This window comes from Exiguobacterium sp. s160, assembly GCF_018617575.1.
GTDB lineage: Bacteria > Bacillota > Bacilli > Exiguobacteriales > Exiguobacteriaceae > Exiguobacterium > Exiguobacterium aestuarii_A.
Window position 1 is genome coordinate 1 of record NZ_JACSKK010000011.1, and the last position, 43,850, is coordinate 43,850.

Below are 43,850 nucleotides of genomic sequence, written 5' to 3' on the forward strand. Positions count from 1 at the left end.
CCATGCCGAACACGGAAGTTAAGCGTCTCAGCGCCGAAAGTAGTTGGGGGATCTCCCCCTGTGAGGATAGGACGTTGCCAGGCAACAACGCAGTAGACGATCAAGCATATGCTTGATCGTCTTTTTTTCATAGTCAATAGTTAAGGAGGAATAACAGATGGCTCCTTCTCGGAAAAATCCTTTTACATTTCTAGAGTCTCTAGAACAGCATGTGAGTGAACATCGCGTATCCTTTCACGTCCCTGGGCATCATAATGGTACCGTGACTGATCATACGTTACCGAGCGCATTTGCCAAGGTGATGCCATATGACCTGACAGAACTAGCGCATTTAGATGATTTGCATGACGCTTCTGGGATTATCGATCAAGCAGAAAAAGCATTGGGTGAACTGTATGAAAGTAAAAGTAAGTGGCTCGTCAATGGTTCAACTGTTGGAAATTGGAGCATGCTTGCGGCAACTGTAAAACGTGGTGAGCGAGTATACGTTCAACGAAACTCACATAAGTCGGTCTGGAACGCAATTGAATGGTTAGGGTTAAAACCAATCCTATTAACACCTACAATTGAACGTGGTACAGGAATTCCAACCGTGGTGACATTAGAAACGATTGAACAGGCTGTTCAAGAATTCCCGGGAGGACGAGCCGTCATGTTAACGTCTCCTACGTACTATGGAGACATGGCCGATATTCGTGCGATTTCAAATTATTTGTCTTCACTTGAGATTCCATTACTCGTCGATGAAGCACATGGTGCCCATTTAATTCATCCTAAATTGCTTCAGCGTTCTGCGATTTTTGAGGGAGCGAGTGCAGTTGTACAGTCTGCACATAAAACGCTACCTGCATTGACGATGGGAGCTTGGATTCACTATAAAAAAGACATCGATGAAATTCGGTTAAAGCATGCATTATCTTCATTTCAGACATCAAGTCCTTCTTATCTTATTATGGCTTCATTAGACTATGCACGGTCCTATTTAGAAAGTCTAACGGACGAAGCATGGTCTTCTATTCAAAAAAATCATGCTCATTTTGTACTTGAGCTGAAGCGTGCAGGTTTCACTGTCAAAGTGGGGGACGATTTTACAAAAGTAACGGTCATGACGTATCCGAAAAATGGATTAGTCTTTAGTGAACATCTTGCATCAATCGGAATCGATATTGAATTAGCTGCAGTGGATCATGTGTTATTCTGTTTGCCATTAAGGGAAATAACAAAGCAGGAAATTGAGCATTGGATTAAATTGATTAAAAAGGCCGCTACACATGTCCCGATCATTGATGAGGATGAAACGATTTTTCCTTTCCCTCAAACAGAACGTGTATCTGAACTCTATACGTTAGTTGGGAATGAACAAGTGCAACGTTTATCCTTCAAACAAGCAATCGGATTTGTTTCAGCAGAAACGGTGATTCCATATCCACCAGGGATTCCATGGATTCTAAAAGGAGAGCGGATTACCGAGGAAAAAATACGAGTGCTCATGGAATGGATTTCTTTAGGGAGGAAGCTTCAAGCAAGTAAGCATGTTATGATAGAGCAAATTGATGTTATTGTAGAGGAGTTTTAAAAAGTGAGCGGAATGTTTATAACGGTTGAAGGACCAGATGGATCAGGTAAGTCTACGCAACTTCAACTATTAGTCGAGAGTCTTAAACAAAAAGGATATGACATCGTTGTAACCCGTGAACCCGGAGGAACAACTGTGGGCAATCAAATCCGCGAAGTCTTATTATCCCCGGATCATCATGAGATGACGCCACGAGTGGAAATGATGCTTTATGCTGCTTCACGAGCACAGAATGTGGAACAAGTGATTCGTCCAGCATTGGAGCGAGGAGCAATTGTTCTGTGTGATCGATTCATCGATGCATCTATTGCTTATCAAGGATACGGTTTACAATATAATCTTGATCAAATACAGTCGCTGAATGAATGGGCAACGAATGGTTTAACACCGGATTTGACTTTCTTGTTTGATTTAAGCCCTGAAAGAGCTAGTGCACGAATGAAAGATCGAGGGCAACTCGATCGGATTGAAAGTCGTGATCAAGCGTTTCATGAGCGTGTTTACGAAGGATTTCAAACGTTACTTAAACAGTACCCAGAACGAATCATCCGAATTGATGCCGATCAATCGATTGAATGTATTCAAGATGAGGTACTCGATTATACAATAGAACGAATACAACAAGGAGGCGTACAACAATGATGAAAATGGTGATTGCAATTGTACATGATAAGGATAGCGCACGTTTGTCTGACGCATTGGTCGAACAAGATTTTCGTGCAACGAAATTAGCTACAACAGGCGGATTTTTAAAAGAGGGGAATACAACGTTTATGATGGGTATTCCACAGGAACGCCTCGATGATTTAATGGATGTGATTCAATCGAACTGTTCGAGTCGTGATCAAATGATTACGCCAATCTCTCCAATGGGAGGACATGCTGATTCGTATATTCCTTACCCAGTCGAAGTACAAGTTGGAGGTGCGACTGTATTCGTCTTGCCGATTGAAGGATTCCATCAGTTTTAATGGGAGTTGGGCATATGCGTTTTCAGGAATTAAATGAGTCGCAAACAGTGGTTGCTCGAATCATTCAAAATTCAATCATTTCGAATAAAGTTGGGCATGCGTACATCTTTTCGGGCGATTATGAACCCTACTTAATTGAAACAGCCACATTGTTTGCGAAAGCCTTGTTTTGTGAATCACCACAGGGAGCAGAACCGTGTGGAGTGTGTCGAAACTGTCGACGCATGGATTCAAAAAACATTGTTGACTATATCGAAGTGGAGCCGGATGGGGCTAGCATCAAAAAAGAACAGATTCAACAATTACTCAGTGACCTATCGTTACGAGGTGCTGAAGGAGATCGCCAAGTGTATGTCATCCATCAAGCTCATAAGATGACGACTCAAGCGGCAAATAGTTTATTGAAGTTCTTTGAAGAACCAGGTGTGGGGAAACTTGCTATTTTGGTGACGACACAACCACAGTTACTTCTTCCGACGATTCGTTCGCGAGCTCAACAACTTGCTTTTCGCCCGATTGACCGCGCGAAGTTAGCACAAACGATGTCAGAAGAATTGTCATGTACGTACGATATGGCTTATCTTGCTTTGACCGTTTATCCAAAATGGGATGATGCGAAAGAAGCAGTTGAGCAGGAGTGGTTTGTACAGGCGTATGGGCTAGTGGTACAATTAATTGAAGTATTGACGAAACGACCTCAAGAGTTGCTCTTGTTCGCCCAGGAAAAATGGTTAGGACATTTCAAAGGACGAAATGAGTTACGAGTTGGCCTTGAATTATTCGAACATTGGCTAGAGGAGGCACTTCACCTAAAAGTGCGAGATACGTATACTCCAAAGCTATTTAAGAACGAGGCTGCTTTATATAACGCATTTATTCAGAATCGATCTGTCTCTAAACTCACACATGCAATTGAAAGTGTGCATGCGGCAATTCGACGACTCGAGGCAAACGTCAATCCTCAATTAACTTTCGAACGACTTTCGTTCGATTTGCAGAAAGGATAGAAGCGCGTGCTTGAAGTAGTTGGAGTCCGCTTTAAAGAAGCGGGAAAAATCTATTACTTTTCACCAGGCGATGCAACGCTTAAACGTGGGGAACATGTCATCGTTGAAACGGTACGTGGCATTGAGTATGGCGAAGTCGTCCAAGTCGATAAAAAGCTCGGCGAAGATGAAGTCGTCATGCCGTTGAAGACAATCCTTCGCGTCGCGGACCAAAAGGATGCGGATATCGTACGCGATAATCGACTGGCAGCCGTTGATGCTCACGCCGTCTGTGAAGAAAAAATTCGAGAACATCAATTAGACATGAAGTTAGTCGATGTTGAGTATACATTTGATCGCAATAAAGTGATCTTTTATTTTACTGCCGAGGGTCGCGTCGACTTTCGAGAATTGGTAAAGGACTTGGCTAGCGTGTTTCGGACACGAATCGAACTCCGACAAATCGGTGTTCGTGACGAAGCGAAGCTACTAAGTGGGATTGGACCATGTGGTCGAGTTCTTTGTTGTTCGTCATTTCTTGGGGAGTTTGAACCAGTCTCCATCAAAATGGCCAAAGACCAGAATCTTTCGTTAAATCCGAATAAAATTTCTGGAGTGTGTGGTCGTTTGATGTGCTGTTTAAAATATGAGAATGACACATACGAAGAATTAAAACGCGATTTACCAGACGTCGGCAAGCGAATCAAAATTCCAGAAGGTGATGGTCGTGTAATCGGTCTCAACATTTTGGACCAACTTATTCAAGTTGAACTCCACGATCGGACGCGTGTCGTCACATATACGATTGATGAACTTGTTGAAGTGGGTGCGATTAAACGAAAACCGTCAAAACAGTGATGGGGTGCTGAGCAGTGGAAAGAATGGACAAAAAAGAAGTGATGATGCGTGTAGATGCGATCGAGCAACAGATGCAACTCTTGACGGAGCACTTAGGCGTATTAAAAGAACAGCTCGCCTATTTGCTTGAAGAGAATCAGCATATGTATCTAGAGAATCATCACTTGCGCGAAAAAGTCGAACAATTGGCAGAAGTTGATACGACAAATGGTGATTCACAAATCGCATTGTCTGGAAAAGGGCAGAACAATTTGGCTGCGCTGTATCAAGAAGGATTCCATATTTGTAACCTCCATTACGGACAGGTACGAAAAGATGGGGATTGTCTCTTCTGTTTGTCGATGCTCAATAAACATTAATACGGGGCGATAGATAGGGATTCCCTATCCGTCGCCTTTCTTTTATAGAAGGAGGAAACAATGGTAACGGTAAAGGATGGAGAGCGCCTCGATGATTTGCTTGGACGCCCTGGCAAGATTATTCAAAGTGACGATGTGTTCTCGTTTTCATTAGATGCGGTACTACTGGCAGAGTTTGTATGGGTACCGATTCAAAAAGGGCAATTGGTCGATTTGTGCGCCGGTACGGGAGCAATTCCACTTTTCTTGTCGTATCGTACAAAAGGAACGATTACAGGTGTAGAGATTCAATCGAAACTCGTTGATATGGCGAATCGAAGCATGGCGGTCAATCGCCTCGAGAATCGCATTCAAGTTGTAGAGGGGGACGTCAAAGCGGCAGCGGCACAACTCGGGCACGCTCGTTATGATGTGGTCACGTGTAATCCCCCGTATTTTCTAGCAAATGAAACGTCATTGCGGAATCAAAACGAACATCATACCATTGCACGCCATGAGGTGTTGTGCACGCTAGAAGATTGTATTAAAACGGCTAGTCAACTCGTCAAACCAGGAGGGAAAGTGGCGTTCGTGCATCGGCCAGAACGTTTACTCGATATCCTGACATTGATGCGTACCTACCGAATTGAACCGAAGCGAATGCAGCTCGTATATCCGAAAGCTGGACGCGAAGCGAATACGTTATTAATCGAGGGATCGAAAGATGGAAAAGCAGGTCTTAAAATTTTACCACCATTTGTTGTATATGAAGAAGACGATACGTATACGGAAGCGATGCGAGCCATTCTCGATGCCTAAACATTATACGTATATCGTGGAATGTCAGGACGGGACGTATTATACAGGCTATACAACGAACGTGGAAAAGCGAATCATTGCACATAATGCCGGGAAAGGGGCGAAGTATACGAAAGCTCGACTTCCCGTACGACTTCGGTATGTGCAATCGTTCGATACGAAACGGGAGGCCATGCAATACGAATGGTCCATTAAACAATTGACCCGCGCGCAAAAAGAGAAGTTGATGGAGGGGACGACTAATGAATTCACAGAAGAGTTATCAAACTGAACAACCAACGTTGTATGTCGTACCAACGCCAATCGGCAATTTGGAAGATATGACATATCGAGCGGTGCGAACGCTTCAAGAAGTGGATTTAATCGCAGCGGAAGACACTCGCCAAACGATGAAGCTTTGTCGCCACTTTGAAATTCCAACAAAACTGATTAGCTATCATGAACACAACAAAGAAGTAAGTGGACCGAGACTGATTGAAGATCTTTTGGCTGGAAAGTCGGTTGCGGTTGTTTCGGATGCTGGAATGCCTGGTATTTCAGATCCGGGGAGTGATCTCGTACGGTTAGCCATCGAGGCAAACATTCCGGTAGTCGTCTTACCAGGTGCCAATGCAGCACTTACGGCGTTGGTTGCTTCAGGTCTTCCGACAGAACGTTTCCTCTATTACGGTTTTTTGCCACGTAAAAAGAAAGATCGCGTCGATGTCCTCGAATCGATTCAATATGAGCCGGGCACGATTGTTTTTTATGAAGCCCCTCATCGATTGAAGGAAATGTTAACGGCGATTCGACAAGTGTTTGGTAACCGTCAGCTCGTATTAGGTAGAGAGTTAACCAAAACGTTCGAAGAGTTTTTGAGAGGATCAGTCGATGAAGCGTTACAGTGGTGCGAAGGTGAAGTACGCGGAGAGTTCGTCGTTCTTGTGAGCGGTGCGACAGAAGCGGCACCTACGACAATGTGGTGGGAAGCGCTCTCTGTCTATGAACATGTTGTTCATTATATAGAAGAGGGACTGAAGCCGAACGCGGCCATTAAGCAGACCGCAAAAGACCGTGGTGAATCACGAAACGATGTATATGATGCGTATCATCAACTGCACAAAAAAGAGTAAGCAAGGAAATCCTTGCTTACTCTTCGCTGTAGTAGTTTTCGAGCATGTTCTTCAATTCAACGAGAACACGTTGTGCACCTTCTGGTGACAAGATGAGTTTGCCATCTGCCAATTTGAAGTTATCGTCTGATACTTCACCAGTAACTTGGCAAGTCATGTTTGGCTTATATTTTTTCAAAACGATTTGATCGTTGTCGACGTAAATCTCGAGAGCATCTTTCTCTGCGATCCCAAGTGTACGGCGCAATTCGATTGGAATAACGACACGACCAAGCTCATCAACCTTACGAACAATACCTGTAGATTTCATTTGTGTTTCCTCCTCCAATGGTGTCGAAATCTCATGGTGACATGAATCGTCAAAATTCGACAATGTGACTACAGCAAAAAGCATACTAAACTTTCCAATTGCAGTCAACTGCTTACTATCTGGAAAAGCAATTTTTCGAAATTTGTCGAATCAAGAGCGATATATACCTAAATTTCCCCGATAGTTTGAACTTGAAACAAAGAAAGGGTATTTTTGGAACATTTATGACGAACTAAACGCAAAATAATTCCAAACAATTAGGTTTGGAAATTCTTTTGTCGAACCGTGTATAATGAGAATTGCATATGTCGAAAGGATGGAGAATAAATCATGGCGAAGCCGACTTTTTATATTACAACCCCAATTTATTATCCGAGTGCAAAATTGCATATCGGACACGCATATACCACGGTAGCAGGTGATGCGGTTGCTCGCTACAAACGTTTAAAAGGATTTGACGTCCGCTATTTGACGGGAACGGATGAGCACGGTCAAAAAATTCAAGAAAAGGCGAAAGAAGCAGGCGTGACGCCACAAGCTTTCGTCGATGAAGTTGTCGAAGAAATCAAAGTCCTATGGGACCGTCTTGAGATCTCATACGATGATTACATCCGTACGACAGAAGAACGTCATAAGAAGGTTGTCGAACACGTCTTTGAAACGTTACTTAAAAATGGAGACATTTATCTTGGTGAATACGAAGGATGGTATTCTGTACCAGATGAGACGTACTATACAGAGTCCCAGCTTGTCGATGGAAAAAGTCCTGACAGCGGACATCCGGTCGAGCTCGTGCGCGAAGAGTGCTATTTCTTCCGTCTCAGCAAATATGCGGATCGCTTGATTGAATATTTCGAGTCACATCCTGATTTCATCTTGCCAGAATCTCGTAAGACAGAGATGATCAATAACTTCTTGAAGCCAGGTCTTCAAGATTTAGCTGTATCACGTACAACGTTTGATTGGGGCGTACAAGTCCCATCGAACCCAATACACGTCGTTTACGTATGGGTCGACGCGCTCACGAACTATATCTCGTCACTCGGGTACGGGACAGACAACGACGAGCTCTTCAATCGCTATTGGCCGGCAGATGTCCATTTAGTCGGAAAGGAAATCGTTCGTTTCCATACGATTATTTGGCCAGCTCTCTTGATGGCGCTTGACCTTCCATTACCAAAACAAGTGTTTGCGCATGGTTGGTTGCTCATGAAAGACGGGAAGATGTCGAAATCAAAAGGAAACGTGGTAGATCCGATTCCGTTGATTGACCGCTACGGATTGGATTCTGTTCGTTACTACCTTCTTCGTGAAGTACCATTCGGAGCAGACGGTACGTTCACACCGGAAGCGTTCGTCGATCGCTTGAACTTTGATTTAGCGAACGATCTCGGGAACTTATTGAATCGTACCATCGCGATGATTAAAAAGTATTTCGATGGGAATATCCCGGCGTACAACGGAAATGTCACAGCGTTTGATGACGCGTTATTGAGCATGGTGAAAGAAACGACTCGTAAAACAGAAGAAGCCATGGAACACATGGAGTTTTCGGTCGCCCTCACAAACATCTGGCAGCTCGTCAGCCGTGCGAATAAATATATTGATGAGACGCAGCCGTGGGTACTCGTGAAAGATGAATCGAAACGCGAAGAACTCGCTTCTGTCATGACACACCTCGCGGGCGTACTTCGTCACGTTGCCATCATGATTCAACCGTTCATGACACGTGCACCGAAAGAAATGTTCCGTCAACTCGGACTCGAAGGGGAAGACATGTCTTGGGAAGCGTTAGAGACGTTTGCCGACTTCAATAACGCTGTCGTAACAGACGGGACACCAATCTTCCCACGTCGTGACGTGAAGGAAGAAGTGGATGCGATCCAAGAAATGATGCGTCAAGCGTCGAAAGCGCGGATTGAGGAAACGGAGACAGCGACAGAAGAAGTCGATGAAGACGTTCGTCCTGAAATCACGATCGATGTCTTTGATCAGGTCGAATTCCGTGTCGGTCAAATCGTAGAAGCCGATAAGATCAAAAAAGCGAAAAAACTGTTGAAACTTCAAGTCGATCTCGGGAAAGAGACGCGTCAAATCGTGTCAGGTATTGCTGAATGGTATGCCCCTGAAGATTTAGTTGGCAAGAAAGTGATCGTTGTCGCAAACTTGAAACCAGTCAAGCTCCGTGGAGAATTATCACAAGGGATGATTTTAGCTGCGGACCGTGACGGCAAGTTAGAACTTGCGACAGTCTCTGATCAAATGCCGAACGGTGCCATCGTCAAATAATGAAATGGGGGAGACCACGGTCTCCCTCTCTTTTTCTAAGGAGGAACCAAGATGTTGATTGATACACACACGCACATTAATGCGGAGCAGTTCAATGAAGATGTGGAGGAGACGATTGAGCGGGCAAGAGAAGCTGGCGTTTCTCCGCTACTCGTCGTCGGATTTGATACGCCGACCATCGACCGAGCCATCGAGCTAGCCGAAACATATGAAGACATCTATGCCATCGTCGGATGGCACCCGGTCGATGCGATCGACTGTACGGATGCAGATTTAGAACGGATCGAGACACTCATGAGTCACCCAAAAGTGATGGCACTCGGTGAAGTCGGTCTCGACTATCATTGGGATAAGTCACCGAAAGATGTACAACAGCGCCTACTCCGTCAACAGATTGCCATCGCGAAACGGACAAATATGCCAATCGTCATCCATAACCGCGAAGCAACGGCAGACGTGCTCGATATTTTGGAAGAAGAACATGCAGAGGAAGTCGGTGGGGTCTTCCATAGTTACAGCATGTCAGTAGAACTTCTCCCTCGTTGCCTAGACTTGAACTTCTATATTTCTTTAGGAGGACCGGTCACGTTTAAAAATGCGAAAGTTCCAAAGTTAGTCGCACAAGAAGTACCGTTAGATCGTCTTCTTGTCGAAACGGACTGCCCATACTTGACGCCGACTCCGTTCCGCGGAAAACGAAACGAACCGGCCTATGTGAAGTACGTTGCGGAAGAAATCGCGTCACTTCGAGACATCTCGTATGAGGAATTGGCAGGAGCGACGACAGCCAACGCGAAGAAACTGTTCCGCCTCCCATGATCAAGCGTGTATTCGCCAGTATAGGCGTGATTGTGACTGCGTCTGTCGCATACGTCATGTTGCAACCTGAACCGATCAAGGTCATCGATGATGGCGTGGTAATCGAGCATGAGACACGGGCTGATTCCGTCCTCGAGGTACTCGAGGAATTGAATATCACATTAGACGAAACGGATTACGTTACTCCGGCATTGAGTGAGGACGTTCCGGAAGATCGACTCATTCGAATCGAACGTTCACATGAGGTTTCGCTTCAAATCGGATACGGACAAACAGAAGTCATTCAAACGAGAGAGCGGACCGTAGAGGACGTCTTATTGCGGTACGGGGTGACTGTACGAGACGGAGATACGGTTTATCCGTCTGTGCGTACTGCCGTCACGAATGGGATGACAATTCGCTACCAGCCGGTTGTTGCCGTCAATTTAATCGTCGGGCAAGATGCGTCGACCATCTATACGATGGCAACGGATGTAGCGCAATTATTAAGAGAAGCGAATGTTGACGTGACAGAACGTGACACAGTGCTACCAGACGCATCGACACCGATACGGGATGGCCTGACAATCACGGTCAATACGAATCGTGACGTCGTTCAATACGAGAGTCAATTGATTCCGTACGATATGGTCGAGGAAGAGGATGACACGCTAGAAGAAGGTGTGAAGCAAACCGTGCAGGTCGGAGTTCCTGGACTCGAACGGACAAGGTATGCACTTACTGTGGAAAATGGTACAATTACAAATCGTACGAAAACGGAAGTCGAGACGTTACGTAAAGCAATGCCGCAGATCATCAAAGTCGGGACGAAAAAGGTCACAGAGCCCGTTACAGAGCCTACGACAGCGGACGAATCGAGCCCATTCATCCCGGAAGCTGAAGTCGAGATAGCAGAGCCACCGAAAACGGACGATGTGTTAGATTTCTCATCCGCGAAACAGTTACTCGTAGAAGCAACAGCTTATACGAACAATCCAGAAGATACGGTGACGTATGACGGACGAGTACTGACAAGAAGTGGTTATGATGTGACGGATACGATTCTCTTCGAGGGTATGCGTATCATTGCCGTCGACCCGGCAATCATTCCTCTCGGTACCCGCGTGTATGTGGAAGGGATTGGCATGGCGATTGCGCTAGATACGGGAAGTGCGATCAAAGGTCAAAAAATCGACATCATGATGGATGAGTTGGAGGAGGCTGTGACGTTTGGTCGCAAGCCGCTTACCATTTGGGTCATTCCAAAGCAGGAAGAAGAGAAAGAAGGAACAGACAATGCGTGAGAAAATACAAGAAATTATCGTCGTAGAAGGGCGTGACGACACGGCACGACTTCAGGAAGTGTTTGAGGTCGATACGATTGAGACGAATGGCTCTGCCGTATCCGATCAGACGATTGAACGAATTCGCCGTGCGCAAGAGAAGCGTGGGGTCATCATTTTGACCGATCCGGATTATCCGGGAGACCGTATTCGAGCAATCGTCGAAGAGCGGGTCAAAGGGTGTAAGCATGCCCATCTGCCACGTGCTGAGGCAAAAGGGAAACGTGGGAAAATCGGAGTGGAACATGCGACCCCGGAATCGCTTCGTCGTGTCTTACGCGCCGTATTTGAACCACGTGTTGAAACGAACCAGCCGATTGTCACGCGGAAAATGGTGTTAGACGCGGATTTGATCGGTGGAGAAGCGGCAGCGAAACGTCGAAAGCGACTCGGTGTATTGCTTCGAATCGGTGAGCCGAATGCGAAACAATTCGTGAAACGAGTCGAGGCGCTCGGCGTCACAGTCGAAGAGTGGGAGCAAGCACTTGCTCAATTAGAGGAGGAACAGGGTTGAAAGATATTGCAACAATCCAACGAACGAAAGCCATTTTAGAGCGACATGGTTTTTCATTTAAAAAATCGCTCGGTCAAAACTTTTTAATCGATTTAAACATTTTAAGTAAGATTGTCGGTGCGGCGGAACTTAGTGAATCGAGTGGTGTCCTCGAAATCGGACCAGGGATCGGTTCGTTGACTGAGCAATCGGCCAAGCGCGCCAAGAAAGTCGTGGCACTTGAGATTGATCAGCGTCTTTTACCGATTCTGGAAGATACGATGTCTCCGTATCCTCACGTGAAAGTCATCCATGGAGATGCTTTAGAATTAAATTTACGTGAGATTGTAGAGCAAGAATTTTTGAAAGAAGGCATTGAAGACATCTCGGTTGTTGCCAACTTACCATACTATGTCACCACACCGATTATCATGCGATTACTTGAAAGTGGTGTGAAATTCCGCGCGCTCGTGATGATGATTCAAAAAGAAGTGGCAGAGCGGATTGGGGCGAAACCTGGGACGAAGGCATACGGTTCGCTATCGATTGCGATTCAGTATTATGCAGAGGCCGAAGTCAGTTTTGTCGTTCCAAAGAACGTGTTTATTCCGGCGCCGAACGTCGATTCGGCAGTCATTACACTCCGTATGCGCAAAGAGCCGGCGGTGCAGGTGAAAGACGAAGCCTTTTTCTTTGATATCGCACGCGCAAGCTTCGCACAACGCCGTAAAACCATTCTGAACAACTTAACAAACTATATTGGAAAAGAACACAAAGTCGAACTTGAACGCGCGCTTCATGAGGCAGGAATCGATCCGAAACGTCGGGGAGAGACGTTAAGCCTAGAAGAATTCGCACGATTGTCTGACACAATTTTACCACTTAAAAATAGTTGACGACCTTAAAACGAGTCGTTATAATATTAAACTTTATTTTCATATTCAATTATGCTATACTTGTAACAGTGAGGTGAAGCGTATGCCAAAGACGTTACAAGAAATCAGACAGAAACTCGAATCGCATGTTGGTGAACGATTGACGTTGAAAGCAAACGGCGGTCGTAAGAAAGTCGTTACTCGGTTTGGAACGCTCGTTGAGACATATCCTGCGGTGTTCGTTGTGAAATTGGATGAAGACCTGCATAATGTGGAACGTGTCTCGTATAGCTACGCTGATGTCCTAACGGATACAGTTAAAATTGAATTCGGCAATTGATTTATAAATGAGGGGCGGATGCATTGGCAGCTGCTTCTTTTTTTGTGCGCCTGTTTACGGTACAATGTCGAACAGGAGACAAATGGGAAGGGTGAACGTGATGCGCACGATCAGTGTGAAAGCGCCGGCAAAAATTAATTTGACGCTCGATGTCCTCGGAAAGCGTCCGGACGGCTATCATGAAGTAGAAATGGTAATGACGACAGTCGATTTAGCAGACCGTTTAGAGTTGACGATTTTAGATTCGAATGAGATTCGGATTCAATCAGAGCACGCCTACGTGCCAAATGATCATCGAAACTTGGCATATCGTGCAGCAGAGTTGTTGCGGGAGCGTTTTAATATTCAACAAGGTGTGGAGATTGTACTCGATAAACAAATTCCAGTGGCAGCTGGGCTTGCTGGAGGCTCGAGTGATGCAGCGGCGACGCTTCGTGGGATGAACGATTTATTCTCGTTAAACTTGTCATTAGAGGAGCTAGCAGAGCTCGGTGCGGAGATCGGGTCTGACGTTTCATTTTGTGTCATCGGTGGCACAGCCATTGCAAGAGGTCGTGGTGAACAGTTAGAAATGATTCCGGCACCGCCGCCATGCTACGTCGTACTCGGAAAGCCCAAGCTAGGAGTATCGACTGCAGATGTGTATCGCGCCGTGCGCATGGATGAGGTTCATCATCCGAACACAGGTGCCATGGTGGAAGCGATTCGTCAAAAAGATTTTCATGGGATTTGCGAAAATCTTGGAAACTCACTCGAGAGTGTGACGCTCAAGCTTCATCCGGAAGTAAAACAAATCAAAGAAACGATGCGGCATTGTGGGGCAGAAGGTGTTCTCATGAGCGGTAGTGGACCGACTGTCTTTGCGCTCATTGAGCATGAGCAAAAGGCGCATCGCATCTATAACGGTCTAAAAGGATTTTGCCCAGAAGTGTTCGTCGTTCGGATTCTCGGCAAAAGACATTGAACAAAAACGAATGAAAGTGATATATTCTCAATAGAACATTCGTTTATTATCGAAGATGTGAAGGAGAATCCGTATGAAAATTCGTAGAAGTGGTCGTCTCGTCGATATGACCCGTTATTTGCTTGACCATCCGCATCAGCTTGTCTCGTTGTCGATGTTTTCAAGTCGCTATAAAGCCGCAAAGTCGTCGATCAGTGAAGACCTTGTCATCGTAAGTGAAATGCTGTCTCATGACGGGATCGGAAAGCTTGTGACCGTTCCTGGTGCAGCGGGCGGCGTCATGTTTATCCCAGGCTGGAGTAAAGAAAAATCCCTTGAGATGATTGATACGCTCTGTGAGCAATTATCAAAACCTGAGCGGCTCTTACCAGGAGGCTATCTCTACCTCACGGATGTACTTGGCAATCCGAGTCAGGTGAAACCGATGGGACAAGTCTTTGCGTCCGTATTCGCCGATCGTAAAGTCGACGTGGTCATGACGATTGCGACGAAAGGGATCCCTCTTGCCTATGCTGTCGCAGAACAATTAGGTGTACCATTCGTCATCGTTCGTTCAGATAGTCGTGTAACAGAAGGATCGACCGTCAGTATCAATTATGTATCAGGTTCTTCGAAGGCGATTCGCACAATGGCGCTTGCACGTCGTAGCCTGCCGCGTGGGGCGAACGTGCTCTTGATCGATGACTTCATGAAAGCGGGGGGGACGATTCGTGGGATGATGAGTCTCTTAAACGAATTCGAAGCAAACCTTGCGGGTGTTGGTGTCTTGATGGAAGCAGAGGGCGCCGAGAAGAAGATGGTCAGCGAATACGTCAGCTTAATGAAATTGACGAACGTCGACCCAGATGAAGGTCTTGTCACCATTTCACGGGGGAATGTGGAACAGTTCCTAAAATGATTGGCAAAATTTTGATTTCGATTTATGATTAGAGGGTATAGAGTTATCAATATCGAGTCATGACGTTCGTTCGAAACCAACTGAACCTTACAGAAGACCACACCATGGCATAGACAACGATGAAAAAGGGGATGCGAAACATGCAGATCACAGACGTAAAAATTCGCAAAGTCGCGACAGAAGGCAGAATGAAAGCGTTGGCCTCAATCACACTTGACCATGAATTCGTTGTACATGACCTTCGAATCATCGAAGGGAGTAGCGGTCTATTTGTCGCCATGCCGAGCAAACGGACACCAGAAGGTATTTTTCGGGACATCGCGCATCCGATTAACGGGGAGATGCGACAGAAAGTTGAAGCGGCTGTATTGGAAACCTATTCCAAAATGGAAGTGGATGTACTGGACCCCCAGCACGTGTCTTACGGAACGAGTGAATGATATCAAACAGCGGTTAGGTTACCTACCGCTGTTTTTTTGCGTTTCATTGGTTAAGGAATGGTACAACTATTGAAACGAAGGCATGGTTTCGATATAGTAGAAACGGTGTAAATAGGATTTAGTTGCAGAAAAGCCGAACTATACAGACCAATCACAGCTGTTGTGAGATAGGAGCGAATGAAGAATGGAGCGTTTTGCAGTCATTTTGGCAGCAGGAAAAGGGACGCGAATGAAGTCGAAGCTTTATAAAGTACTTCATCCGGTTCTAGGAAAACCGATGGTCGAGCACGTTGTCGACCAGTTAGACCAAATCGGTGTCAGTCGTCAAATCGTAATCGTTGGCCATGGGGCGGAAGCGGTACAAGATACGCTCGGCACACGAGTGGAATATGCGGTCCAAGAAGAACAACTTGGAACAGGGCATGCTGTTCAAATGGCAGAAGCAGAGCTTGCGGGTAAAGCAGGGTCGACACTTGTCGTCTGCGGAGATACACCGTTACTAACGGCAGAAACGTTGGAAGCCCTTCTCGCTCATCATGAGGCGCAACAAGCGAAAGTTACTGTGTTGACTGCGATTGCAGACGATGCGACAGGATACGGTCGTGTCGTTCGTGGTGAAGATGGGAACGTGACGAAAGTCGTTGAGCATAAAGATGCTTCTGAGACAGAACTTGCCATCAATGAAATCAATACGGGAACGTACGTGTTCGATAACGAGTTATTGTTCGACGCGCTCAAACAAGTCGGAAACAATAACGCGCAAGGCGAATACTACTTGCCTGACGTCATCTCGATTGCAAAAGAAGCTGGCGAAGTCGTCGCAGCACATACAGCGCCAACGTTTGATGAGACAATCGGAGTCAATGACCGCGTTGCCTTGTCACAGGCGGAAGCAATCATGCGTAAACGCACGAACGAACGTCTCATGCGTGAAGGCGTCACATTCATGGACCCGGCATCGACGTACATTTCTCCAGATGTGGTGATTGGTTCGGATACGATCATCTATCCGGGTACGGTCATCCTTGGGAAGACGACAATTGGTTCGGAATGTGTCATCGGACCGAACTCAGATATCCGCAACAGTGTGATTGAAGATCATGCTGTCGTGCGCCAGTCTGTCGTGACAGATAGCAAAATCGGTGAAGCGGCTCAAGTCGGACCGTTCGCTCACTTGCGCCAACAAGCTGTACTTGGTGCGAACACACGCGTCGGAAACTTCGTCGAGATTAAAAAATCGTCGGTTGGTGACGGTGCGAAAGCTTCGCACTTGAGCTACATCGGAGATGCGTCAATCGGCGAACGTGTCAACTTAGGTTGTGGATCAATCACGGTAAACTATGACGGCAAGAACAAGTTCGAGACAGTGGTAGAAGACGATGCGTTCGTCGGCTGTAACGTCAACTTGATTGCCCCGGTAAAAGTCGGAAAAGGTGCGATTGTCGCAGCCGGTTCGACAATTACGAATGACGTACCGGAAGAGGCGCTCGCGATTGCACGTGAACGCCAAACGAATAAAGAAGGTTACACAAAACGATAACTTGCTGCCAATCACTATGGAAAACGATGGAGGAGAATCCTAAACATGTCTACTGTATACGAACGAGAAATTCGTCTATTTAGCTTAAACTCGAACCGCCCGCTTGCTGAAGAAATCGCGAAAGAAATTGGTGTCCCGCTCAGTGATTGCCAAGTCAAACGTTTCAGCGACGGTGAACTCTATATCAACATCGAGGAAAGTGTTCGTGGAGATGATGTGTATGTCATCCAATCAACAAGCTCACCTGTAAACGAAACGCTCATGGAATTGCTCGTCATGATTGATGCACTCAAACGTGCTTCTGTCCGTACGATCAACATCGTGATGCCGTATTACGGGTATGCACGTCAAGACCGTAAAGCGCGTTCGCGTGAGCCGATCACGGCGAAACTTGTCGCTGACCTTCTGACGGTAGCAGGTGCGACACGCGTCATCACAATGGACTTGCATGCAGCGCAAATCCAAGGATTCTTCAATATTCCGGTTGATCAATTACTCGGTGTGCCGCTCATCTCGACGTACTTTGAAACAGAAGAGTTTCAAGCGAAGGATATCGTGGTTGTCTCTCCAGACCACGGTGGCGTGACACGTGCGCGTAAATTGGCAGAACGTTTGAAAGCTCCGATTGCCATCATTGATAAGCGTCGTCCGAAAGCGAACGTCGCTGAAGTGATGAACATCGTCGGAAGCGTTGAAGGGAAAACAGCAATTTTGATTGATGATATCATCGATACAGCGGGAACGATCACGCTTGCAGCGGATGCAATCGTCCAAGCTGGCGCGAAAGAAGTATATGCGTCTTGTACGCACCCAGTCCTTTCTGGTCCAGCGATGGAGCGTATCGACAACTCATCAATCAAAGAATTGGTTGTTTTAAATACAATCGATTTGACGGGTCGTCCATGCTCGAGCAAAATCAGACAGATGTCGGTTGCCCATTTGCTTGGGGAAGCGATCATGCGTGTCCACGAGCACAAATCGGTCAGCACCCTATTCGATTAAAAAACGAGGCCCGGAGGCATTCGCCTTTGGGCTTTTTTGTTCAGGAGGAAATGATATGAAATGCATCGTCGGTCTTGGAAACCCTGGTAAAAAGTTTGAGATGACCCGACATAACATTGGTTTTTTGGCAATTGATCGCCTCGCTGAAAAGCATGGGATCTCGCTGAATGAAGCGAAGTTTAATGCCCTTATGGGAACGGGAAGAATCAATGGTGAACGCGTTGTACTTGTTAAACCCCTTACGTATATGAACTTATCGGGTGAAGCCGTCCGTCCAATTTTAGATTATTATAAGATTGAGATTGACGATTTACTTGTCATCTATGACGATTTGGATATGGTGCCGGGAAAACTGCGCTTCCGTCCGAAAGGGAGTGCGGGTGGTCATAACGGAATCAAATCGCTCATTCAGCACTTAGGGACCGCAGAATTCAAGCGATTGAAACTTGGGATTGGACGTCCTCCTCACCCGATCAAAGTCGTCGACTGGGTGTTGATGAACTATCGGAAAGAGGACTTGCCTGAGTTGAACGAAACACTCGACAACGCCGTAACCGCAGCCACTGATTTCGTAGATACAGATTGGCTAGCGCTGATGAATCGATACAACTAAAGGGTCATAGCACCCTTTTTTGTCGTATGAGTTGGAGGAAAACAAATGAATGCTTTAGAGAGATTTATGGTGGCGCTCCCGGAGACGAACGTGATTCGTGAGCGGCTACAAAAAGTAGACCGTCAATTGGTGACGGGACTGACGACAAGCGCGAAAGCTCTCGTCCTCGCAGGACTTGTGAAATCGTCATCGAGACGTCTCGTCGTCGTGACGCATAACATGTATCAAGCACAAAAAATATTCGATCAACTCGAATCACTCATCGGACCGGAAAAAACATTGCTTTATCCGATTGATGAGACGCTGGCCGCTGAACTGTCGCTGACGTCTAGTCCTGAGCTGTTGGCCGCTCGAATCGATGCCCGTACTCGTCTCCTTGACCAAACAGGAGGCGTCGTTGTCGTGCCGCTCGGTGGATTACGACGCTATATGCCGAGCCCGGAAGCGTGGCAACATAGTCGTGTCATGCTAAAGCCGGGAAGTGATCTTGAGTTGGCAGACTTTGCGAAGCAATTGACAGGTATGGGGTATGAACGAACAGCGACCGTGACGACGCCAGGCGAGTTTTCAGTACGAGGCAGTATTTTGGATGTCTACCCGCTTACGGAAGCGCGTCCGTATCGGATTGATTTATTTGATACCGAAATCGATTCCATTTTCACGTTCGATGCCGAGACGCAACGTTCGCTCGGTGTGGTAGGGGAAGTGTGCATCACACCTGCCACCGAGTTCATCGCTACTGACGATCAGTTGAAACAAGCCGGGCGTTCACTCCGGAAACAATATGACCGGACCGTCGAGTTGATTGAGAACGAAGTGATTCGTCAAGCGCTTGAGGAAGGAGTCGTAACGGACATCGAGCGTTTAGAGCGTGGTGATTTCCCAGATAAAGTTGGAAAGTATTCGCCACTCCTTTATACGTCCACGCTCTTAGACTACGTAGGCAAAGACGCTGTACTCATTTTAGATGAAGTGGCACGAATCGATGATGCCGCGGACGTACAGGAGCGGGAAGAGGCGGAATGGTTCTCTTCACTCATCGAAAAAGGAGAGGCGGTCAGCAATTACACGCTTGCTGTCCCGATGCACAAAGTGTTTCGTGACTTGAAACAAGTGGCATTCTCGCTACTTCCATCTCGTCGCTCAGGGATTCCGGAAACCGCGACGGTACATTTGAGCTGTCGTCCACTCCCCGCATTTCATGGGCAGATGCACCTGTTAAAGCAAGAAGTGGAACGCTGGCAACAAGGGGATCAACGCATTGTCGTGCTTGCGGGGGATAAGTCACGCGCGGACAAGATTGAAGCGCTCCTTTCGGACTACGGCATTCATTCAACGTTCACGAATGTCGATGGAGAATTAGAACCGAGACGCGTATCCGTCATCATCGGTCAAATCGAAGGTGGATTTGAATTGTCGACGAGTCGCCTCGTCGTCGTATCAGAAGAGGAATTGTTTAAACGTGTGACGAAGCGCAAGCGTCAGACGAAAAACTTAACGAACGCAGAACGGATTAAGAGTTATCAAGAGTTGAAGCCGAACGACTATGTCGTCCATGTGCATCATGGGATTGGGAAGTATTTAGGCATTAAAACCATCGAGGTCGGAGGGATTCATCAGGACTATCTCCATCTCGTGTATGCCGGTGATGATGCGCTCTATGTGCCGGTCGATCAAATTGATCTCGTTCAAAAATATGTCGGCGCCGAAGGGAAAGAACCGAAGATTTATAAACTCGGAGGCACCGAGTGGAAGAAAGTTAAATCGAAAGTCGCCAAGTCGGTTGAAGATATCGCAGATGAGCTCATTAAATTATATGCGGCACGAGAAGCTTCGGTCGGATTTGCGTTTCCACCGGATGATGAAGAGATGGGGCAATTTGAATCCTCCTTCCCTTATGCGGAGACAGAGGACCAGGTCCGCTCAATTGCTGAGATTAAAGCAGACATGGAACGTTCACGTCCGATGGATCGACTTTTATGTGGGGATGTTGGCTATGGGAAAACGGAAGTGGCAATCCGAGCGGCATTCAAGGCGGTGCTCGCTGGAAAACAAGTCGCATTTCTCGTCCCGACGACCGTCCTCGCCCAACAACATTATGAAACGATGCTCGAGCGATTCAGTGAATTTCCGATTAACGTTTCTGTCATGAGTCGTTTCCGCTCAAAGAGTGAGATGGCTGCGACGAAGAAGGGCTTGAAGGAAGGGACGATTGATATCGTCGTCGGGACACACCGAGTGTTGTCAAAAGACGTGACGTTCGCGAACCTCGGTCTCGTCATCATCGACGAAGAGCAACGATTCGGCGTCAAACATAAAGAACGTTTGAAGCAATTGAAGACGAACATCGACGTACTCACGTTGACGGCCACACCGATTCCACGAACGCTTCATATGTCGATGATTGGAATCCGCGACTTATCTGTGTTAGAAACACCGCCAGAGAACCGCTACCCGGTTCAGACGTATGTCATGGAATATGACGGCATCGTCTTACGTGAAGCGTTAGAGCGTGAACTTGCGCGTGGAGGACAGGCGTTCTTCCTCTACAACCGTGTCGAAGGCATCGAGCGGAAAGCGGAAGAGATTCGGGCCCTGTTGCCTGAAGCGCGTATCGCGACGGCGCACGGTCGCATGACCGAGAGCGAACTCGAGAGCCAGTTAATCAGTTTCCTCGAAGGGGAGGCGGATATTTTAGTCTCGACGACGATTATCGAGACGGGAATCGACATTCCAAACGTCAATACACTCATTGTCCATGATGCTGACAAAATGGGACTTTCCCAACTGTATCAACTTCGTGGTCGAGTTGGACGTTCGAATCGAATTGCGTATGCTTACTTCACGTATCGAAAAGATAAGCGCTTGACCGAAGTAGCAGAAAGTCGTCTTCAAGCCATTAAAGAATTCACCGAACTCGGAAGCGGCTTTAAGATCGCGATGCGCGACTTGTCGATTCGAGGTGCTGGTAACTTGCTAGGTGCACAACAATCTGGATTCATCGATTCAGTCGGCTTCGACCTGTATTCTCAAATGCTCTCCGAAGCGATTGAGGAACGGAAAGACCGAATGCGTGGACAAGCGAAACAAGTCGTCTTCAAGCCAGAAATCGCCTTCCAAGCGGATGCCTACATCCCGGACGACTATTTGTCGGATAGTGAGCTGAAGATTGAGATGTATAAGCGTTTCAAATACGTCGATACACCAAACGCATTGTTCGCCTTACAAGACGAATTGATTGAGCGATTTGGGGAATTCCCAGAACCAGTCGCCCTTCTCATTCAGCTGACACGTCTACGGATTTACGGAGAACTGGCGAAAGTGAGCCGAATCAAACAAACGCCTGGACGGATTGAAATTGTCTTATCGAAAGATTCGACGACAGCCCTCGATGTACCATCCTTTATGGAATGGACGATGCCGCTCGGTCGTAAACTAGGAATCGGTCAAGAAGACGGAGCCTTGAAATTGTCACTCAGTGGTCGAATGCCACTCACAGAGCTCTTGAATGATGCCGATACTGTATTAGAAGAACTGACGAAGCGGTTGGTGGGCGATGCGGTCGCCAAGTAAGTTTGCGCAAGGTGTCGTCCTGTTCGCCCTTGCCGGTTATGTCTCTAAACTGATCAGCTTCGCATATCGCGTCCCATATCAAAACTTGGCGGGTGACTTTGGACTCTATGCTTATCAAACCGTCTATCCGTTCGCTGCGATTGTCGCATCGCTCGGAATTTATGCGATGCCGGTAGTTATTGCGAAAATAGGAGTCGGCGCGAAGGGGTCGAACCAGAAGCTAGAAGTGTTATGGAGCAGTTTTTATGCGTTGCTTCTTCTTTCTATCACGCTTGTTGTCACGATGTGGATCTTCGCCCCGACACTCGCAATGTGGCTCGGGGATGAACAGTTGGCCCCGGCGCTTCGCGTAATCAGTTTGAGTTACTTACTCATGCCGGCGTCCGCCGTGTTACGTGGTGCCTTTCAATCGAGGGATGATTTACGACCGAGCGCATGGTCGCAAGTGTTAGAGAATTTTGTACGTGTGACGGTCATGCTTTCGCTATTATGGATTGGCGTGCGTCTTGGAAAAGATGCATACACGCTAAGTCAATACGCATATGGTGCGACGCTTATCGGTGGGGTTGTGGCGATTGCCTTTTTAATCTATCAGGCGCGCGGCTTACGAATCGTAAAAGTACGACGTGTCACGTTTCAACATGGATTGCGTCTATTGTTGACGACAGGGCTCGCGGTCGGATTTGCCTCGCTTGGAATCTTATGGATGCAACTCGTCGACTCCTTTACAATCGTCAATTTAATGGGGGGGACGTACGAGGCGAAAGTGAGCAAAGGCGTGTTCGACCGGGGATACCCACTTGTCCAATTTGCAATCCTGTTCGCAACGACCATCGGTATGGCCAACGTCCCAACACTCGTCCGACACTATCGAGCGGGACATCTGCAAAAAACGACACAAGGGCTCCGTTCGATGATTCGGGTGACAACAGCCATTGCGGGTGCTGCGACCGTCGGATTGATGGGAGTGATGTTTTTCTTAAACGTTGCCTTGTTTGAAGATGGGTCAGGTACGCGGGCGCTCGTGTTATTGGCAACGAGTACGTTTGCGGCATCGTTAGCGATTGCAAGCATGACTTGCCTTCAAGCAATCGACCGTGAATGGATTGCGGCTCGCAGTATGATTGTCGCGATTTTGGCAAAAGGTGTCGTAAACGTGGGGCTTGTCCCCTTCTATGGGATTGAAGGGGCGGCCATCGGTACCTCACTCGGCTTTTTGGCGATGGCGTTCTATAACTTTCGGGCGCTCGACCGTTCGATTCCACTCGGGTCGTTTCGGTCGAAGCATTACAAATCGCTATCGAAAGCGCTGGTGCCCATGTTATTACTCGTTGCCGTGTTAAACTGGGTTGGTCAGATGTGGGTCGATTCGCGAATCGCAGCCTTCGGATGGTTAATCGGGATGGTATGTAGCGGAGCCGTCCTTTATATATGGAGATTATGGAGCACGCGAATGCTATCACTTGCGGAATGGGAGTTCATCCCGTTCGGTGGTCGCCTCCTCGATGTGCTCGAAAAAAAGGAGAACTAGTATGGGTTATACAATCACGGTGGTCGGTCTTGGATCTGGTGAGCTGAATCAATTGCCACTCGGGGTGTACCGTCATTTGAAGCAGCAACCGCTCGTCTGGTTACGGACGAAAGAACACCCTGTCGTACGTGAGTTAGAGTCAGAAGGGCTCGCATTCGAGTCATTTGATTCGATTTATGAATCGAGTGATACGTTTGAAGAGGTGTACGATCAAATTGTCGAGACGTTGATGAACAAAAGTGAAGAGATGGCTATCACGTATGCTGTACCCGGTCACCCGTTCGTCGCCGAGCGAACTGTCGAGCTTTTAGTGGAACGTGGAGCGAACCTTCACGTACTCGGCGGGCAAAGCTTCTTAGATGCGATGTTCCAGGCACTGCAAATCGATCCAATCAACGGCTTTCAGTTGTTGGATGCGACGGCGCTCGACCTTGAACGCCTGCAGGTGACGCAACATGTGTTGATTGGCCAAGTGTACGATGGATTTGTAGCGGGAGACGTAAAAGTGCAACTGATGGAACGTTATCCGGATGAGCACCCTGTTACACTTGTGACAGCTGCGGGTACCACGCAAGAACGAATCGAACACATTCCGTTGTTCGAGATGGACCGCATGGCGGAAGTGAACAACTTGACGACCCTCTATGTCCCGCCACTCACGGATGAAGCTTATTTGGCGAAAGATTTTGCAACGCTCAAACAAATCATCGCCACGCTTCGTGGACCGGACGGTTGCCCGTGGGATCGCAAACAAACGCATGAGTCGCTTCGGAAGTATTTATTAGAAGAAGCGTATGAACTCATTGAAGCCATCAACGCAGAAGATGACGATGCCATCATCGAAGAACTCGGCGACGTGTTGCTTCAAGTCATGTTACATGCCCAAATCGGTGCAGACGAAGGATATTTCGATATTCGTGATGTCATCGGGGCAATCAGTGAAAAGATGGTCCGCCGTCATCCGCACGTCTTCGGAGATGTCACCGTCGAAGATGCCTCTGATGTGGTAAAAAATTGGAATACGATTAAACAAGCGGAAAAAGGGGAAAAGAAACAATCGCAACTCGATGGTGTACTCGTCGACCAACCTTCATTGATGCGTGCTGAACAACTTCAAAAGAAAGCCGGCCAAATCGGATTCGAATGGGATGACGTGTCGGGCGCTTTCGAAAAATTGGAAGAAGAACTGCACGAGTGGCGTGAAGAGTTGAGTGACGAATCAGAACTTGGCGATGTATTATTCTCCATCGTCAACATCGCGCGATACGTTGGGCTAAATGCCGAGCAAGCGTTAGAACAGACGAACCGAAAGTTCAAACGTCGATTCGAGTATATAGAAGCGAATGGTGATCTTCAGCAGATGACGCTCGAACAGATGGATGCTCTTTGGAACGAGGCAAAGGAGAAAGGGTTATGAGATTAGATAAATTTTTGAAAGTATCCCGCTTGATCAAGCGACGCACGCTCGCAAAAGAAGTGGCAGATCAAGGGCGGATTCAGCTAAATGGGCAAGTGGCGAAGGCGAGTACCGATGTTAAAGTCGGAGACGAGCTGCAAATTCGATTCGGAAACAAGCTCGTCACGGTCGTCATTGACTCAATTGCGGAACATGCGCGCAAAGAAGATGCGAAAGAAATGTATCGTTTACTTAAAGAAGAGAAGATGGACGGTAGTATCGACTCGTAAAAAAAAGTATACTTAATGTATTAAGAGGAGGGGGATGAGGCGATGAACGGACGTAATCCGATGGATCGACAACGGCGCATTCGAGCGCTAGATGAGCGTAGAGAACAGCTGGAAAAAGACACACATCGCCGAAGAGTTCATCTTCGACGTCGTTTGGCGGCAGCCTCACTCCTATTTTTATTCGTAATGGTATTGATTGGACAGAGTTACTTTTCAAAGGTAGGCTATGTATCGGACCAACAACAAGCTTACGCACAAGCGAAAGTGGAGTTGCAAGAGCAGAAAGCCGAGCAAGATGAGTTGAAGGAACAAGTGGAACGTTTGCAGGATGAGGATTATATCGCGAACTTAGCGCGAAACGAGCTCCTCTTCTCCAAAGATGGAGAGATTATTTTCTACTTCTCCCCAGAGGAATAAGTCGGTTCGTTGACCGTTGAGGAAACGACTCGTATAATTGAAAAGAATCAATCAAAAAAGGAGTACATTATTTTATGTCAATTGAAGTAGGAAGCAAGGTACAAGGTAAGGTTACAGGGATTACGCATTTCGGAGCGTTCGTCGAGCTCCCAAACGGCAAGACAGGATTAGTACACATCAGTGAAGTGGCGGACTCTTACGTCAAAGACATTAACGAAGTGTTGACAGTCGGTCAAGAAGTCACGGTAAAAGTGTTGAACGTCGAAAATGATGGGAAAATCGGGTTATCCATCAAGAAAGCAGTCGATCGTCCTGTAAGTGAACGCCCTGAACGTCCAGAGCGTCCAGCCGGTGAGCGTTTCTCTCGTGGCCCACGCCCAGGTGGCCCAGGTCAAGGTGGTCCGCGCGGTGGCGGTCCACGCGGTGGCGGCGGCCCACGTGGCGGCGGTCGTCGTGGTGAACAACGTCGTGAACCAGAAACATTCGATACGTTGATGAGCAAATTCTTGAAAGACAGCGACGAGCGTCTTTCGACGTTGAAACGTCAAACAGATTCGAAACGCGGTGGACGTGGAGCCAAACGCGGGTAATCCTTTGATACCAATTAGCTTCTACTCGTAACCATATAGGTCTTGTAACAAGACAAGTCGTGAACATTTTTGTTCACGACTTTTTTTGTTTTAAAAAATTTATAAAAAATAACTAAATATAGTTGATTTTTTTCGAGGAAGAGAGCAAAATAGGGAACATGAAAAAATAGTTATGTTTTATAAGTGAAGGTGGAGAGAAAAAATGAATGGATGGAAACTATGGACGGCGGAGTGGCGGAGTATCTTTAAGAACCCACGTGTGTTGGTTCCGATTCTCGCAGTCGCACTCGTACCGTTAATGTATGCCGGTATGTTTTTGTGGGCTTTCTGGGATCCGTATGGACAGATGAAAGATTTACCGGTCGCCATCGTCAACGAAGACAAAGGGGCATCATTTAAAGGGGAGTCACTTGAAATCGGGAACGATCTGATTGATAAGTTGTTAGATTCGGAAGCCTTTGAGTTTGTCGAGACGACAAAGAAGGAAGCAGAATCTGGATTGAAAGACCATGATTATTACATGGCAATCGAGATTCCAGAAGACTTTTCGGAGAAGGCGACGACCGCTCTAGATGAAAATCCAGAGCAACTTGAATTGAAGTACATTGCGAATGAATCGTATAACTTCTTAGCCGCACAAATCGGTGGCTCCGCAATGGAGCAAGTGAAAGCAGAGCTTTCGACCGAGGTATCGAAACAGTACGTCAGTGCATTGAAAGATGGATTAAATGACGTGGCGGACGGACTTGGTGAAGCCGCGGATGGTGCGACAAAACTTGCCGACGGTTCTACGTCAGCGAAAGATGGTGCCGTCAAATTGGCGGATGGAACAGAACTTCTCGCCACAAAACAACGCGAACTTGCAGATGGTGCAAGTGAGTTAAATGACGGAATCGCTCAGTTGTCCGACGGTTCATCTGAACTCGCGGACGGGACGAAACTACTCGCCTCGAAACAGCGTGAACTCGCTAACGGTGCAAGCCAGTTAAACGATGGTGTGACTCAGTTGGCAGAAGGTTCATCGGTACTCGCGGATGGAAGTCAGCAAGTGTACGACGGGTCAACTGCTTTGTCAGACGGGGTACACCGCGTGAATGATGGCGCATCCGCCTTACAAGACGGAACGAGCCAGCTCGTCGAAGGAACAGGGGCATTCGCGTCCAAATTAGATGAGCTTCACACGGGTGCGAAAACGTTGAATCAAGGCGTTCAAGACCTTGCTGCTGGCATCGAGCGTTCAAAAGAAGGGGCATCTGCACTGAATGACGGCGCAAACCAACTAGCAGGTGCATTGACGAAAGCGAAAGAAGGGAACACTGCTCTCATCGCGGGTCAAACCGAAGTGGTCAATGGAATCGGACAAATGAAATCTGAATTGACGGCGAAACAGGATGAGTTGATTGGACAATTAACGGCACTTGCTGAGTCCGGTCAATCTGCGTCACCTGAAATGCTTCAAGCCATCGCAGCACAACTCAGTGAAGGAAAACAAGCGACATCGGCTGGGTTTGATCAATTAGCTGCAGGGGCGACGCAAGTGAAAGAGGGACAAACCTCATTGGCGGCAGGTCTTGCGCAAGCGGAAACAGGTGCAGGACAACTTTCGTCAGGACTTTCTGAATTGAACACGGGTCAAACGAAGTTAGCGGAAGGTGCTCAGGCGTTAGCAAGTGGTTCGAGTCAAATCGAGCAAGGGACACAAACTGCAGCTGACCGTTCACAAGAACTCGTGTCAGCGAGTTCAAAACTCAATCAAGGTGCAACACAACTTCAAGACGGGACAACTGAACTTACGGCAGGCAGTGACAAACTCGTAGCCGCGACTGAACAGTTGTCTGAAGGTAGCGTGAAGCTTGCCGATGGTGCGAAAAGCGCAAGTTCGGGAACGAGTGAGTTGGCGAGTGGTGCTACTCAATTAGCGGACGGTGGACAAAAACTTCAAGAAGGTAGTCGTGAACTTGCTGATGGCGCGAAGGCTGCCGGGGCAGGAACAAGCAAGTTGACGGACGGCGCGAATCAGCTCGCGGACGGCGGACGAGAACTTTCAGATGGTAGCGGAGAACTCGCAGATGGAATGACAGATCTCGCATCAGGTAGCGATGAACTTCGTGACGCTCTAGTCAAAGGTGCAAAAGATGCAGACATCGGCTTGAACGATGAAAATGTCGAGATGATGGCAGGACCAGTGTCACTCGTTGATAACTCGATTCACGAGGTACCGAACTATGGTACAGGGTTCGCTCCATACTTCATGTCACTCGGACTCTTTGTCGGGGCACTTCTCTTATCGATCGTCTATCCATTGTACGATCCAGCTGGATGTCCGAAACGTAGTCTATCATGGGTATTGTCGAAGTCTGGTGTTCTCATGGTTGTCGGATTCCTTCAAGCGCTCATTTTAGACGTGGCGATGGTGCAGCTGTTAGGACTTGAAGTAAGCGAACCATTGAAGTTCTTTGGATTCAGTTGGTTGACGAGCATCACATTCCTCTTTATTGTGCAGTTACTCGTCACCACACTCGGGAACCCAGGACGTTTTGTAGCAATCGTCTTATTGATCTTGCAATTGACGACTTCTGCTGGAACGTTCCCGCTCGAGTTGATTCCACGAGCGTTGCAACCGTTCAATGCGCTCCTTCCAATGACGTATACGGTTGCCGGATATAAAGAAATCTTGTCAGCTGACGGTGCACAGTATTTGCAGACGGCGACAACGTATTTAGTATTTGTGGCTGCTGGATGTTTTGCATTACTGTGGGCATACTTCCGAATCGCATGGAAGAAAAAATATCGTCAAGTTTTATCAGAAGCATGATGTAAAAACGTAATGAAATCGTGTATAGTGATGAAGATGACACTATGCACGATTTTTTTTATTAAAAAAATTTCAAAAAAGAATTGACACTCGAATGGTGACTGGTTATTATAGAAAATGTGCTTAGGACACAACAATAACATGGCGGTGTAGCTCAGCTGGCTAGAGCGTACGGTTCATACCCGTGAGGTCGTGGGTTCGACTCCCTCCGCCGCTACCATTTTATTTAGGCCCGTTGGTCAAGTGGTTAAGACACCGCCCTTTCACGGCGGTAACACGGGTTCGAATCCCGTACGGGTCACTTAGCCTAAGCGAAAAGAAGCCATCTCAATCGAGATGGCTTCTTTTGTTATACCAAGGAGGGAATTCATGAAAAAAGTGCTCGTCGCAGTGTCTGGTGGGGTGGATTCCATTGTCCTATTGGATCGTCTCGTCAAAGAGGGCTGGAATGTGGCGGTGGCGCATGTCCATCATGGCGTACGAGAAGCTTCAGACGAAGAGTATATGTTCGTTGCCCATGTCGCGGCAACCTACCATATTCCGTTTCATGGAACGCATCTCTGCTTTCAAGATGGAGGATCACAAGCCCGCTATCGTGAAGCCCGCTATCGATTTTTTGAAGACGTCATGAACAAATATGGATATGACACATTGGCCACGGCGCATCATGCGGATGACGAGTTAGAAACAGTGCTCATTCAGCTACATCGAAACGTGGTCGAAGTAAAAGGGATTCCCGAAAGCCGGCAATTTGGTAACGGGAGGCTCATCCGTCCGTTGTTATATGAGTCGAAAGCTCAACTGATCGAGTATGCACGACAGAATGAATTAGAGTGGCGCGAAGACGCAACGAACCAAGAACGTACTTACTTAAGGAATCAAATTCGCTACGAGATCGTGCCACGACTGAAACAGATGCGGCCATCGATTGTGAGAGAAGTCAGCGAAGCGGCAAAAGTGGCCCGTGCTGATTGGGATAGCAGGTATCGATCGTGCGAACAATGGGTGGAGGCATATGTCGAACTTGAAATGAAAGCGTTTCATGTGAAACTCGAGAATTTCGAGCGCTTATCATTCCTTGAACGGTATACGGTCGGTCGATTGCTGTCCTCTCGTTACGAGGTGAATGTGAACGAGGCGGTGGAGAAGCTACTCCAGAGTCAAAAGGATACAGGAACCTATCATCTGACAGGCGAGTGGTTCATGACGAAGCAGAATAGGGTACTGAATCTTGTACAGCGTTCTGCGCCAGATTCACTTCATCCCATTCAAATTGATTCGTTGCCGACCGTTGTTGAATTCGGAGACCGAACCATCTCTTTATCCGTCGAGGAGGGGAGAGAGGGCATTCCGTTACATGAGATCACTTATCCGCTTACGATTCGGACAAGTGCACCAGGTGACCGAATGCGATTGGCCGTGGGGACAAAGAAAGTGTCCCGTATCCTGATAGATGAAAAGATTGAACGGATGGTTCGCCCGACGCTACCCCTGCTTGAGGACGCCTCAGGACGAATTCTCGCGATTGTCGGGGTACGAGTTTCAGAATTTCTAGACAAGTCGGATGCGATTTGCCTACGATTAATGGTAAAATGATGATTGTGTCGAAACAGAAAGAGGAGGATTTCAAGATGTCATTAATGAACGATATGGAGAAAATTTTAATCTCACGTGAAGAGATTCAAGAAAAGGTGAAAGAGCTCGCTGGAACGCTTAGCGAAGACTATAAAGAAGAGTTTCCGCTTCTCGTGTGTGTATTGAAAGGCGCGATGCCATTTATGTCTGACCTCGTCAAAGAAATGGATATCCATTTAGAAATGGATTTCATGGACGTGTCGACGTATCACGGAGGTACTTCTTCAACAGGTGAAGTGAAAATCGAGAAAGATTTAAATACATCTGTAGAAGGACGCGACATCTTGATTGTAGAAGATATTATTGATAGTGGATTGACGCTTGGCTATCTCGTCGATCTTCTTAAATACCGTAAAGCGAAGTCTGTGAAGATTGTCACGCTTCTCGACAAACCGACAGGACGCAAAAATGGTTTATCAGCAGACTATAGCGGTTTCGTGATTCCACACGAATTCGTTGTCGGTTACGGTCTCGATTATGAAGAGAAATATCGTAACCTTCCTTACGTCGGTGTGCTCAAACCGAGCGTTTACGGGGGCTAACGTTTTTCTTTTGAAAATGTGACGTGGTAAGATAAAAGAAATCCCCAAAGTATAGGCATATACTGAATGGGCGAGAACATCGTTTCTCGGAATAGGAGGCAGAGAATGAATCGTGCAGTGAAAAACACATTGGTTTTTGGTGTGATTTTCCTAGCCTTGATCTTGTTCCTTCAATATTTGCAGAATCCGAATAGTCAGAGTGAAACGCTCTCGTATTCGAAATTCCTAGAATATGTGGAAGATGATCGGATTGAGACGGCAACCGTACAAGAAATCCCGGGGGCTATCTCGATTACAGGCGACCTTACAGGAGATGACGACCAGCGTTACGAAACAAACATTCCAGCGAACGAAGCTGAATATGCAGATGTATTAACGCAGCTTCGAGCGAATACGGATATTCAAATCGAGGAGGCTGAATCGAACAGTAGCTGGTTCAGCATCGTCTTCGCGATTTTACCGTTCATTATCATCTTCATCTTGTTCTTCTTCTTGTTGAACCAGGCGCAAGGTGGTGGCGGTGGTGGTCGTGTGATGAACTTCGGGAAATCGAAGGCGAAACTATACGACCAAGAAAAACGTCGCGTCACATTCAAAGACGTGGCCGGAGCAGACGAAGAGAAACAAGAACTCATCGAAGTTGTTGAATTCTTGAAAGACCCTCGTAAGTTCTCGAAACTCGGTGCGCGTATTCCGAAAGGGGTCTTACTCGTTGGTCCTCCAGGGACAGGTAAAACACTTTTGGCCCGTGCAGTAGCCGGAGAAGCCGGAGTACCATTCTTCTCGATCTCAGGTTCTGATTTCGTTGAGATGTTCGTCGGGGTCGGTGCGTCACGTGTCCGTGACTTGTTCGAAAACGCGAAAAAGAATGCTCCATGTATCATCTTCATCGATGAAATCGATGCGGTCGGACGCCAACGTGGTGCCGGTCTCGGCGGTGGTCACGATGAGCGTGAACAAACATTGAACCAATTGCTCGTTGAAATGGATGGATTCAGTGACAATGAAGGGATTATCATGGTCGCGGCGACAAACCGTCCGGATATCCTTGACCCAGCCCTCCTTCGTCCAGGTCGTTTTGACCGTCAAATCACGGTCGATCGTCCAGATGTAAAAGGGCGCGAAGAAGTGTTGAAAGTCCATGCACGCAACAAGCCACTTGACTCAACTGTAGACTTGAAGTCAATCGCACAACGTACACCTGGTTTCTCTGGGGCTGACTTGGAAAACCTCTTGAACGAAGCAGCACTCGTTGCGGCACGTTCAAACCGTACGGCAGTATCGGTTGTCGATGTCGAAGAAGCAATTGACCGTGTCATTGCAGGACCTTCGAAGAAGAGCCGAATCATTTCTGAAAAAGAACGTAACATTGTCGCTTATCACGAAGCGGGTCACACAATCATCGGTCTCGAGCTTGAGAATGCGGATGAAGTACACAAAGTGACGATTGTTCCACGCGGTAACGCTGGAGGATACGTCGTCATGCTTCCAAAAGAAGATCGTTACTTCATGACAAAACCTGAACTCGAAGATAAGATTGTCGGACTTCTTGGTGGACGCGTCGCCGAAGATGTCATCTTTGGTGAAGTGTCAACAGGAGCGAGCAACGACTTCCAACGTGCAACAGGGATTGCGCGGAAGATGGTCATGGATTACGGGATGAGCGATAAGCTCGGGCCGCTCCAGCTCGGTTCAAACCATGGCGGACAAGTCTTCCTTGGCCGTGACTTCCAGACAGAGCAGAACTACTCTGATGCGATCGCTCAAGAGATCGATTTAGAGATTCGCGACATCATCAACCGCTGTTACGCGAAAGCGAAACAGATTTTGACAGAACGTCGCGAAGACCTCGAACTCGTTGCGAAGACATTGCTTGATGTAGAAACGCTCGACTCGAAACAGATTCGTCACTTGATCAAGACACGCGAATATCTCCCGCATGAGCCGGAAGAAGACGTGGATGCATCAACGGACTCGGACGACGCAGCGAAGAAAGATGATGCGGCCGTGCAACACGGACAAATCGTCGATCAACCTGAAGTTGTTCAAGACAGCCAACTGGATGTCGTACCTGAAGGCGATAAGCCAGAGGCGACTCCTACGGAACGTCCGAACAACGAATCACGTTAATGAATGAGACGAATGCCCTTGACGAGGCATTCGTCTTTTTTCGTGTTATAATTCGAGCGAACTGCAATTGACAACAAAGTGAGGAACTATATCATGATTTTAGTGATTGATGTTGGAAATACAAATATTGTTCTAGGGATGTACGATGGAGACAATCTCGTACACCATTGGCGAATTTCAACGGACCGGACGAAAACGACGGATGAGTATGGCATGCTAGTGAAATCGCTCTTTGACCATTCGGACGTCTCGTTCGATCAAGTCGACGGTGTCATTTTGTCCTCTGTCGTACCTCCTGTTATTTTCCCACTTGAACAAATGTCACAACGATACTTCAATGTACGTCCAATCGTTGTGGGCCCAGGTGTGAAGACGGGATTAGACATTCACGTCGAGAATCCCCGCGAAGTCGGGGCCGACCGAATTGTCAACGCGGTGGCAGGAATCGCCAAGTATGACGGTCCGCTCATAATTGTTGATTTTGGAACGGCAACCACGTATTGTTACATCGATGAGAAACGTCGCTACCATGGCGGCATCATCTCACCAGGTATCATGATTTCAGTGGAAGCACTTTATCAACGTGCTGCGAAATTACCACGGATTGAACTGGCAACCCCACCAACGGTTATCGGGAAAAATACGATTCAAGCGATGCAATCGGGGACGTATTATGGCTATGTCGCCCAAGTGGATGGCATCGTGAATCGGATGAAACGTGAAGTTGGTGAAGCGACCGTCATTGCGACTGGAGGATTGGCACGATTGATCAGTGAACATGCAGAAACGATTGACCATGTGGATTCGTTCCTGACACTCGAAGGCCTCCGCCTCATTTACGAGCGCAATCAAAAGTAAACTAAAGGAGTTAACTCATATGATTCATTCAGAACAACAAGTATTACTCGATCAAATGAAAGATGATTATCTCGTTCGGGCCCTCGGCTTTAATGGAGAGGTGCGTGCATTTGCAGCCCGTACGACAAAAACAGTATACGAAACACAACTTCGTCATCAGACGACACCGGTTGCCTCAGCGGCCCTCGGACGGACGATGACAATAGGTTCGATGATCGGAGCCATGCAAAAAGGTGCGGCACGCGTCACACTTAAAGTGGAAGGTGATGGTCCAATCGGGAAAATCATCGTAGACGCAGATACAGCAGGAGATGTCCGTGGATACGTATCTTACCCTCGTGTCGATGGTGGGACGTTCGTCAACGAGCAAGGATTGACGAAGTTGAAAGTCGGCGAAGCGGTCGGAAAAGGAACGGTCTCGGTCATTAAAGACTTAGGCTTGAAAGATTATGTCGGTGGTTCTTCAGAGATTCAAACAGGTGAAATCAGTGAAGACTTCACATATTACTTCGCGACATCTGAACAAGTACCATCAGTCGTCGGAGCAGGTGTTCTCGTCTTACCAGAAGATGAATCGATTCTTGCTGCAGGTGGTGTCATCGTTCAGTTGCTGCCGAACGCTTCTGAAGAGACGGTACAAGCGCTTGAAAAAGCACTTCAGACGTTCCCGCCGGTATCTGTTTTAATCGGTGAAGAAAAAACACCGGAAGAAATGCTGCAATTACTTCTCGGCGATAGCCTTGATGTCCTCGATACGAACCCAATTCAGTTCAATTGCACATGCAGTCGTGAACGAATGGAAAGCGCCATTATCGGTCTTGGAAAAGAAGAGATTCGCCAAATGATCGAAGAAGACGGCGGAGCCGAAGCAGTTTGCCATTTCTGTGGTGAAAAGTATCATTTCTCGGCTGAACAGTTGGAAACGATGAAAGAACAGGCACAATCGTAAGCAACGTTCCAAATTGCATATTTTCAATTCGATAGGGTATGATAACAATATCGGAATAGTCGGAATTATGAAGGAGGAAATGTAATGCGAATCGTAAACTCAGTGACAGACTTGATTGGTAAGACTCCGATTGTGAAATTGAACGGAATGACTGGACCAGAAGATGCCGATGTGTATCTCAAGCTTGAATATATGAACCCAGGGTCAAGTGTCAAAGACCGGATTGCTCTCGCCATGATCGAAGCGGCGGAAAAAGACGGAACCTTGAAGCCTGGTGATACCATCATCGAGCCGACGAGCGGGAACACGGGAATCGGTTTGGCGATGGTCAGTGCCGCGAAAGGATATAAAGCCATTCTCGTCATGCCTGAGACGATGAGCATGGAGCGTCGTAACCTTCTTCGTGGATACGGAGCCGAGTTGATCTTGACGCCAGGGCCAGAAGGAATGGGTGGAGCGATTCGTCGTGCTACTGAAGAAGCTGAGAAAAACGGCTACTTCCTTCCGCAACAATTCAACAACGCAGCGAACCCGAACGTGCATGAAATGACGACGGGACCTGAAATTGTCGAGGCGTTCGAAGAGTCAGGACTTTCGGTGGATGCTCTCATCGCGGGAGTCGGTACAGGTGGTACGATCACCGGTGCAGGAAAAGTCGTGAAAACGAAATATCCAGACGTGAAAATTTTGGCGGTTGAACCGGTTGATTCCCCAGTCTTGTCGGGTGGGAAGCCAGGACCTCATAAGATTCAAGGAATCGGTGCTGGCTTTGTCCCATCCATTCTGGATACTGAGATTTATGAGGGTGTCCTTCAAATCACGACAGACCAGGCGTTTGAATACGCGCGCCAAGCGGCACGCACGAACGGTGTCCTCGGTGGGATTTCTTCAGGGGCTGCCATTGCAGCGGCACTTGATACGGCGAAACGTCTCGGTAAAGGGAAAAACGTATTGGCGATTATCCCGTCAAACGGAGAACGTTACTTGAGCACACCGCTTTATCAATTTGATGAAGAATCAAATGAGAGTCGCGTATAACATTTCAGGCAGTAATCGAGAGACATTCTCTTTCGGTTGCTGCCTTTTCTTGTGTACAATAAAAGGCATGAATGAATAGACGGAGGAATGACAAGTGAGATCGACAGCGTTCAGAACGAAGCGGATGACGAAAGAAAAGATGTATGAGGCATACATGACGTTGACAGCAGACCAGCCGTACCACGCATGGCTAGAAAGTGGAAGGGCAGGACGGTATACGATTGCGGGAATCGAACCGTTCGGTCGCTTCCATGTAAAAGACGGTGTCGGTCTCTTACAAATAGGGGAAACGACTGAAACGATGTATGGGAAACCGCTCGAGATGGTTAGTGAAGTGCGGAAACGATTTGAAGCTGAGCGTCCGGAAGGGGCACCTCCCTTCTTCGGTGGCATGATTGGTTATGTCAGCTATGACGTTTCTCGAACGATTGAGCGACTCCCTAGCCAGGCAGAAGATGATTTAGCGACGCCGGACGTCTCGTTTCTGTTGTTTGATGAAGTGGCTGTGTTCGACGAAGAGAGTTCGACTCTCTATTTGATGGTCACAGCAGAAGGCAATGCCGAACGTAAAGCGGATCGCTTAGCGGCCATGTGGAACGTCGAATCACACTACGCATTCAAACCGACTGAACAATTGCCTGTCGAGCGTTCGCGCTCCATGTCTCAGGACGAATTTGTGGAGGCGGTCAAACGAATTCAGTCTTATATCGTGGAAGGCGACGTGTTCCAAGTGAATTTGAGTGTTCGTCAATCCGAACCGTTACGCGCCGACCCACGTCGTGTTTACGATACGCTTCGTCAAATGAATCCATCTCCGTACATGGGATACTTTGTGGATGACGCACTGACAATGGTCTCCGCTTCACCGGAACTATTGCTTGAAAAACACGGGTCTGACATTTCGACGCGACCGATCGCGGGTACGCGTCCACGTGGAAAAGACGATGTTGAGGACTTGGAATTGGCGAACACGCTACTTGAAAATGAGAAGGAGCGAGCGGAACACGTCATGCTCGTCGACTTGGAACGGAACGACCTCGGGAAAGTCGCAACATACGGTAGTGTTCATGTGGACGAATTGATGGTGATTGAAAAGTATTCACATGTTCAGCATATCGTCTCGAACGTACGGGGTACGATTCGTGATGAAGTATCAGGAGCGGAGGCGCTAGCAGCGATGTTCCCTGGTGGTACGATTACCGGTGCACCGAAAATTCGGACGATGGAAATTATCGAAGAACTTGAACCAGTTCGCCGGGGATTATACACCGGGTCATATGGATGGTTAAGTTGGGACGATGATCTCGTCTTCAACATCACCATTCGAACGATGGTCGTGAAAGATGGGATTGCATACGTTCAAGCGGGAGCGGGCATCGTCATCGATTCGGATCCGGTCTCAGAATATGAAGAATCTTTGTCCAAAGCGAAGGCGCTATGGGCGGCGAAGCAAATGACGGAGGAGACAACATGATTGTACTAATCGACAACTATGACTCATTCACATACAACTTAGTGCAGTATTTTGGAGAACTCGGTGAAGAACTGGTCGTTTATCGAAACGATGAAGTGACGATTCAAGACATTGAGAAACTTGCTCCGAGCTACCTGGTCATTTCCCCTGGACCTTGTACACCGAACGAAGCCGGGATTAGTGTCGAAGCGATTCAAGCGTTCGCAGGGCGTATTCCAATTTTAGGTGTTTGTCTCGGTCATCAAGCGATTGCGCAAGCGTTCGGAGGAGACGTCGTTCATGCGGAGCGGCTGATGCATGGGAAAACGTCGAAGATTCAACATGACGGGAAGTCGATTTTCAAAGATATTCCTCAACAGACGGTCGTGACCCGTTATCACTCGTTATCTGTGGAGCGTTCTACCTTACCGGAATGTTTGATGGTCACAGCAGAAACAGAAACGAAAGAAATCATGGCACTCCGGCATCGGACACTTCCGATTGAAGGGGTTCAGTATCACCCTGAAGCGATTTTGACCGAGCATGGAAAAGAGATGATTCGAAACTTTATCGAGGAGTACCGCCATGTGGTATTGGCATAACGGGGACCTTGTTGAGCGAGAGGATGCATGGATTCCTGTCGAGGACCATGGATTCTTATATGGGATGGGTCTATTCGAGACGTTTCGAACGTATGATTTCATTCCGTTCTTGTTCGATGCGCATTGGGAACGATTGATGAAGAGTCTAGATGAGCTGTGGATTGATTTTCCGTACACAAAGGAAGAAATCGAGACGGCGATTCAGCAATTGTGTCGTCAAAATGAAGCTCCTGACTTGTATATCCGATTGAATGTATCGGCAGGAGTCGCACCGCTCGGTCTGTATGCCGGACGATATGAAAAACCGAACGTCACGTTGATTGCCAAACCGCTCTCCTCAGAAGTTGTGCCACAGGAGAAGCGAGTCGAACCGATCCCTTTCCCAAGAAGTCGTCCTGAAGCGGCTTTTCGATTAAAGTCGCATCATTACATGAACAATATCCTCGGAAAACGCACCTTGCAAGACCAGGATGCTGAAGGATTGTTTGCGGACGAACAGGGCTATGTGGTGGAAGGACTCGTGTCGAACATCTTTTGGGTCGGGTCTGATGATGTGTTGTATACGACACCACTTTCGAGCGGAGCACTCGCGGGCGTGACGCGACAGTGGGTGATCGATTGCTTTCCTGTAGTGGAGCAATCGGTGACATTTGATGAATTAACCGCAGCGAAAGAGATTTGGATGACGAACTCGATTCAGCAAGTCGCTCCGGTGACGCATTATAGAAATCTGAGATACCCCGGGAAAGACGGAGAACGATTTAACGAAGTGTGGGCGGAGCTCGTTCGTTCACTTGGATAGGAGGCTGAAACATGACAAAGATCATGGGTATTTTAAACGTGACCCCGGACTCATTTTCAGACGGAGGACGGTATACAGCGGTCGAAGAAGCCGTACGTCATGCAAAGGAACTCGTACGAGAAGGTGCGGATGCGATTGATGTCGGTGGTGAATCGACGCGACCTGGAGCGACGCTTGTTTCTGCAGAAGAAGAAATTGAACGTGTCGTCCCGATCATCGAACGATTGGTACAAGAAATAGATGTGCCGATCTCGATTGATACGTATAAACCTGCTGTTGCGAGAGCGGCATTAGAAGCGGGTGCGACAATCATCAATGACGTGTGGGGCTCGAAGTGGGGAGATCAGTCGATGGCGCGTGTCGCCTTTGAATATGGCGTCCCCATCATTTTGATGCATAACCGAGAGAATCGAGACTATCATCATTTTATTGAGGATGTGGTGAGAGATTTGCAGGAATCGATTGAGATTGCTCATGCAGCGGGTGTGAAAGATGAGCATATTTGGCTAGACCCAGGAATCGGTTTCGCAAAAGACGTGGCGCAAAATCTAGAGCTCATGAATCACCTCGATGTGATCACGCGTCTTGGCTATCCGGTGTTACTGGGTACGTCCCGTAAATCGTTTATCGGCCAAACGCTCGATTTACCAACCGAAGAACGCGTGGAAGGAACGATTGCGACGACGTGTTTAGGCATCATGAAAGGGTGCGATTGGGTACGCGTCCATGACGTGAAAGAGAATATGCGTGCAGCGAAGATGATGGATGCGATGATGAGGGGGAACGGACATGGATAAGATTTTTGTGAACGGTATGCGCTTCTATGGATACCATGGTGTATTTGAAGAGGAGAACCGTCTCGGTCAACGGTTTCACGTGGATTTAATGTGTGAATTGGACCTTGCACCTGCTGGGAAGTCAGATGATTTACAGGATGGAGTCAGCTACGCGGGATTATATCAAGTCACAGAAGACATTGTAACGGGGGAACCGGTCAATTTACTCGAAACACTCGGAGAACGCATCACGACGGCCATTTTGGCACATCATGATTTGATTCAAAGCGTGACAGTAAAAGTAATCAAGCCGGACCCACCAATCCCAGGACATTACGACTCGGTGGCGATCGAGATGACAAGGAGACGCACGTCATGATTTTTATCGCATTAGGAGCAAACATCGGGGAGCGGGCCGCACAATTGTCTGACGCGATTGATGAAATGGGAAAAATGGGTGTTACGGTCACGAAACAATCATCGGTTTATGAGACAGCCCCTGTCGGTTATACCAATCAACCATCATTTTATAATATGGTGGTCGAAGTGGAGACGCATCAATCTGTAACGGACTTATTAGACACCCTTCAACAAATTGAACGGCAGTTAGGTCGAGAGCGTCTCTTTAAGAACGGTCCGCGCACCATCGACCTTGACATCCTCTATTATAATGGGGAAGATATACAATCAGAACACTTGACGGTACCACATCCGCGGATGCAGGAACGTGCGTTTGTGCTCGCTCCGTTAGCTGAGATTGCGCCAGAACTCATCGTCCGCGGACGAACGGTCGCATCATGGCTAGCAGATTTACCGATGGCAGACCGCCAAGATGTCGTTCGGTTACAGTTGCTAACGAATTTGGTGAAATGAAGGATGTGTTGTCTTGACAGGCTTTAAGATTGGAAATATAGATATTAAAAACCGTGCAGTCCTTGCACCGATGGCTGGCGTGACCAACCCGGCATTCCGATTGATTGCAAAAGAATTCGGGGCGGGACTCGTCTGTGCTGAAATGGTCAGTGATAAAGGGATTTTGCTGGAGAACGCGCGGACGATGCGCATGCTATATGTCGATGAACGAGAAAAACCGCTCAGCTTGCAGATTTTTGGTGGTTCTAAAGATACACTCGTCAAAGCGGCGCAGTACGTCGATCAAAATACGAATGCCGACATCATTGATATCAACATGGGTTGTCCTGTGCCGAAAGTAACGAAATGTGACGCAGGTGCAAAGTGGTTACTTGATCCAGATAAAGTGTATGAGATGGTCAATGCCGTCACGAATGTAGTCGAAAAACCGGTCACGGTGAAAATGCGCCTTGGTTGGGACGATGATCACATCTTTATTTTGGACAATGTCAAAGCGGCTCAGACAGGTGGAGCGGCAGCCATTGCCATTCATGGACGTACGCGAGCCCAACAATATGAAGGAACTGCGAACTGGGATTGGATCGGTGAAGCGAAGAAAGTCGCGACCGTACCGATTATCGGGAACGGGGACATTGCCACACCACAAGACGCGAAGCGTGTCATTGACCAATATGGTGTGGATGCCGTCATGATCGGGCGCGCTGCACTTGGAAACCCGTGGATGCTCTATCAGACGGTTCAGTACCTCGAAACAGGAGAACTTCCACCGGAACCAGCAGCTCGTGAAAAAATTGATATTTGCATGTTGCACCTCGACCGATTGAGCGCAATTAAAGGTGAGCTGACGGCCGTTCGTGAAATGCGTCAACATGCGGCTTGGTATTTGAAAGGATTAAAGGGCAGTGGTCCGATTCGCAAACAAATCAATGAAACGGAATCGCGTGAGGCTTTCGCAGCGGTCCTGTATGGATTTGTTGATCAACTCGAGCGACAACTGTCAGAAGTGTGAACTAGAGAAAAGAACTAATTTATGGTAAGCTTGTTTGGCGAAAAAGTGCACCACAACGAATGAACGGCTTCGGCTGTGCTGTTGGCCATCGGGTCGACAGTTTTTTGTTAGGGATAAACCCAATATGGATAGAGGAGTGAATGGAATAGTGAGCCACGAGTTAGAAATGAATGATCAAATGCAGGTTCGTTTTGAGAAGATGACCGATATGCGCGAACGCGGTCTCGACCCGTTCGGTCAACGCTTTGATCGTTCTGCACACGCAGGTGAATTACATGAGCAGTATGAATCAATTGAAAAAGAGGCTTTAGCAGAGCAGGACGTAGAAGTCACGCTAGCGGGTCGCATCATGACGAAACGCGGGAAAGGGAAAGTGTTTTTTGCCCACATTCAAGATGTGACAGGCCAGATTCAAATTTACGTTCGTAAAAACGATGTCGGGGATGAGCCGTTTGACTTGTTCAAATCATCAGACCTCGGTGATATCGTTGGTGTCAAAGGAAAGCTCTTTAAAACAAATGTAGGTGAACTCTCGATTCATGTGGAAGAGTTTGAGCTCTTGACGAAAGCACTTCGCCCGCTTCCGGACAAATATCATGGATTGAAAGATGTGGAACAGCGCTATCGCCAACGTTATCTTGATTTGATCACAAACCAAGATTCACGCCAGACATTCATTTTGCGTAGCCGCATCATTTCTGAGATTCGCAACTTCTTAAATCAAAAAGGATATTTAGAAGTGGAAACACCGATGTTACACACGATTGCGGGTGGAGCAGCGGCGCGTCCGTTCTTAACGCATCATAATGCGTTGGATATGGAACTTTATATGCGTATTGCCATCGAACTTCACTTGAAACGTCTAATCGTTGGCGGACTCGAGCGCGTTTATGAAATCGGACGTGTATTCCGTAACGAAGGAATCTCGACACGCCACAACCCTGAATTCACAATGATTGAATTGTATGAGGCGTATGCGGATTACAACGACATCATGGATTTGACGGAAGAATTGGTTGCGCACGTAGCGAAAGAAGTACTCGGTACAACAGATGTACAATATGGTGAAGATACAATTCACCTTGGCATCGGTTGGAAACGTGCACACATGGTCGACCTTGTTAAAGAAGAGACAGGTGTAGACTTTTGGCAACAAATGTCCGACGAAGAAGCACGTGCCCTTGCGAAAGAGCATGGTGTGGAAGTTCAGGACCATATGACGTTCGGTCATATCGTCAACGAGTTCTTTGAGCAAAAGGTCGAAGAGACATTGCTTCAACCAACATTCGTGACAGGACACCCAGTTGAAGTGTCGCCGTTAGCGAAGAAAAACGAAACGGATCCACGCTTCACAGATCGTTTTGAATTGTTCATCGTTCGTCGTGAACACGCGAATGCCTTCACGGAGTTGAACGATCCAATCGATCAACGTGAGCGTTTCGAAGCACAATTGCTTGAAAAAGAGGCAGGTAACGACGAGGCGCATGAACTCGATAACGATTTCCTTGAGGCGCTTGAGTACGGTATGCCACCAACAGGTGGACTTGGAATCGGGATTGACCGTCTTGTCATGTTATTGACGAACGCACCATCAATCCGCGACGTTCTTCTTTTCCCTACAATGCGTCATCAACAGTAAATAATAGTAGAGAAGCTGGTTTGTACGTAGGTGCAATCCAGTTTCTCTTTTTTTATTTTTCCGGATGAACGCTGGCAAACAAGCCGTTGAATAAAGGGTAAACTCTAACGAAAAAACTTTTTTAAAAAAACTTTATAAAAAACCCTTGCGTTAATTAAAGGTGTGCGGTAAAGTAATAAACGTTGCCGCTGATGGCAGCGGAAAGAAATAAAAAAAGTGGTTGACAACTGTGTCGATGACTTGTATTATTTTAAGAGTCGCCAAGAGCGGCAGACGAACTTTGAAAACTGAACGATGAGGCAAAAATAAGTTTTACAATTTTTGAATGAAGCGCAAGCTTCGTCAATTTAAGAGCTATATCAAATTC

At 47.4% G+C, this 43,850-nt stretch carries 43 protein-coding genes, 2 tRNA genes and 1 rRNA gene; 45 read left to right on the forward strand and 1 reads right to left on the reverse strand.

The window, feature by feature from the left end; all coding sequences use genetic code 11:
• The 10 genes from rrf to rsmI all read left to right on the forward strand — a co-directional run.
• A 5S ribosomal RNA gene (gene rrf, locus KNO86_RS14880) occupies positions 1 to 83 on the forward strand; the annotation flags it as partial.
• A gap of 74 nt (positions 84 to 157) precedes the next feature.
• Positions 158 to 1,576 carry an aminotransferase class I/II-fold pyridoxal phosphate-dependent enzyme gene (locus KNO86_RS13815; RefSeq protein WP_214697158.1) on the forward strand — a complete coding sequence of 473 codons (1,419 nt, stop codon included), beginning with the start codon at positions 158 to 160 and terminating at the stop codon, positions 1,574 to 1,576.
• Between the two features lie 3 nt (positions 1,577 to 1,579).
• The gene (gene tmk / locus KNO86_RS13820) at positions 1,580 to 2,218 is read left to right on the forward strand and encodes a dTMP kinase (RefSeq protein WP_214697160.1); all 639 of its coding nucleotides are present in this window, start codon (positions 1,580 to 1,582) and stop codon (positions 2,216 to 2,218) included.
• Positions 2,218 to 2,547 carry a cyclic-di-AMP receptor gene (locus tag KNO86_RS13825; RefSeq protein WP_031421800.1) on the forward strand — a complete coding sequence of 110 codons (330 nt, stop codon included), beginning with the start codon at positions 2,218 to 2,220 and terminating at the stop codon, positions 2,545 to 2,547. The genes tmk and KNO86_RS13825 overlap by 1 nt, the downstream gene beginning before the upstream one ends.
• Positions 2,548 to 2,561: 14 nt before the next feature.
• Positions 2,562 to 3,554 (forward strand): DNA polymerase III subunit delta', encoded by a 993-nt coding sequence (locus tag KNO86_RS13830; RefSeq protein ID WP_214697162.1) that lies wholly within the window; start codon positions 2,562 to 2,564, stop codon positions 3,552 to 3,554.
• 6 nt (positions 3,555 to 3,560) lie between these two features.
• Entirely contained in the window at positions 3,561 to 4,391 is an 831-nt protein-coding gene (locus KNO86_RS13835; protein WP_074036570.1) for a PSP1 domain-containing protein, read from the forward strand.
• A gap of 23 nt (positions 4,392 to 4,414) precedes the next feature.
• Positions 4,415 to 4,750 carry a DNA replication initiation control protein YabA gene (yabA, locus tag KNO86_RS13840; protein WP_012727746.1) on the forward strand — a complete coding sequence of 112 codons (336 nt, stop codon included), beginning with the start codon at positions 4,415 to 4,417 and terminating at the stop codon, positions 4,748 to 4,750.
• 60 nt (positions 4,751 to 4,810) lie between these two features.
• Positions 4,811 to 5,548, forward strand: coding sequence for a tRNA1(Val) (adenine(37)-N6)-methyltransferase (locus tag KNO86_RS13845; protein ID WP_214697164.1), 738 nt, complete (start codon positions 4,811 to 4,813; stop codon positions 5,546 to 5,548).
• Positions 5,541 to 5,819, forward strand: a complete 279-nt coding sequence (locus tag KNO86_RS13850) for a GIY-YIG nuclease family protein (protein WP_074036574.1) — start codon at positions 5,541 to 5,543, stop codon at positions 5,817 to 5,819. The genes KNO86_RS13845 and KNO86_RS13850 overlap by 8 nt, the downstream gene beginning before the upstream one ends.
• Positions 5,791 to 6,660: a 16S rRNA (cytidine(1402)-2'-O)-methyltransferase gene (gene rsmI / locus KNO86_RS13855; RefSeq protein WP_214697166.1), complete on the forward strand. Its 870-nt coding sequence runs from the start codon at positions 5,791 to 5,793 to the stop codon at positions 6,658 to 6,660. The genes KNO86_RS13850 and rsmI overlap by 29 nt, the downstream gene beginning before the upstream one ends.
• 16 nt (positions 6,661 to 6,676) lie before the next feature.
• Here rsmI and KNO86_RS13860 read toward each other — a convergent pair whose 3' ends face one another.
• Positions 6,677 to 6,970, reverse strand: coding sequence for a transition state genes transcriptional regulator AbrB (locus tag KNO86_RS13860; RefSeq protein ID WP_012727742.1), 294 nt, complete (start codon positions 6,968 to 6,970; stop codon positions 6,677 to 6,679).
• Between the two features lie 330 nt (positions 6,971 to 7,300).
• Here KNO86_RS13860 and metG point away from each other — a divergent pair, with 330 nt between their 5' ends.
• The 35 genes from metG to lysS all read left to right on the forward strand — a co-directional run bounded on the left by metG (position 7,301) and on the right by lysS (position 43,483).
• Positions 7,301 to 9,259 (forward strand): methionine--tRNA ligase, encoded by a 1,959-nt coding sequence (gene metG, locus KNO86_RS13865; protein WP_214697168.1) that lies wholly within the window; start codon positions 7,301 to 7,303, stop codon positions 9,257 to 9,259.
• Positions 9,260 to 9,310: 51 nt separating this feature from the next.
• The gene (locus KNO86_RS13870; protein ID WP_214697169.1) at positions 9,311 to 10,078 is read left to right on the forward strand and encodes a TatD family hydrolase; all 768 of its coding nucleotides are present in this window, start codon (positions 9,311 to 9,313) and stop codon (positions 10,076 to 10,078) included.
• Positions 10,075 to 11,361: a 3D domain-containing protein gene (locus tag KNO86_RS13875; protein WP_214697171.1), complete on the forward strand. Its 1,287-nt coding sequence runs from the start codon at positions 10,075 to 10,077 to the stop codon at positions 11,359 to 11,361. Before KNO86_RS13870 ends, KNO86_RS13875 begins: the two co-directional genes overlap by 4 nt.
• Positions 11,354 to 11,914 carry a ribonuclease M5 gene (gene rnmV / locus KNO86_RS13880; protein ID WP_214697173.1) on the forward strand — a complete coding sequence of 187 codons (561 nt, stop codon included), beginning with the start codon at positions 11,354 to 11,356 and terminating at the stop codon, positions 11,912 to 11,914. Before KNO86_RS13875 ends, rnmV begins: the two co-directional genes overlap by 8 nt.
• Positions 11,911 to 12,789 (forward strand): 16S rRNA (adenine(1518)-N(6)/adenine(1519)-N(6))-dimethyltransferase RsmA, encoded by an 879-nt coding sequence (gene rsmA, locus KNO86_RS13885; RefSeq protein ID WP_214697176.1) that lies wholly within the window; start codon positions 11,911 to 11,913, stop codon positions 12,787 to 12,789. Before rnmV ends, rsmA begins: the two co-directional genes overlap by 4 nt.
• An 82-nt stretch (positions 12,790 to 12,871) precedes the next feature.
• Entirely contained in the window at positions 12,872 to 13,108 is a 237-nt protein-coding gene (locus tag KNO86_RS13890) for a Veg family protein (RefSeq protein ID WP_012727736.1), read from the forward strand.
• 100 nt (positions 13,109 to 13,208) lie between these two features.
• The gene (ispE, locus tag KNO86_RS13895) at positions 13,209 to 14,072 is read left to right on the forward strand and encodes a 4-(cytidine 5'-diphospho)-2-C-methyl-D-erythritol kinase (RefSeq protein WP_214697222.1); all 864 of its coding nucleotides are present in this window, start codon (positions 13,209 to 13,211) and stop codon (positions 14,070 to 14,072) included.
• Between the two features lie 73 nt (positions 14,073 to 14,145).
• Positions 14,146 to 14,970 (forward strand): pur operon repressor, encoded by an 825-nt coding sequence (gene purR / locus KNO86_RS13900; RefSeq protein WP_012727734.1) that lies wholly within the window; start codon positions 14,146 to 14,148, stop codon positions 14,968 to 14,970.
• 140 nt (positions 14,971 to 15,110) lie between these two features.
• Complete coding sequence (spoVG, locus tag KNO86_RS13905) at positions 15,111 to 15,410, forward strand: septation regulator SpoVG (protein WP_214697184.1); 300 nt, start codon at positions 15,111 to 15,113, stop codon at positions 15,408 to 15,410.
• Between the two features lie 184 nt (positions 15,411 to 15,594).
• A complete protein-coding gene (glmU, locus tag KNO86_RS13910) occupies positions 15,595 to 16,950 on the forward strand; it encodes a bifunctional UDP-N-acetylglucosamine diphosphorylase/glucosamine-1-phosphate N-acetyltransferase GlmU (RefSeq protein WP_214697186.1) in 1,356 nt (451 codons plus the stop codon).
• Between the two features lie 45 nt (positions 16,951 to 16,995).
• Positions 16,996 to 17,952, forward strand: a complete 957-nt coding sequence (locus KNO86_RS13915; RefSeq protein ID WP_214697188.1) for a ribose-phosphate diphosphokinase — start codon at positions 16,996 to 16,998, stop codon at positions 17,950 to 17,952.
• 55 nt (positions 17,953 to 18,007) lie between these two features.
• A complete protein-coding gene (gene pth / locus KNO86_RS13920; RefSeq protein ID WP_214697190.1) occupies positions 18,008 to 18,565 on the forward strand; it encodes an aminoacyl-tRNA hydrolase in 558 nt (185 codons plus the stop codon).
• Between the two features lie 45 nt (positions 18,566 to 18,610).
• Positions 18,611 to 22,138: a transcription-repair coupling factor gene (gene mfd, locus KNO86_RS13925; RefSeq protein WP_214697192.1), complete on the forward strand. Its 3,528-nt coding sequence runs from the start codon at positions 18,611 to 18,613 to the stop codon at positions 22,136 to 22,138.
• Entirely contained in the window at positions 22,122 to 23,669 is a 1,548-nt protein-coding gene (locus KNO86_RS13930) for a polysaccharide biosynthesis protein (RefSeq protein ID WP_214697194.1), read from the forward strand. Before mfd ends, KNO86_RS13930 begins: the two co-directional genes overlap by 17 nt.
• 1 nt (position 23,670) lies before the next feature.
• On the forward strand, positions 23,671 to 25,086 hold the full coding sequence (gene yabN, locus KNO86_RS13935) for a bifunctional methyltransferase/pyrophosphohydrolase YabN (protein WP_214697196.1): 1,416 nt from the start codon (positions 23,671 to 23,673) through the stop codon (positions 25,084 to 25,086).
• Entirely contained in the window at positions 25,083 to 25,355 is a 273-nt protein-coding gene (locus tag KNO86_RS13940; RefSeq protein WP_214697198.1) for an RNA-binding S4 domain-containing protein, read from the forward strand. The genes yabN and KNO86_RS13940 overlap by 4 nt, the downstream gene beginning before the upstream one ends.
• Positions 25,356 to 25,397: 42 nt before the next feature.
• Positions 25,398 to 25,772, forward strand: a complete 375-nt coding sequence (locus tag KNO86_RS13945; RefSeq protein WP_074036621.1) for an FtsB family cell division protein — start codon at positions 25,398 to 25,400, stop codon at positions 25,770 to 25,772.
• Positions 25,773 to 25,846: 74 nt separating this feature from the next.
• Entirely contained in the window at positions 25,847 to 26,362 is a 516-nt protein-coding gene (locus KNO86_RS13950) for a S1 domain-containing RNA-binding protein (RefSeq protein WP_214697200.1), read from the forward strand.
• Positions 26,363 to 26,564: 202 nt separating this feature from the next.
• Positions 26,565 to 29,177 (forward strand): YhgE/Pip domain-containing protein, encoded by a 2,613-nt coding sequence (locus tag KNO86_RS13955; protein ID WP_214697202.1) that lies wholly within the window; start codon positions 26,565 to 26,567, stop codon positions 29,175 to 29,177.
• Positions 29,178 to 29,320: 143 nt separating this feature from the next.
• Positions 29,321 to 29,397 (forward strand) — tRNA-Met (locus KNO86_RS13960).
• Positions 29,398 to 29,406: 9 nt separating this feature from the next.
• A tRNA-Glu gene (locus KNO86_RS13965) sits at positions 29,407 to 29,478 on the forward strand.
• A gap of 68 nt (positions 29,479 to 29,546) precedes the next feature.
• Entirely contained in the window at positions 29,547 to 30,773 is a 1,227-nt protein-coding gene (gene tilS / locus KNO86_RS13970; RefSeq protein ID WP_214697204.1) for a tRNA lysidine(34) synthetase TilS, read from the forward strand.
• Positions 30,774 to 30,808: 35 nt separating this feature from the next.
• Positions 30,809 to 31,354, forward strand: a complete 546-nt coding sequence (gene hpt, locus KNO86_RS13975) for a hypoxanthine phosphoribosyltransferase (protein ID WP_012727721.1) — start codon at positions 30,809 to 30,811, stop codon at positions 31,352 to 31,354.
• Positions 31,355 to 31,459: 105 nt separating this feature from the next.
• The gene (gene ftsH / locus KNO86_RS13980) at positions 31,460 to 33,484 is read left to right on the forward strand and encodes an ATP-dependent zinc metalloprotease FtsH (RefSeq protein WP_214697206.1); all 2,025 of its coding nucleotides are present in this window, start codon (positions 31,460 to 31,462) and stop codon (positions 33,482 to 33,484) included.
• Between the two features lie 93 nt (positions 33,485 to 33,577).
• Positions 33,578 to 34,342 carry a type III pantothenate kinase gene (locus KNO86_RS13985; RefSeq protein WP_214697208.1) on the forward strand — a complete coding sequence of 255 codons (765 nt, stop codon included), beginning with the start codon at positions 33,578 to 33,580 and terminating at the stop codon, positions 34,340 to 34,342.
• Positions 34,343 to 34,361: 19 nt separating this feature from the next.
• On the forward strand, positions 34,362 to 35,291 hold the full coding sequence (gene hslO, locus KNO86_RS13990) for an Hsp33 family molecular chaperone HslO (protein WP_274665391.1): 930 nt from the start codon (positions 34,362 to 34,364) through the stop codon (positions 35,289 to 35,291).
• 84 nt (positions 35,292 to 35,375) lie between these two features.
• Positions 35,376 to 36,329 (forward strand): cysteine synthase A, encoded by a 954-nt coding sequence (gene cysK / locus KNO86_RS13995; RefSeq protein ID WP_214697210.1) that lies wholly within the window; start codon positions 35,376 to 35,378, stop codon positions 36,327 to 36,329.
• A 94-nt stretch (positions 36,330 to 36,423) separates the two neighbouring features.
• Positions 36,424 to 37,803: an anthranilate synthase component I family protein gene (locus tag KNO86_RS14000; protein ID WP_353047696.1), complete on the forward strand. Its 1,380-nt coding sequence runs from the start codon at positions 36,424 to 36,426 to the stop codon at positions 37,801 to 37,803.
• Positions 37,800 to 38,384 carry an aminodeoxychorismate/anthranilate synthase component II gene (gene pabA, locus KNO86_RS14005; RefSeq protein WP_214697212.1) on the forward strand — a complete coding sequence of 195 codons (585 nt, stop codon included), beginning with the start codon at positions 37,800 to 37,802 and terminating at the stop codon, positions 38,382 to 38,384. The genes KNO86_RS14000 and pabA overlap by 4 nt, the downstream gene beginning before the upstream one ends.
• Complete coding sequence (locus KNO86_RS14010; RefSeq protein ID WP_214697214.1) at positions 38,368 to 39,186, forward strand: aminotransferase class IV; 819 nt, start codon at positions 38,368 to 38,370, stop codon at positions 39,184 to 39,186. The genes pabA and KNO86_RS14010 overlap by 17 nt, the downstream gene beginning before the upstream one ends.
• Before the next feature lie 11 nt (positions 39,187 to 39,197).
• Entirely contained in the window at positions 39,198 to 39,983 is a 786-nt protein-coding gene (gene folP / locus KNO86_RS14015) for a dihydropteroate synthase (protein ID WP_214697216.1), read from the forward strand.
• A complete protein-coding gene (folB, locus tag KNO86_RS14020; RefSeq protein WP_074036649.1) occupies positions 39,976 to 40,341 on the forward strand; it encodes a dihydroneopterin aldolase in 366 nt (121 codons plus the stop codon). Before folP ends, folB begins: the two co-directional genes overlap by 8 nt.
• Positions 40,338 to 40,835, forward strand: a complete 498-nt coding sequence (folK, locus tag KNO86_RS14025; RefSeq protein ID WP_214697218.1) for a 2-amino-4-hydroxy-6-hydroxymethyldihydropteridine diphosphokinase — start codon at positions 40,338 to 40,340, stop codon at positions 40,833 to 40,835. The genes folB and folK overlap by 4 nt, the downstream gene beginning before the upstream one ends.
• 70 nt (positions 40,836 to 40,905) lie before the next feature.
• Positions 40,906 to 41,844 (forward strand): tRNA dihydrouridine synthase DusB, encoded by a 939-nt coding sequence (gene dusB, locus KNO86_RS14030; protein WP_243834802.1) that lies wholly within the window; start codon positions 40,906 to 40,908, stop codon positions 41,842 to 41,844.
• Between the two features lie 148 nt (positions 41,845 to 41,992).
• Positions 41,993 to 43,483 carry a lysine--tRNA ligase gene (gene lysS, locus KNO86_RS14035; protein ID WP_214697220.1) on the forward strand — a complete coding sequence of 497 codons (1,491 nt, stop codon included), beginning with the start codon at positions 41,993 to 41,995 and terminating at the stop codon, positions 43,481 to 43,483.
• Positions 43,484 to 43,850: the final 367 nt, after the last annotated feature.

Excerpts from the sequence above, each read along its gene's own strand:
- folB (WP_074036649.1), top strand. The coding sequence starts at position 39,976 with ATGGATAAGATTTTTGTGAACGGTATGCGCTTCTATGGATACCATGGT.
- KNO86_RS13955 (WP_214697202.1), top strand. The coding sequence starts at position 26,565 with ATGAATGGATGGAAACTATGGACGGCGGAGTGGCGGAGTATCTTTAAG.
- KNO86_RS13945 (WP_074036621.1), top strand. The coding sequence starts at position 25,398 with ATGAACGGACGTAATCCGATGGATCGACAACGGCGCATTCGAGCGCTA.
- rsmI (WP_214697166.1), top strand. The coding sequence starts at position 5,791 with ATGAATTCACAGAAGAGTTATCAAACTGAACAACCAACGTTGTATGTC.
- mfd (WP_214697192.1), top strand. The coding sequence starts at position 18,611 with ATGAATGCTTTAGAGAGATTTATGGTGGCGCTCCCGGAGACGAACGTG.
- hslO (WP_274665391.1), top strand. The coding sequence starts at position 34,362 with ATGATTCATTCAGAACAACAAGTATTACTCGATCAAATGAAAGATGAT.
- folK (WP_214697218.1), top strand. The coding sequence starts at position 40,338 with ATGATTTTTATCGCATTAGGAGCAAACATCGGGGAGCGGGCCGCACAA.
- KNO86_RS13875 (WP_214697171.1), top strand. The coding sequence starts at position 10,075 with ATGATCAAGCGTGTATTCGCCAGTATAGGCGTGATTGTGACTGCGTCT.
- KNO86_RS13950 (WP_214697200.1), top strand. The coding sequence starts at position 25,847 with ATGTCAATTGAAGTAGGAAGCAAGGTACAAGGTAAGGTTACAGGGATT.
- cysK (WP_214697210.1), top strand. The coding sequence starts at position 35,376 with ATGCGAATCGTAAACTCAGTGACAGACTTGATTGGTAAGACTCCGATT.
- rnmV (WP_214697173.1), top strand. The coding sequence starts at position 11,354 with ATGCGTGAGAAAATACAAGAAATTATCGTCGTAGAAGGGCGTGACGAC.
- KNO86_RS14010 (WP_214697214.1), top strand. The coding sequence starts at position 38,368 with ATGTGGTATTGGCATAACGGGGACCTTGTTGAGCGAGAGGATGCATGG.
- KNO86_RS13940 (WP_214697198.1), top strand. The coding sequence starts at position 25,083 with ATGAGATTAGATAAATTTTTGAAAGTATCCCGCTTGATCAAGCGACGC.
- KNO86_RS13830 (WP_214697162.1), top strand. The coding sequence starts at position 2,562 with ATGCGTTTTCAGGAATTAAATGAGTCGCAAACAGTGGTTGCTCGAATC.
- KNO86_RS13890 (WP_012727736.1), top strand. The coding sequence starts at position 12,872 with ATGCCAAAGACGTTACAAGAAATCAGACAGAAACTCGAATCGCATGTT.
- KNO86_RS13850 (WP_074036574.1), top strand. The coding sequence starts at position 5,541 with ATGCCTAAACATTATACGTATATCGTGGAATGTCAGGACGGGACGTAT.
- yabA (WP_012727746.1), top strand. The coding sequence starts at position 4,415 with ATGGACAAAAAAGAAGTGATGATGCGTGTAGATGCGATCGAGCAACAG.
- folP (WP_214697216.1), top strand. The coding sequence starts at position 39,198 with ATGACAAAGATCATGGGTATTTTAAACGTGACCCCGGACTCATTTTCA.
- KNO86_RS13815 (WP_214697158.1), top strand. The coding sequence starts at position 158 with ATGGCTCCTTCTCGGAAAAATCCTTTTACATTTCTAGAGTCTCTAGAA.
- dusB (WP_243834802.1), top strand. The coding sequence starts at position 40,906 with ATGGCTGGCGTGACCAACCCGGCATTCCGATTGATTGCAAAAGAATTC.
- pth (WP_214697190.1), top strand. The coding sequence starts at position 18,008 with ATGAAATGCATCGTCGGTCTTGGAAACCCTGGTAAAAAGTTTGAGATG.
- hpt (WP_012727721.1), top strand. The coding sequence starts at position 30,809 with ATGTCATTAATGAACGATATGGAGAAAATTTTAATCTCACGTGAAGAG.
- metG (WP_214697168.1), top strand. The coding sequence starts at position 7,301 with ATGGCGAAGCCGACTTTTTATATTACAACCCCAATTTATTATCCGAGT.
- spoVG (WP_214697184.1), top strand. The coding sequence starts at position 15,111 with ATGCAGATCACAGACGTAAAAATTCGCAAAGTCGCGACAGAAGGCAGA.
- KNO86_RS13930 (WP_214697194.1), top strand. The coding sequence starts at position 22,122 with ATGCGGTCGCCAAGTAAGTTTGCGCAAGGTGTCGTCCTGTTCGCCCTT.
- KNO86_RS13825 (WP_031421800.1), top strand. The coding sequence starts at position 2,218 with ATGAAAATGGTGATTGCAATTGTACATGATAAGGATAGCGCACGTTTG.
- KNO86_RS13870 (WP_214697169.1), top strand. The coding sequence starts at position 9,311 with ATGTTGATTGATACACACACGCACATTAATGCGGAGCAGTTCAATGAA.
- tilS (WP_214697204.1), top strand. The coding sequence starts at position 29,547 with ATGAAAAAAGTGCTCGTCGCAGTGTCTGGTGGGGTGGATTCCATTGTC.
- ispE (WP_214697222.1), top strand. The coding sequence starts at position 13,209 with ATGCGCACGATCAGTGTGAAAGCGCCGGCAAAAATTAATTTGACGCTC.
- yabN (WP_214697196.1), top strand. The coding sequence starts at position 23,671 with ATGGGTTATACAATCACGGTGGTCGGTCTTGGATCTGGTGAGCTGAAT.
- KNO86_RS13985 (WP_214697208.1), top strand. The coding sequence starts at position 33,578 with ATGATTTTAGTGATTGATGTTGGAAATACAAATATTGTTCTAGGGATG.
- KNO86_RS13860 (WP_012727742.1), bottom strand. The coding sequence starts at position 6,970 with ATGAAATCTACAGGTATTGTTCGTAAGGTTGATGAGCTTGGTCGTGTC.
- ftsH (WP_214697206.1), top strand. The coding sequence starts at position 31,460 with ATGAATCGTGCAGTGAAAAACACATTGGTTTTTGGTGTGATTTTCCTA.
- purR (WP_012727734.1), top strand. The coding sequence starts at position 14,146 with ATGAAAATTCGTAGAAGTGGTCGTCTCGTCGATATGACCCGTTATTTG.
- glmU (WP_214697186.1), top strand. The coding sequence starts at position 15,595 with ATGGAGCGTTTTGCAGTCATTTTGGCAGCAGGAAAAGGGACGCGAATG.
- KNO86_RS13915 (WP_214697188.1), top strand. The coding sequence starts at position 16,996 with ATGTCTACTGTATACGAACGAGAAATTCGTCTATTTAGCTTAAACTCG.
- pabA (WP_214697212.1), top strand. The coding sequence starts at position 37,800 with ATGATTGTACTAATCGACAACTATGACTCATTCACATACAACTTAGTG.
- KNO86_RS13845 (WP_214697164.1), top strand. The coding sequence starts at position 4,811 with ATGGTAACGGTAAAGGATGGAGAGCGCCTCGATGATTTGCTTGGACGC.